Origin of the sequence: Enhydrobacter aerosaccus (genome assembly GCF_900167455.1) — a bacterium.
GTDB classification, from domain to species: domain Bacteria; phylum Pseudomonadota; class Alphaproteobacteria; order Reyranellales; family Reyranellaceae; genus Reyranella; species Reyranella aerosaccus.
In genome coordinates this window covers 221,483-279,153 of the sequence record NZ_FUWJ01000004.1, presented here as the reverse complement: position 1 = coordinate 279,153, position 57,671 = coordinate 221,483, and the positions used below count along the sequence as shown (strand labels likewise).

Annotated in this window: 50 protein-coding genes and 1 tRNA gene (2 of these 51 running past the window's edge); 15 read left to right on the top strand and 36 right to left on the bottom strand. The window is 65.2% G+C overall.

Annotated elements, in window-relative coordinates; translation table 11 throughout:
• The 5 genes from B5D62_RS18565 to B5D62_RS18545 all read right to left on the bottom strand — a co-directional run.
• Positions 1-791, bottom strand: the 5' portion of a protein-coding gene (locus B5D62_RS18565; RefSeq protein ID WP_085935404.1) for a P1 family peptidase. 235 nt of this gene lie to the left of the window's left edge; the window shows 791 of its 1,026 coding nt (coding positions 1-791); it begins with the start codon at positions 789-791; its stop codon lies off the left edge, out of view.
• Positions 788-1,573, bottom strand: coding sequence for an SDR family NAD(P)-dependent oxidoreductase (locus tag B5D62_RS18560; RefSeq protein ID WP_231714857.1), 786 nt, complete (start codon positions 1,571-1,573; stop codon positions 788-790). The genes B5D62_RS18565 and B5D62_RS18560 overlap by 4 nt, the downstream gene beginning before the upstream one ends.
• Positions 1,574-1,683: 110 nt before the next feature.
• Positions 1,684-2,577 carry a YihY/virulence factor BrkB family protein gene (locus B5D62_RS18555; protein WP_085935403.1) on the bottom strand — a complete coding sequence of 298 codons (894 nt, stop codon included), beginning with the start codon at positions 2,575-2,577 and terminating at the stop codon, positions 1,684-1,686.
• On the bottom strand, positions 2,574-2,858 hold the full coding sequence (locus tag B5D62_RS18550; protein WP_139373957.1) for a hypothetical protein: 285 nt from the start codon (positions 2,856-2,858) through the stop codon (positions 2,574-2,576). Before B5D62_RS18550 ends, B5D62_RS18555 begins: the two co-directional genes overlap by 4 nt.
• Before the next feature lie 57 nt (positions 2,859-2,915).
• Entirely contained in the window at positions 2,916-3,347 is a 432-nt protein-coding gene (locus B5D62_RS18545) for a CBS domain-containing protein (protein WP_085935401.1), read from the bottom strand.
• A 79-nt stretch (positions 3,348-3,426) separates the two neighbouring features.
• On the opposite strand from B5D62_RS18545, the gene queC reads away from it, so the two are divergent.
• From queC to B5D62_RS18525, 4 genes are all read left to right on the top strand, one after another.
• Entirely contained in the window at positions 3,427-4,134 is a 708-nt protein-coding gene (gene queC / locus B5D62_RS18540) for a 7-cyano-7-deazaguanine synthase QueC (RefSeq protein WP_085935400.1), read from the top strand.
• Positions 4,135-4,176: 42 nt separating this feature from the next.
• Positions 4,177-5,274 carry a choloylglycine hydrolase family protein gene (locus B5D62_RS18535; RefSeq protein ID WP_085935399.1) on the top strand — a complete coding sequence of 366 codons (1,098 nt, stop codon included), beginning with the start codon at positions 4,177-4,179 and terminating at the stop codon, positions 5,272-5,274.
• Positions 5,275-5,449: 175 nt separating this feature from the next.
• On the top strand, positions 5,450-6,280 hold the full coding sequence (locus tag B5D62_RS18530) for a universal stress protein (protein WP_085935398.1): 831 nt from the start codon (positions 5,450-5,452) through the stop codon (positions 6,278-6,280).
• 138 nt (positions 6,281-6,418) lie between these two features.
• Complete coding sequence (locus B5D62_RS18525; protein WP_085935397.1) at positions 6,419-6,610, top strand: hypothetical protein; 192 nt, start codon at positions 6,419-6,421, stop codon at positions 6,608-6,610.
• A 3-nt stretch (positions 6,611-6,613) separates the two neighbouring features.
• Here B5D62_RS18525 and B5D62_RS33795 read toward each other — a convergent pair whose 3' ends face one another.
• The gene (locus tag B5D62_RS33795) at positions 6,614-8,044 is read right to left on the bottom strand and encodes a hypothetical protein (protein ID WP_085935396.1); all 1,431 of its coding nucleotides are present in this window, start codon (positions 8,042-8,044) and stop codon (positions 6,614-6,616) included.
• A gap of 139 nt (positions 8,045-8,183) precedes the next feature.
• Between B5D62_RS33795 and B5D62_RS18515 the strand changes: the two genes are divergently transcribed.
• Both B5D62_RS18515 and B5D62_RS18510 read left to right on the top strand, forming a co-directional pair.
• Complete coding sequence (locus tag B5D62_RS18515; RefSeq protein WP_170921012.1) at positions 8,184-9,290, top strand: efflux RND transporter periplasmic adaptor subunit; 1,107 nt, start codon at positions 8,184-8,186, stop codon at positions 9,288-9,290.
• A gap of 4 nt (positions 9,291-9,294) precedes the next feature.
• The gene (locus B5D62_RS18510; protein ID WP_085935394.1) at positions 9,295-12,444 is read left to right on the top strand and encodes an efflux RND transporter permease subunit; all 3,150 of its coding nucleotides are present in this window, start codon (positions 9,295-9,297) and stop codon (positions 12,442-12,444) included.
• 207 nt (positions 12,445-12,651) lie between these two features.
• On the opposite strand, the gene B5D62_RS32955 is transcribed toward B5D62_RS18510, so the two are convergent.
• Positions 12,652-13,203, bottom strand: coding sequence for a VOC family protein (locus B5D62_RS32955; RefSeq protein WP_170921011.1), 552 nt, complete (start codon positions 13,201-13,203; stop codon positions 12,652-12,654).
• 75 nt (positions 13,204-13,278) lie between these two features.
• Between B5D62_RS32955 and B5D62_RS18505 the strand changes: the two genes are divergently transcribed.
• Positions 13,279-14,553 carry an amidase gene (locus B5D62_RS18505; protein ID WP_170921010.1) on the top strand — a complete coding sequence of 425 codons (1,275 nt, stop codon included), beginning with the start codon at positions 13,279-13,281 and terminating at the stop codon, positions 14,551-14,553.
• A gap of 463 nt (positions 14,554-15,016) precedes the next feature.
• Here B5D62_RS18505 and B5D62_RS18500 read toward each other — a convergent pair whose 3' ends face one another.
• From B5D62_RS18500 to B5D62_RS18440, 13 genes are all read right to left on the bottom strand, one after another.
• On the bottom strand, positions 15,017-16,294 hold the full coding sequence (locus tag B5D62_RS18500) for an amidohydrolase/deacetylase family metallohydrolase (protein ID WP_085935392.1): 1,278 nt from the start codon (positions 16,292-16,294) through the stop codon (positions 15,017-15,019).
• Between the two features lie 68 nt (positions 16,295-16,362).
• Positions 16,363-16,671, bottom strand: a complete 309-nt coding sequence (locus tag B5D62_RS18495; protein WP_085935391.1) for a Rieske (2Fe-2S) protein — start codon at positions 16,669-16,671, stop codon at positions 16,363-16,365.
• A gap of 38 nt (positions 16,672-16,709) precedes the next feature.
• Positions 16,710-18,773 carry a hydantoinase/oxoprolinase family protein gene (locus B5D62_RS18490; protein ID WP_085935390.1) on the bottom strand — a complete coding sequence of 688 codons (2,064 nt, stop codon included), beginning with the start codon at positions 18,771-18,773 and terminating at the stop codon, positions 16,710-16,712.
• 5 nt (positions 18,774-18,778) lie between these two features.
• Positions 18,779-19,483, bottom strand: coding sequence for an ABC transporter ATP-binding protein (locus tag B5D62_RS18485; RefSeq protein WP_231714866.1), 705 nt, complete (start codon positions 19,481-19,483; stop codon positions 18,779-18,781).
• Positions 19,484-19,562: 79 nt separating this feature from the next.
• A complete protein-coding gene (locus B5D62_RS18480; protein WP_085935388.1) occupies positions 19,563-20,312 on the bottom strand; it encodes an ABC transporter ATP-binding protein in 750 nt (249 codons plus the stop codon).
• A complete protein-coding gene (locus B5D62_RS18475) occupies positions 20,309-22,186 on the bottom strand; it encodes an ABC transporter permease (RefSeq protein WP_085935387.1) in 1,878 nt (625 codons plus the stop codon). The genes B5D62_RS18480 and B5D62_RS18475 overlap by 4 nt, the downstream gene beginning before the upstream one ends.
• 112 nt (positions 22,187-22,298) lie before the next feature.
• Positions 22,299-23,504: an ABC transporter substrate-binding protein gene (locus B5D62_RS18470; RefSeq protein WP_085935386.1), complete on the bottom strand. Its 1,206-nt coding sequence runs from the start codon at positions 23,502-23,504 to the stop codon at positions 22,299-22,301.
• Between the two features lie 106 nt (positions 23,505-23,610).
• Positions 23,611-24,201, bottom strand: coding sequence for an amino acid synthesis family protein (locus tag B5D62_RS18465; RefSeq protein WP_085935385.1), 591 nt, complete (start codon positions 24,199-24,201; stop codon positions 23,611-23,613).
• The gene (locus B5D62_RS18460) at positions 24,198-25,046 is read right to left on the bottom strand and encodes a UPF0280 family protein (protein WP_085935384.1); all 849 of its coding nucleotides are present in this window, start codon (positions 25,044-25,046) and stop codon (positions 24,198-24,200) included. The genes B5D62_RS18465 and B5D62_RS18460 overlap by 4 nt, the downstream gene beginning before the upstream one ends.
• Positions 25,043-26,485: a 6-hydroxynicotinate reductase gene (locus B5D62_RS18455; protein ID WP_085935383.1), complete on the bottom strand. Its 1,443-nt coding sequence runs from the start codon at positions 26,483-26,485 to the stop codon at positions 25,043-25,045. The genes B5D62_RS18460 and B5D62_RS18455 overlap by 4 nt, the downstream gene beginning before the upstream one ends.
• Positions 26,482-29,193: a molybdopterin-dependent oxidoreductase gene (locus B5D62_RS18450; protein ID WP_085935382.1), complete on the bottom strand. Its 2,712-nt coding sequence runs from the start codon at positions 29,191-29,193 to the stop codon at positions 26,482-26,484. Before B5D62_RS18450 ends, B5D62_RS18455 begins: the two co-directional genes overlap by 4 nt.
• Positions 29,190-30,020, bottom strand: coding sequence for an FAD binding domain-containing protein (locus B5D62_RS18445; protein ID WP_085935381.1), 831 nt, complete (start codon positions 30,018-30,020; stop codon positions 29,190-29,192). Before B5D62_RS18445 ends, B5D62_RS18450 begins: the two co-directional genes overlap by 4 nt.
• Before the next feature lie 101 nt (positions 30,021-30,121).
• Positions 30,122-30,589, bottom strand: a complete 468-nt coding sequence (locus B5D62_RS18440; RefSeq protein WP_085935380.1) for a MarR family winged helix-turn-helix transcriptional regulator — start codon at positions 30,587-30,589, stop codon at positions 30,122-30,124.
• A 307-nt stretch (positions 30,590-30,896) separates the two neighbouring features.
• Here B5D62_RS18440 and B5D62_RS18435 point away from each other — a divergent pair, with 307 nt between their 5' ends.
• On the top strand, positions 30,897-32,099 hold the full coding sequence (locus tag B5D62_RS18435; RefSeq protein ID WP_085935379.1) for a CaiB/BaiF CoA transferase family protein: 1,203 nt from the start codon (positions 30,897-30,899) through the stop codon (positions 32,097-32,099).
• On the opposite strand, the gene lhpI is transcribed toward B5D62_RS18435, so the two are convergent.
• From lhpI to aroA, 6 genes are all read right to left on the bottom strand, one after another.
• Complete coding sequence (gene lhpI / locus B5D62_RS18430) at positions 32,100-33,092, bottom strand: bifunctional Delta(1)-pyrroline-2-carboxylate/Delta(1)-piperideine-2-carboxylate reductase (RefSeq protein WP_085935378.1); 993 nt, start codon at positions 33,090-33,092, stop codon at positions 32,100-32,102.
• Positions 33,089-33,496, bottom strand: a complete 408-nt coding sequence (locus B5D62_RS18425) for a LapA family protein (RefSeq protein ID WP_085935377.1) — start codon at positions 33,494-33,496, stop codon at positions 33,089-33,091. Before B5D62_RS18425 ends, lhpI begins: the two co-directional genes overlap by 4 nt.
• Before the next feature lie 44 nt (positions 33,497-33,540).
• On the bottom strand, positions 33,541-33,906 hold the full coding sequence (gene ihfB / locus B5D62_RS18420; RefSeq protein ID WP_085935459.1) for an integration host factor subunit beta: 366 nt from the start codon (positions 33,904-33,906) through the stop codon (positions 33,541-33,543).
• A 142-nt stretch (positions 33,907-34,048) separates the two neighbouring features.
• Entirely contained in the window at positions 34,049-35,782 is a 1,734-nt protein-coding gene (rpsA, locus tag B5D62_RS18415) for a 30S ribosomal protein S1 (RefSeq protein WP_085935376.1), read from the bottom strand.
• A 154-nt stretch (positions 35,783-35,936) separates the two neighbouring features.
• Positions 35,937-36,557: a (d)CMP kinase gene (locus B5D62_RS18410; RefSeq protein WP_085935458.1), complete on the bottom strand. Its 621-nt coding sequence runs from the start codon at positions 36,555-36,557 to the stop codon at positions 35,937-35,939.
• A gap of 8 nt (positions 36,558-36,565) precedes the next feature.
• Complete coding sequence (gene aroA, locus B5D62_RS18405; RefSeq protein ID WP_419188793.1) at positions 36,566-37,909, bottom strand: 3-phosphoshikimate 1-carboxyvinyltransferase; 1,344 nt, start codon at positions 37,907-37,909, stop codon at positions 36,566-36,568.
• Between the two features lie 146 nt (positions 37,910-38,055).
• Here aroA and B5D62_RS18400 point away from each other — a divergent pair, with 146 nt between their 5' ends.
• Positions 38,056-38,418 (top strand): TIGR02300 family protein, encoded by a 363-nt coding sequence (locus tag B5D62_RS18400; RefSeq protein ID WP_170921009.1) that lies wholly within the window; start codon positions 38,056-38,058, stop codon positions 38,416-38,418.
• 63 nt (positions 38,419-38,481) lie between these two features.
• Positions 38,482-38,557 (top strand) — tRNA-Ala (locus B5D62_RS18395).
• 85 nt (positions 38,558-38,642) lie between these two features.
• On the opposite strand, the gene B5D62_RS32950 is transcribed toward B5D62_RS18395, so the two are convergent.
• Positions 38,643-38,942 (bottom strand): hypothetical protein, encoded by a 300-nt coding sequence (locus tag B5D62_RS32950; RefSeq protein ID WP_139373954.1) that lies wholly within the window; start codon positions 38,940-38,942, stop codon positions 38,643-38,645.
• A gap of 316 nt (positions 38,943-39,258) precedes the next feature.
• Between B5D62_RS32950 and B5D62_RS18385 the strand changes: the two genes are divergently transcribed.
• Positions 39,259-40,377 (top strand): alpha/beta fold hydrolase, encoded by a 1,119-nt coding sequence (locus tag B5D62_RS18385; RefSeq protein WP_139373953.1) that lies wholly within the window; start codon positions 39,259-39,261, stop codon positions 40,375-40,377.
• Here the strand turns inward: B5D62_RS18385 and ftsH are convergent.
• The 7 genes from ftsH to B5D62_RS18350 form a co-directional block, all read right to left on the bottom strand.
• Positions 40,374-42,224, bottom strand: a complete 1,851-nt coding sequence (gene ftsH, locus B5D62_RS18380) for an ATP-dependent zinc metalloprotease FtsH (protein ID WP_085935372.1) — start codon at positions 42,222-42,224, stop codon at positions 40,374-40,376. The genes B5D62_RS18385 and ftsH overlap by 4 nt on opposite strands.
• A gap of 31 nt (positions 42,225-42,255) precedes the next feature.
• Complete coding sequence (locus B5D62_RS18375; RefSeq protein ID WP_231714855.1) at positions 42,256-43,956, bottom strand: PHA/PHB synthase family protein; 1,701 nt, start codon at positions 43,954-43,956, stop codon at positions 42,256-42,258.
• Between the two features lie 54 nt (positions 43,957-44,010).
• Complete coding sequence (locus B5D62_RS18370; protein ID WP_085935370.1) at positions 44,011-44,616, bottom strand: hypothetical protein; 606 nt, start codon at positions 44,614-44,616, stop codon at positions 44,011-44,013.
• Position 44,617: 1 nt separating this feature from the next.
• Positions 44,618-45,391, bottom strand: coding sequence for a universal stress protein (locus B5D62_RS18365; protein WP_170921008.1), 774 nt, complete (start codon positions 45,389-45,391; stop codon positions 44,618-44,620).
• Positions 45,392-45,524: 133 nt separating this feature from the next.
• Positions 45,525-46,649, bottom strand: coding sequence for an ABC transporter permease (locus B5D62_RS18360; protein ID WP_085935368.1), 1,125 nt, complete (start codon positions 46,647-46,649; stop codon positions 45,525-45,527).
• A 4-nt stretch (positions 46,650-46,653) separates the two neighbouring features.
• On the bottom strand, positions 46,654-49,395 hold the full coding sequence (rbbA, locus tag B5D62_RS18355) for a ribosome-associated ATPase/putative transporter RbbA (RefSeq protein ID WP_139373961.1): 2,742 nt from the start codon (positions 49,393-49,395) through the stop codon (positions 46,654-46,656).
• A 2-nt stretch (positions 49,396-49,397) separates the two neighbouring features.
• Entirely contained in the window at positions 49,398-50,489 is a 1,092-nt protein-coding gene (locus B5D62_RS18350; RefSeq protein WP_085935367.1) for an HlyD family secretion protein, read from the bottom strand.
• 225 nt (positions 50,490-50,714) lie between these two features.
• Between B5D62_RS18350 and B5D62_RS18345 the strand changes: the two genes are divergently transcribed.
• The 4 genes from B5D62_RS18345 (at position 50,715) to B5D62_RS18330 (ending at position 56,234) form a co-directional block, all read left to right on the top strand.
• Entirely contained in the window at positions 50,715-51,671 is a 957-nt protein-coding gene (locus B5D62_RS18345) for a phosphate acetyltransferase (protein WP_085935455.1), read from the top strand.
• Between the two features lie 3 nt (positions 51,672-51,674).
• Positions 51,675-52,853: an acetate/propionate family kinase gene (locus tag B5D62_RS18340; protein ID WP_085935366.1), complete on the top strand. Its 1,179-nt coding sequence runs from the start codon at positions 51,675-51,677 to the stop codon at positions 52,851-52,853.
• 46 nt (positions 52,854-52,899) lie between these two features.
• Positions 52,900-55,290: a phosphoketolase family protein gene (locus B5D62_RS18335; protein WP_218191143.1), complete on the top strand. Its 2,391-nt coding sequence runs from the start codon at positions 52,900-52,902 to the stop codon at positions 55,288-55,290.
• A 71-nt stretch (positions 55,291-55,361) separates the two neighbouring features.
• Positions 55,362-56,234 carry a universal stress protein gene (locus B5D62_RS18330; RefSeq protein WP_170921007.1) on the top strand — a complete coding sequence of 291 codons (873 nt, stop codon included), beginning with the start codon at positions 55,362-55,364 and terminating at the stop codon, positions 56,232-56,234.
• Positions 56,235-56,243: 9 nt separating this feature from the next.
• On the opposite strand, the gene B5D62_RS18325 is transcribed toward B5D62_RS18330, so the two are convergent.
• The gene (locus B5D62_RS18325; RefSeq protein ID WP_085935364.1) at positions 56,244-57,227 is read right to left on the bottom strand and encodes a zinc-dependent alcohol dehydrogenase family protein; all 984 of its coding nucleotides are present in this window, start codon (positions 57,225-57,227) and stop codon (positions 56,244-56,246) included.
• A 48-nt stretch (positions 57,228-57,275) separates the two neighbouring features.
• On the bottom strand, positions 57,276-57,671 hold the 3' portion of the coding sequence (locus B5D62_RS18320; RefSeq protein WP_085935363.1) for a CBS domain-containing protein. Its footprint extends 300 nt past the window's final position; the window shows 396 of its 696 coding nt (coding positions 301-696); its start codon lies beyond the right edge, outside the window — the gene reads right to left on this strand; it ends in the stop codon at positions 57,276-57,278.

Here is a 57,671-nt window from a genome sequence, read left to right as displayed (position 1 = left end):
GCCAAGCCGTCATTGGCCATGATTGCCAACCGCTTGCATTCGGACTTGGTGAGCTTGGCGTCGGTGGCGACCAGCGCGATGGTCGTTGCGGCAACGGGCGCCGGCTGCCCTTTGAAGCGCAGTTGCAGGGCCTCCGTGGGCACTTGGCTTGGCCAGCCCCGGCCGCCGAACTCGCCGGCCTGCTCATATGCACCGGCCCAGAAGTACGGACTGTCGCCAATCGTTGCCGAGCCGATCGCGTTCACGGCCGCCAACGCGCCGACGACGAAGCCGCGGCCCGTGACCGTACTGGCCGACCCCAGGCCGCCCTTGAGATTGACGGTCGTCGCCCCATACCCGGCACCAACGGTGCCCAAGGCAAAATCCTGCGACGCCGCACGCGCCGCTTCCCGTCCCAGATCCCAATAAGGAGGCCGGATCGTCAGCGGCTCGTTCAACCAGCTCTTCTCACCGCCGTTGATCAGGTCGAACAGGATCGCCTGTACCGCCACCGGCAAGGTGATGCCACCGAAGGTGCCGCCCTTGCCTTGCGCACAAAGTACCGACGTCACGCCGCCGGCGGCGTCGAGCCCATAAAGCGAGCCGCCGGACAGCACCACCGCATCGACGACGCCGCGCGTCATTTCCGGCTCGAGCAAAGTCACCGCCCGCGACCCGGGCGCACCGCCCAGCGTTGCGACGCTGGCCACGACACCCTGCTCGAATACGGCCACGGTGACGCCGGTGGCCGCGCGGACGTCCTGGGCGTTGCCGACCAGCACGCCCGGCACGTCCGTAATCAGGTTCCTCATGTCAGGAACTCGCCGCCGTTCACATGGATGGTCTGGCCGGTGATGAAGGTGCCCTCCGGCCCGACCAGCAGGCGCACCATGGCAGCGATCTCCTCGACCGTGCCGAAGCGCTTGAGCGGGATGGGGCGATTCACGCGATTGGCCGGCACTGGCCCGGACGAGGCGCCGCGCGCCGTATCGATGGCGCCGGGGGCGATGGCATTGCAGGTGATGCGATGCGGTGCCAGTTCCACGGCGAGCGCCCGCATCAGGCCCTCGAGTCCGGCCTTGGAAGCCGAGACATGGCAACGGTTCGGAGTGCCGACATGGGTCGAGATGCCCGACAGCGCGACGAAGGCACCTCCCTGCCCCTTGGCGATCATCTGCGGCACGAAGGCCTTGCCGAGCAGGAACGCACCGTCGAGCGCCACCGCCATGATCTCTCGCCACTCCTCGAACGACATATCGATAAAGGAGGTCTGTCGTCGCAGGCCGGCGTTGCTGATCAGAATGTCGACGCCGCCAAGCTTCTGCGCCTCGGCGGCAAGACGCGGCGCCACGGCCGGATCGGAGACATCTCCCATTGCCGCGGCGGCCTTGCCGCCCGCTGCCGTGATCTCGTCGACCACGGAGTCGACGGCCGCCTTGTCGCTGCGGCCATTGATCAGGACGAAAGCGCCGTCGCGTGCCAATGTGCAGGCAATGGCGCGGCCGATGTTCTTTCCGGCGCCGGTCACCAGCGCCACTTTGCCCTGCAAGGGTCTGGACTGCGCGCGGTCCAGGGTCGGCGAGTCGGTTCCCAAATTGCACTCCCAAAAGGTCGGCCTGATTCACGGCATTCTAGGGACCAAAGGGAAGAAGGGAAATCACATGCAGGCGCTGTTTGCCACCGGCTGCCGTCGATCCACACTCTCTACGCCTCGAGAGCGGCATCCGGCTGACGATGCTTGCCGATGGCGTCGGCGTGACTGCCGTAGCGACGGGCGAAGGCGCGTGTGAATTCCGCACCCAGCAGGAAGATCTGCGCGGAGTAGTAGATCCAGACCAGCAGGACGATCAGGGTACCGGCCGCACCGTAGGACGAGGCGACATTGCTCTGGCCGACATAGAAGGCGATGGCATATTTGCCGCCCTCGAACAGGATCGTCGAAACCGCCGCGCCGATACCGACGTCACGCCAGGCGATGTCGGTGTCGGGCAGGATCTTGAACATGGCGGCGAACAGGCCGGCGATGAGCAGAGCCGACATGACGATGTCGACGATTCGCAGCATCGTGCCGGCCGCCGGGAAGGTCGCCTTCAGATAGGCCGACAGACCGGCCAGCGCCGCACTGGTGGCCAGCGACACCGTCAGCAGGAACCCGGCCGTCACCACGAGGCCCAGACTGGCGAGGCGAGCCCGCACCAGGCGCGACAAGGTCGAGCGACGCGGCGGAGCCGTCTTCCAGACCTGGTTCATGGCGGTCTGCACTTCGCCGAACACGCCTGTCGTCGCAACCAGCAGAATGACGATGCCGATGACCGAGGCCCAGGTCCCCTCGCGCGGCTTGGCGGCACTTTCGATCATCGTCTGCAGGGCTTGCGCCGTATCGTAGCCCATCATGCTGCTGAACTGGGCGACGACGGCGCCTTCGGCGGCCTTGCGGCCGAAAGCAAGACCAGCGATGGCGACGACCACCAGCAATACCGGAGCTATGGAAAAGAGCGTGAAGTAGGCGATCGACGCGCCGCGGCTCAGGGCATCGTCATTGATGAAACCCTCGATCGTTTCCCGGAGCAGCAGCCACAAGGCGCGCCCGTAGCTCACGTCGCGTCCACGCCGCGCAGTTCGACGTCCCGGATTAGCTCGAGCTCGACCTCGTACAGGAGATCGCTCAACAGATCGTCGACATATCCGGCCATGGCTGCGTCGACATCGCGCGACGACGCGCCGTGACGTTCGGCCAGACGCTCGAGCACAGCGCGGATCTCCGCCTTCGCACCATCGACATCGCGAGTCAGTCCCGCCAGTCGATCAAGCGGATCCCCGAGCGTACGGCCGCGCGCCCAACCAGCGGGCAAGGAGAGTTGAATGCCGTCCATGCCCAATACAACTCGCGACGGGCGGCCTCGTTGCTGCCGCCTCGTTGCCGAGGAAGGGCGGTGTCAGCTCGCCACGATATAGGCCCGCAGCGCCTCGGTCTCGACCTGCGCTTCGCTCAGCCGAGCCTTCACCACGTCGCCGATCGAGACCAGACCAAGCAACTCGCCGTGCCGCACGACCGGTACGTGCCTGAACCGTCCGCGCGTCATCGCGGCCATCACCTCGTCGATCGAGTCGTCGGGATCGCAGGTGACGACTTCGGCCGTCATGATCTCGCGGACCTTCATCGCGAGTGCCGCGGCTCCGTGCGCCGACAAGGCTCGCACGAGATCGCGCTCGGACACCACACCGACGACGGAATCGCTATCCTCCAGGACCAGCAATGCACCGACACGTCGAGCGCTCAACTCCTGCACCACCTGGGCGACGGTGGCGTCGGGCGCGACGGTGAAAACAAAATTGCCCTTCTGCACAAGAATGTCAGAGACAAACATCGTTTCCCCCTTTCCGATAGCAACATCGGCAAAACGCGAACGCTATGGCGCCGGGAGAGGTTGCGGGCGATAAAGCCCTATGGATGATTCCCGCTCAGCTCTGGTGCTCTTCTCTGGCGGCCAGGACTCTACCACTTGTCTGGCCTGGGCGCTCAACCGTTTTCAGCGGGTCGAGACTGTCGCTTTCGACTATCGTCAGCGGCACAGGGTCGAACTCGATCAACGGCTTGTGGTGCTCGACCGGATCCGGGCCGGTTTTCCCCAATGGGCGGACCGGCTGGGTGAGGATCATTTCGTCGACATGGCGGTGCTGGGCCAGATCAGCGAGACCTCGCTCACGCGCGACGTCGCCTTTGCGATGCAACAGGACGGATTGCCCAACACCTTCGTGCCGGGACGCAATCTGCTGTTCTTCACCTTCGCCGCGGCGATCGCCTGGCGTCGCAATATCCGGCACCTGATCGGCGGCATGTGCGAGACCGATTACTCCGGCTATCCCGACTGCCGCGACAACACCATCAAGGCATTGCAGGTCGCCCTCAATCTCGGCATGGACCGCAACTTCGCCCTCCACACCCCTCTCATGTGGCGCGACAAGGCGGAGACCTGGGCGCTGGCCCAGGAACTGGGCGGCGAGGCCTTGATCGAGATCATCCGCGAGCACACGCATACCTGCTATCGCAGCGAACGCGACCAGAGGCACGACTGGGGTTATGGCTGCGGCGAGTGCCCCGCCTGTGTCCTGCGCAAGCACGGCTACGAAAGCTGGAACGCAAGAGCCGCGTAGCGGGTACGGCAGCGGCGTCCCGGCGGCAAACAGGGGGATGACATGCTGCGGATTTTGATGGCAACGGTTTCACTGGTGGCGATGACCAACGCGGCGCTCGCCTGCACCGCTGTCGATATCGTCGCCGCGGACAAGACCGTGGTGGCCGGTCGGACCATGGAATGGGCCTACGACATGAAGTGGACCCTGGTGAGCCAACCCAAGGGCACCGAACTCAGCCTGCCGGCCCCGAAGGAGACGGGCCTGCCGACGAACAAGGTGACGACCAAGTTCTCCGTGGTGGGGATCAGCGCCGGAATCATCCCGGGCGGCGCCCTCCTCGAAGGCCAGAACTCGGCCGGCCTGGGCATGAGCGGCAACTTCCTGCCGGGCTTTACCGAGTATCAGAACGTCACGCCGCAAGATAAGAGCTACGTCGAGGTCCTGAAGTTCGGCTCCTGGGCGCTGGGCAATTTCGGCACCGTCGCCGACCTGCGCGAGGCGCTTAAGACCACCAAGGTCTGGTCCGATGCCTCGCTGCCCACCGGCCCGACGCCGGCGTTCATCCACTTTGTCTTCAACGATCGCAGCGGCAACGGAATCGTCGTCGAGTACGTCAAGGGTGAGGTGCGCATCAACGACAACGTCGCGCACGTCCTGACCAACGCGCCGACCTATGACTGGCATCTCGACAACGTCCGGAACTACCTCAACCTCTCGACCGTGGGCTTGACCAGCCGCCAGATCGGGACCGTGAATGTCACGTCCCTGGGGGCGGGCGGCGGACTGATGGGACTGCCCGGCGATTACACGCCGCCCTCGCGCTTCGTGCGCGCCGCCTTCCTGCGCCACGGTGTCAGCGAGCCGAAGACCGCCGACGAGGCCGTGCAGACGATCGGCCATATCCTCAACACGGTCGATATTCCGATCGGCGTCGCGCAGTTCGACGAGGGCAACGGCAAGCTCGGTTCGGACTACACGCAGTGGATCGCGATCAAGGACCTCACCCACAACCGGCTGCTGATCGCCGACTACAATCATCGCCTGAACTATCTCGCCGTCGACCTCGATCCGATCTTTGCGCAGGACAAGCCGAGCTCGAAGCCCGTCGCCGATCTTCCCTATCCGCGTCCGGTGGGAGCGGCCGTCCTGCAGCCATGAACCGGGCGGTCCGATGGCGCTGGCTGGCTGTCGCCTCGAGCAGCACCGCCAGGCGAGACGCACCGGCATAGCGCCAATGTGCTGGCACAGCGCACGAGACGCTTGCACCTTGCACTGAGAGCCATTCTAAATCCCCCCCGTCGCCGGGCAGGCGACGGTCCAAGGGGGAGAACGAATGATCAAGTCCATTCTGGCCGTGTCCGAAGGCGGCCCCGATGCCGCCATGTCCTTCGGCCTGGCGGGTCGTGTCGCCAGCCTGTTCGGCGGCGCGGTCGATGCGCTGCATCTGCCGGCCGGATTGTCCGGCAGCATGGTCACTGGCCTGGCGATGAGCGGCGAAGCGATGCCCATCGTCATGGATATGGACGAGGAACGCCAGGAACAGCGCAAGAAGGAAAGCGAACGCGCCTACAAGGAAGTGCTGGGCGGTGTCCAGGGCGCCACCTTCACGGCAGCCCAGACCGCGACACTCGATTCGCTGGTGGCCATGGGGCGGTGCTCCGACATCCTGGTGATCGGCCGCCCGGGCGCCGATCCGGAGAATGTCGCGCCGGCCACGGTCGAGGCGGCACTCTATGAATGCGCCCGCGCCGTGATGGTCGCGCCGCCCACGGCCGGTAGCGGCCCCTTCTCCTCGGTCGTCGTTGCCTGGAACGGCAGCTTCCAGGCCGCGCGTGCCCTGGAATATGCCCTGCCCTTCCTGATCAAGGCGACCAAGGTGACATTGCTGGTGGTCGGAACGACGCCGGAAGATGTCGGCGCGCCCTATCTCGCCCGCAACTTGGGCCGGCACGGCATCAATGCCGTGATCGACGCCATCGATCCAGGCACCGTCTCCGGCCGCGGTCGTGGCCGCGCGCTGCTGGGCTACGTGCACGACAAGAACGCCGATCTTCTGGTGATGGGCGCCTACGGTCGCGGCCAGGTTCTGACCTTCCTCGGCCTAGGCGGTGCCACCGGCAAGGTGATCTCGTCCTGCCGTGTGCCGCTTCTGATGGCCCACTGAGGCCAGGGGCCGCCGCGACGGCAATCGCGGCGGCCATGCCCTGCATCGGGCGAGGATGAGGTAGGCGCTCCCTGGGCAGGCAGGCGCTGTTGGACCTCTTGACGGCCCTCGCGCCGTTCCTATCTCCGGGAAAAATCCATGTTGCTCGAGGAGGACGTGGTCATGAACCAAGAGGAGATCAGGGTTCCGCCCCGGCCCGTGCGCGAGGCGTCCCCGGAGCTGCCGCGCCGCGATGACGACCAGCAGCAGGCGGCGGACGAGACACCCGCTTTTTCCTATGCGCCGACGCCGCCGCCGATGCCTTGGCCGCGGGTGTTCCCCAGCCTGTGATCCTCACGGGCAGGCGCCGGCCGCCTGGCTCACCACCTCGCTGTCGGCGCAGGCGCTGCAGGCGTTGCCGTAGGTCTTGCGACTGCCGTCGCGCTGCAGGCCGCAGGCCGGACGATATTCCCGCGTGCACATCTGCGGACGGGGGTCGGCACAGGCCCCGCCCGCGACCGGCATCGATTCCTCCGCCAGTTCGGCCTTGGTCAGGAAGAAGCGGAACGGCATCGGCTTGTAGTCGCTGAGCGTGCCGATGATGAAGATGGTCGTGCCTGGCGCCGGCAGCGGCCGCAGGGGATAGGCCATCTGGATCTCGAGATCGACGACGTCGCGCGATTGATTGCCTTCCGCCAGGGCCACCTCGAGTCGCTCCGAGCTTGCCTTGATCACCTTGACCGGCAGCTTGAGCCGCGCGCCGTCATGCTGCTTCTCGACGATCGCCTTCCACATCTTCTCGGCCGCCGCCCGGTTGTCGGCGGAGTCGTCGCGATGCGACAGGATCAGCTCCCAATCGCTGAAGGACAACGTGTTCAAGTCGGAAGCCGCCGCCATCTGCACCGCCGTCTCCGACGGCGACATGGCGCGTGTGATCGTGGCACCGAAATTGTCCGGCGGACGCTTCTCACCGGCCGCGAGGCGGGCCACCAGCTTGTCCCATCCTTCGTCGCTGCCGTGATAATGGCGATAGCGGCCGGCGGCATACTTCTCGATCTCCGCTGCCGCGGCGTCGTTCTTGGCCGCGCGGGCGATGGCGATGGCGCGCGCGCCATACCAGAACCCCAGCGGATCGATGGGCTTGCCTTCCAGCAGCGCGACCGACAGCTGATAGGCATCGGGCAGGCTGTCCGGCTCGACACTGACCGCCTCGAGGAAGTGGTTGCGCGCCTTGGCGTAGTCCTTCGACTGCAGCGCCGCGAAACCCAAAGTGCCGTCGAACACCGCCAGGATCTGCATCTTCAGCCGGGTGAAGTCCGGATCGCTCATATTGCCCGGCTTCTGCCACTTGGGCAGCGCTCCGATACCGCGCTGGGCCGCGTCGACGGCCGGCGACAGAGCGTTGGCGTCACCGGCCATCGCCTGGGTGCGGCCTGAATAGGCCCGATTGGCGAGCGCCTGCACATTGTTCGGATCGACCTGCAGCAGGCGCACGGCGACCGCGTCAGCCTTGACCGGATTGTTGGCGGCCTGCCAGGCGGCCATGGCCTGCTCGAACGCCTGCAAGCGTAGAGCGCTGCCGGGGTACCAGGCGAGGAAGACCTCGAGCGCCTGCGCCCGCTTGGTCGCATCCTGCGTGTTGATGGCCGAGACATAGGATTTGTATTCGGCGGGGTTGGTCACGCCCGGCGGCAAAGACGTCGACTGCGACTGTTGTGCGTGCGCACCCTCGCCGACCACCACCAGCACAAGGCACAGCACGAGCGACAGAAAACGAAGCGTCATCTGTGAACTCCCGCTCGTCGAGAAACGAAGCCTACTCACGATCTTGCGTGCACCCGGAAATACCGTGACCGTTTTCGCAAAATAAGGCAGTGTTCGCCCTGCTCCAAAGCAAGAGCGGGGGACGATGAGATATGCATCAATGGCGACGATCATCGTCGCCATCTTGGGTCTGCAGGTTGTTGCCATACCTCAAGCTGGGCATGCGCAGCAAGGAGCAGCGCCGCCCGCCGTCCTCGTCCAGTCCGCGGAACTGAAGCCGCTTTCGGAACAGACCGAGTTCATCGGCCGCGCTGTCGCCGTCGACAAGGTCAATCTCGTCGCCCGGGTCAAGGGCGTGCTCGGCCCGCGCCTGTTCAAGGATGGCGACGACGTCAAGGAAGGCCAGCTTCTGTTCACCATCGAGCGCGATCCCTATCAGGCCGCCGTCGACCAGAAGATCGCGCAGCGTGATTCAGCCAAGGCGACGCTGGTCAATGCCGAGCTGCAGCTCAAGCGCGCCGAGGAACTGCTGCGCACCAAGACCGGCACGCAGGCCACCTATGATCAGAGGCTCAGCGAGCAGCTCCAGGCCAAGGCCGCGGTCGAGAACGCCGAGGCCCAGCTCCGGGACGCCGAGATCCAGCTCTCCTACACCGAGATCAAGTCGCCGATCACGGGACGAGTCGGTCGCGCCGCCTTCTCTCCCGGCAACATCGTCGGCCCCGACTCCGGCATCCTGGCGACGGTCGTCAGCGAGCATCCGATGCGCGTGCTGTTCCCGGTGACGCAGCGCGAGCTCCTGGAAGCGCGGCGCGGCGGCGGCACCTCGAGCGATCCCAAGATCGTGGTGCAGCTGCGCCTCGCCGATGGCAGCCTCTACAAGGAGAAGGGCAAGCTCGACTTCCTCGACGTCACGGCCGATCCCAAGACCGATACGCAGATCGTTCGCGCCGTGTTCGACAACACGGACAACAGCCTGACCGATGGCCAGACGGTGCGCGTCATCCTCGAAGGCGAGCAGGTGCCGTCGGTCATCGTCATCCCGCAGGCGGCGATCGCGGTCGACCAGGCCGGTCCCTACGTCTACGTCATCAACGACAAGAACGTGGCCGAGCTGCGCCGGATCAAGACCGGCTTCTCGCGCGAGGGCCTCGTATCCGTCACTGACGGCCTGAACGCGGGCGAGAAGGTGATCGTGCAGGGTCAGCAAAGGGTGCGTCCGGGCATGACGGTCAAACCCGCGCTCGCCACCGCCGGACAGAAGTAGCGCCATGACCATTTCGTCGGTGTTCATCCGCCGGCCGCGGCTGGCCTTCGTCATCTCGACCGTGATCACGATTGCCGGGCTGATCGCCATGAAGGCCCTGCCGGTGGCGCAGTTCCCCGACATCGTGCCGCCCCAGGTGCGTGTCACCACCTTCTATCCCGGCGCCTCCGCGCAGGCGGTCGAGGAGAGCGTGGCCCAGGTCATCGAGGCCCAGGTCAACGGCGTCGAGAACATGATCTACATGAAGTCGACCTCGGGCGGCGACGGCAGTTATGCCCTGACGGTCAGCTTCAAGGTCGGCTCCGATCCCGACCTCAACACCGTGAACGTGACCAACCGCGTCAACCAGGTGCTGTCGATGCTGCCGCCCGAGGTGCAGCGCAACGGTGTCACCACCAAGAAGCAATCCTCGTCGCTGCTGCAGGTCATCGCGGTCCATTCGCCCAAGGGCACGCGCGACGCGCTGTTCCTGTCGAACTTCGCCACCATCACCTTGCTCGACGTGCTGCGGCGCGTGCCGGGCGTGGGCGAAGCGGCGCTGTTCGGCGCCCTCGACTATTCCATGCGCGTGTGGCTGAACCTCGACCGCATGTCGAGCCTCGACATCACCGCCAACGACGTCGTCAAGGCGGTGCAGGCGCAGAACGTGCAGGCGGCCGTCGGCCTGATCGGCGCCGCGCCGCTGGCAGGCCCGATCGATTTCCAGATCAACATCACCACCCAGGGCCGGCTCACCACGGTCGAGGAGTTCGGCAACATCGTCGTGCGCGCCCAGCCGGATGGCTCGCTGGTGCGCATCAAGGACATCGCCCGCGTCGAACTGGGCTCCAAGACCAGCGATGCGATGGGCCGCTACAACGGCAAGCCGGCGGCCGGCATCCAGATCTACCAGCTCCCCGGCGCCAACGCGCTCGCCACCGCCAAGGCGGTGCGCGCAGCGATGAAGGACCTCGAGCCCCGCCTGCCCGACGATGTCGCCTACGATGTGATGTACGACACCACGGTCTTCGTGGAGTCGACCATCGAGAGCGTGATCCACACGCTGTTCGAAGCCTTCGCCCTGGTGGCGGTGGTGGTGTTCGTCTTCCTCGGAAACTTCCGTGCCACCATCATTCCCATCATCGCCGTGCCGGTGGCTCTGATCGGCACCTTTGCCGTGATGCTGGCGCTGGGTTTCTCGGCCAATACCGTCTCGCTGCTGGCCCTGGTGCTGGCGATCGGCATTGTCGTCGACGACGCCATCGTCGTGGTCGAGGCGGTCGAGCACATCCTGGAACACGAGCCCGACCTGACGCCGGCGGAGGCGACCGAGAAGGCGATGGGCCAGGTCTCGGCCCCCATCATCGCCATCACGCTGGTCCTGCTGTCGGTGTTCGTGCCGACCGCCTTCATTCCCGGTATCGCCGGCCAGCTCTACAAGCAGTTCGCCGTCGCCGTCTCCGTGTCGATGGTCATCTCCGCCATCAACGCGTTGTCGCTGTCGCCCGCGCTCTGCTCGCTCATCCTGCGCCATCGCAAGAAGCCGCGCGGCATCATCGCCTGGATGCAGAACGGCATCGACAAGACCCGCGACGGCTACACCCGGGTCGTCACCCCGCTGGCGCGGCGCGGTATCATCTCGCTGCTCCTGGTCGCCGGCGTCATCGTCGCCACCGGCGGCATCGGCAGCCTGGTTCCCTCCGGCTTCCTGCCGGACGAGGACCAGGGCGCCTTCATGGCCGAGGTGCAGCTCCCCGACGCCGCCTCGACCAACCGCACCCTGGCGGCAGTCGAGCAGGTCGAGGGCACGGTGATGGGCGAGCCTTGGCTGCAGAGCGTGTTCACCGTCAGCGGCTACAGCATGCTCGACGGACTCAACCTGCCCAACCGCGCGCTGGTGGTGCTGGCACTCAAGCCGTTCGGCGAGCGCAAGGATCCCAAGCTGTCGGTCTTCAATGCGCTGGAGACGGTGAATGCCGCCTTCTCGCAGATCACGGCAGCCAACGTCTTCGCCTTCAACCTGCCGCCGATCATGGGGCTCGGCACTTCTTCCGGATTCGAGTTCCAGCTCGAGAGCCTGTCCGGCGCATCGCCGGTGGACCTTGCGGCGGTGGCCCGCGGGCTGATGGTCTCCGCCCAGCAGGTGCCGGAGCTGTCGCGCGTTTTCACGACCTACGGCGCCTCCACGCCGCAGATCAACCTCAAGCTCGACCGCGAGCGCGCCCAGGCACTGGGCGTCAACATCTCCGACATCTTCTCGGCGCTGCAGACCTCCATGGGCGGCACCTATACGAACGACTTCAACCTGTTCGGTCGGACCTGGCAGGTGAAGGTGCAGGCCGAGGCCGCCGATCGCGCCAAGGTCAGCGACATCAACCGCGTGCGCATCCGCTCGAGCAATGGCGAACTGGTGCCGCTGCAGGCGGTCGCCAGCGTCGAGCTCACCACCGCGCCGGCCATGATCATCCGCTACAACAACCTGCGCTCCGTGACATTGAACGGCGCGCCGGCCGAGGGCTACTCCTCTGGCCAGGCGCTGGCGGCGATGGAAAAGCTCGCCAAGGATACCCTGCCGCCCGGCTATGCCTACGAGTGGACAGGCACGGCCTTCCAGGAGAAGGCGGCCTCGGGCCAGACCGGCTTCATCCTCGGCCTCGCCATCCTGTTCGCCTATCTGTTCCTGGTCGGCCTCTATGAGAGCACGGCGATCCCCATCGCCGCCCTGCTGTCGGTCTCGGTCGGCCTGCTGGGCGCGGTGACGGCGCTGCTGCTGAGCGGCCTCGACAACAACCTCTATGCCCAGATCGGCATCGTCGTGCTGATCGCGCTGGCGGCCAAGAACGCGATCCTGATCATCGAGTTCGCGATGGAGGAGCGCGCTCATGGCCGCGACGTCGTCACCGCCGCCACGACGGCCGCCGGGCTGCGCTTCCGGGCCGTGATGATGACCTCGTTCGCCTTCATCTGCGGCCTCGTCCCGCTGGTGATCGCGACCGGCGCCGGCGCAGCGACGCAGCGCGCCGTCGGCACCGCCGTGTTCGGCGGCATGCTCGCCGCCTCGTTCCTCGGCATCTTCGTGATCCCCGGCCTCTACGTCGCCTTCCAGCGCTTCCGCGAAACGGTCAAGGGCTGGACCGGAAGCAAGCCGAAGAAGACCGCTGGCCATCCGACCTGAAGCAGGACAGGCGCCAACCTCACCCTGGCGCCCAGTCTAAGACCGGGCGCCCCCATCACCGATTCCGGTCCTTACCGCCGTCGGCATGAGCGCAACTGGAGTTGCGCGCTCCGCTGATCATGGGAGCGCGCCACTCCAGTGGCGCTCTTGGGCCTCTCCCACCGATCCCGCTCCTTGCCGCCGCGGCGCTCATGCGTCGGCCACCGGTCAGGGCCGATCCGTCCCGGCCTCGACCCGCGCACGCAGGGCGGCGTCGTGCACCGTCGTGTCCTGTCCCGGCGGCGCATGGCGCACGGCTTCCTCCAGCGTACCGGTCTGGCGCCACTCGGACGATGGGCGCGAGCGATCGTCGGAGCCGATCTGATCGAGGCCCCAATAGAGTTCGAGATGATGGCCATCGGGATCGAGGAACTCGACCGCGATCTGGCAGCCGGCGCGGCGCCGGCCCTCGTAGACGATGCGGGCGCCCGCCGCCTTGAGATGATCGCGGGCCCGGAACACCTCGTCGAGCGTGGCCAGTTCGAAGGCGATGTGATGCAGGCTCTTGTCGGGGGCGCCACTGCCGCCACCCACCAGCGCCAGGCAATGATGGTCGCCGTTGCAGCGCAGGAACACCATTCCACCCGGCATCATGGCGTCGGGATAGGCATCCGACACTTTGAAGCCCAGCACCTCGGTATAGAAGCAGCGCGATCGGTCGAGGTCGCTCACGAAAACCACGGTATGGCCGATCCGGCGAACGGCGAATGGCACGGTCATGGCTGCTCTTCCTCGCTGTTCTTCTTTGTCTTGCTCGGCCATCATGCCGCCGTTCGAGCGGAAGGGGAAAGATCCATGGCGACAGCGCCCAACAAACTCACAGCCAGTGCCGCGGTGCAGCGCATGGCGCAGAAGCGGCTCAAGGCCCGCGATCTCGTCGAGGCCTGTCTCGACCGTATCGAGGCGCGCGAAGGCCAGGTCCATGCCTGGGAGGCGCTCGATCCCGACGGCGCCCGCAGGCGCGCGGACCAGCTCGACAAGCGCGCCCGTCCCGTCGGCCCGCTGCATGGCATTCCGCTCGCGGTCAAGGACATCATCGCCACCCGGACACTGCCCACCACCTGCGGCTCGCCCATCTATCGCGACCATGTCGTCGGCAAGGATGCAGCCTGCGTCACGCAGCTCGTGCAGGCCGGCGCGATCGTGCTCGGCAAGTCGGTGACCACCGAATTCGCCGGCGCCCATGCCGGCAAGACGCACAATCCGCACAACCTGCGCCACACGCCCGCCGGCTCCTCCTCCGGCTCGGCGGCCGCGGTCGCGGACTTCATGGCACCGGTCGGCTACGGCACGCAGACGGCAGGCTCGGTGATCCGGCCCGGCGCCTTCAACGGCGTCGTCGCCTACAAGGGCACCTATGGCTGGGCCGACATGGCCGGTGTGAAGCCTTACGCGAAGAGCCTCGACACGCTGGGCTTCTTCGTGCGCGAGGCCAACGACCTCGCCCTGATCCGCGCCGCCTACGGCCATGCGCCGGCCGATCCGCCGACACGCGCGCCGCGCATCGGCCTCTGCCGCACGCTGTGGTGGGACCAGGCCGATGCCTCCAACCGCAAGAACATCGAGGCTGCCGCGCGGGCCCTGCGCGCCGCCGGCGCCAAGGTCCGCACCTGGAACATGCCGGAGAACTGGGACGGTCTGCTGACCGCGCAGAACCGCCTGATGAGCAAGGAGGCGACGCAATCCTACGCCGCCGAGCGCAAGCGCTTTCCTCACTTGCTGTCCGCCAGCCTGCTGGGCGTGCTCGAAACCGGCGATTCCGTGAGTCGCGCGCAGCTCGCCGACGTCAAGAAGCGCAAGCAACGGGCGCATGCCGATCTCGCCCAGGCATGGGAAGATTTCGACTTCCTCCTGGCGCCGGCGGCCAAGGGCGAAGCGCCGGCCGGTCTCGGCAATACCGGCGACCCGCTGTTCAATCGCTTCTGGACGCTGCTGGGCACGCCCTGCATTGCGTTGCCCTTCAACACCGGCCCGTTCGGCCTGCCGCTGTCGCTGCAGCTCGTCGGCCCGCTCCGCGATGACGACCAGCTTGTTGCCTGGGCACGCTGGGTCGAGCAGCATCTGTCGTGACGGTAGGCGCGGCGGAGAGGCCGCCCTGCCGTTAAACAAACGGAAAAATAACCATTACCTGAAGTAACCAACACGCCGAGACGGAACGCGCCGCACCGGCGCGGAAAATCGCTTTTCGGGAAACGGACGACAGGACGCCGCAAGACCTTGATGTCCTTCGGCTTTTGCCGTCTGACGCCGATGCTTTCCCGAATCTTCGGGAATTCCCGAATCGGCACCGCAGGGGTTGGGCCAGGCATTTCTGGCGCGGCCGCTGCAGAACGAGCGAACGGGAGGGAAGCGGGTCATGCGGGCACTATAAGCCCGCGTCAGACCGACCACTGATTCCGGTCGTCAACGCCGTCACGGCGCCGTCGGCACATGAGTGATAGGGTGCGTCCCCTGGGTCTGCATCAACGCTGGATCCTGCCCAGGCTCATCGACAGGGCGACGCAGCAGGAGATGATGCAGAAATCGCCAGGCGCTACTCGGCCGCCAGCGGCGGCAGTTCCTGCAGCGCCGGCACAAGCGGACTGGTCGCGTCGAAGCGGCGACCCGCGCGCAAAGCGAAGGCCGGCATGATCGACTGGGTCGCGGCCATACGGTCGCCGCTGTTGTCGGTGATCTCGAACCGGCCCGGCACGATCTCCAGCACCGAGATATCGGCCTCGCGACCGACCTGCAGCGAGCCGATCGTATCGGCCATGCCCAGCATCTTCGCCGGATTGGCGGTGACGGTCGCCACCACCTCGGTCAGCGACAGGCCCAACGCCACAAGCTTGGTCATGGCATTGGTCAGATTGAAGGGCGCGACCCCGAAGAACGGATTGGCCTGGCGGTCGGCGGCATCGTCGCCGCTGAGATCGGGCAGGCGCACATTGTAGCCGTGCATGTCGGCGCCGAGTGTATAGGGCCGGATGCCGGCCTCGATCGTCCGCCGCGCCATGTCGACCGAGAAGTGCGAGCCATGCCCCACATCGACCGTGACGCCGCGATCGAGCGCCGCCCAGATCAGCGGATGGACCTTACCCGTCTCGGCCGACACGAAGCCGCCCGGATGCCGCGTGAAGGGATGGGCGAGGATATCGCCCTCGCCCAGCAGCGGCAGCAGCTCGCGCACCACCTCGTCGGCATCGATGGTGACGCTCTCCGCCACCGGCCAGAGCTGGCCGAGATGGATGTAGAGCGGCAGGCCCGAGTCGCGGGCGATCTGCTTGGCGAGCTTGATCACCTCGAGCCCCCATCGCGACGCGCCGCCGATCTCGGCATGGGCCTTGATGCCCTTGACCAGGTCGGCATTGTCGCGAGCGGCCTGAACCGTATGCGCGACGTTGACCTGGCCCGGGCCATAGAGCTCCGGATAGAGATGCCCTTCCAGGCCGCCGACGAGATAGGTCGAGATGAAGCACACGACCCGGCTGGCCGATGGTTCGACGACGAACTTGCGGAAGCCGGGAATGGTCATGCAGCTCGGCCCGCCCTGGTCGACCAGAGTCGTCACGCCCGACTGCACGCCGACCATATCGGCATTGAGGCCGAACTTGCCGGTGACGTACTGATAGACATGGGCATGGGTGTCGATCATGCCTGGGATCACCACGCGGCCGGCGACATCCACCGTCTCGGCGGCGCTGTCGGCCGGCAGGCCGGGCGCGATCGCCACGATGCGGCCGCCCGCGACGGCGACATCGGCGATCCGGTCGGTGCCGGTCGCGGGATCGATGACCCGCCCGCCCCGCAGCAGAAGATCGACTGGTTCCATGACAGCCTCCGCGACTCCGGCGCCGGCATCCCCGGCCCGCCGTCAAGTCAGCAAGGATCGTACCGGCTTCAGGGCAGCTCGATCCAGATTCGTCCGCCTTCCTCGCGGACCGGGTAGGTCCGGAGGTCCGGGCAGGCCGGACCGCGCAACTGCCGCCCGGTCGGAATATGGAACTGGCCCATGTGGCGCGGGCAATTGACGATCTCGCCCTCGACGCTGCCCTGGGACAGCCACGCGGCGTGATGGGGACAGATCGCCGACGTGGCGTAGAGCGCGCCCTCGAGGTCGTACAGCAGCAGGGCGATCCCAGCCGCTTCGACCTCCCGGCGCCCCGATCGCGCCAGCGCCGCGCGGTCCGCGACATCGATCCAAGCCATCGCTCCGTCTCCCGCTCCGCCGCCGCGAGCGCGGTGGTCTACCGCACGGCGATCAACAGGTTGCCGAGCTTGTCCTGGCGGACCTTGTCGCCGGGTTCGACGACGGTGGTGCAGTCGAGCTGTTCCAGGATCGCCGGGCCCTCGAAGGCTGCATCGAGCGGCAGGCGGTCGCGGGCATAGATCGGCGTCTGGCGCCAGCCGTCCGCGAACCACACGCGGCGCTCGCCGACCCGCGCCGCCTCCAGCGTCGGAGCGCGTTCGGAAGCCGCCAGAACGCCGAGATCGATATGCGGGCGCACGCCGATCACCGCCGTGTGCAGGTTCACCAGCACCGGAGGGATCTCGGGCAGCTCGATACCGAAGCGGCGGAAGTAGGCTGCGGCGAAGGCCTTGCGCAGCCCCTCGACGCCGATATCCGGACTCTCCACCGCCACCGAGAGGATATGGCTCTGTCCCTGGAACTGCATGTCGGCGCTGTGCAGCGCCCGCAATTCCTGCACGGGCACGCCCTCACGCTCGATCGTCGTCTCGCCTTCCTTCTTCTGGTCGGCGTAGATGCCTGAGATCAGGGCATCGTCGATCGCCGACAGCGGCTTGTTCACGGTGCGCACGAAGTCATGGCGCAGGTCGGCCACGACGCAGCCCAGCGCATTGGTGATGCCCGGCCGCACCGGCACCAGCACGGTCGGGATCGCGAGCTCGCGGGCCAGCGCACTGGCATGCAGCGGTCCGGCGCCGCCGAAGGCAAACAGCGCGAAATCTCGCGGATCGTGGCCGCGCGACAGCGACACCAGGCGGATGGCGCCGGCCATGCGATCGTTGGCGATGCGCAGGATGGCCGCCGCGGCCGCCTCCGCGTCGAGACCGAGTCGACGGCCGACCTTCTCCTCGATCAGGCCGCGCACCTGCTCCAGCGTCACCGGATGATCGACGCCCAGCAGGCGATCGGGATTGAGACGGCCCAGCACCAGATTGGCATCGGTGATGGTGGGCTCTGTGCCGCCGCGGCCGTAGCAGATTGGGCCCGGTCGCGCGCCCGCGCTCTCCGGGCCGACGCGCAGCATGCCGGAAGCATCGACCGAGGCGATCGAGCCGCCGCCAGCGCCGATCGTATGCACATCGACCATCGGCACATGGATCGGCATTGCATATTCAAGCTCGAGCTCGCCCGAGACCTGCGGCACGGCATCCTCGATCAGGCCGACATCGGTCGAGGTGCCGCCCATGTCGTAGGTGATGAGGTTGGGCTGGCCGGAGACGCGGCCGGTATAGGCTGCCGCCATCACCCCCGAGGCGGGGCCGGACATGACCGTGTTCACGGCCGCCTCGGCGATCAGCTGCGAGGAGATGGTGCCGCCATTGCCCTGCATCACCAGCAGGTCGCGGTCGAAGCCCTTGGCCGCCAGTTCGGTGCGCAGGCGGGACAGATAGCGATCGAGCACCGGCTGCACCGACGCATTGACCGCCGCCGTCACGCCGCGTTCGAACTCGCGATACTCCGACAGGATCGCGTGACCCGCGGTGACATAGGCGTTGGGCCACAGCCCGCGCACGATCTCGGCCGCCCGCCTTTCATGCGCCGAGTTGATATAGCTATGCAGGAAATGGATCACCACGGCCTCGCAGCCGGCAGCCAGCAGCTTCTTTGCCGCCTCGGCAACCGCCGCCTCGTCTAGCGGCACCAGCACCTTGCCGTCGGCATCCATGCGCTCCGGCACTTCGAGCCGCACCTCGCGCTCGATCACCGGCGCGAACGTGCCACGCAGGCCATAGGGCTGTGGCCGGGTGCGGCGACCCAGTTCGAGCACGTCGCGAAAGCCCTTGGTGGTGATGAGACCGACCTTGGCGATCTTGCGTTCGAGCACGGCGTTGGTGGTGGTGGTGGTGCCGTGCACGATCGCCTGCAATGCCGCCGGCTCTAGGCCGGCAGACTGCAGCGCCGCCATGAAGCCGATCGCCTGGTTGTCGACCGTGGTCGGCACCTTGGCGAGTTTCACCGCGCCGGAGTCGGTATCGATGGCCAGAAGGTCGGTGAAGGTGCCGCCGACATCGATGCCGACGGTGAAGGCGCTTTTGTGCGAGGACTTTGTTTGCGAGGACATTGGGATCAAACCGAAAGATATTGTTCGCGAAGCGAGGCATTGGCCGCCAGCTCGGCCATCGAGCCGCCGAAACGGATCTCGCCCTTCTCGATGATGTAGGCGCGGTCGGCCACGGACTGACAGAAGTGCAGGTTCTGTTCCGACAGGATCACCGACAGGCCCTCACGCTTCAGCGCCAGGATGGAATGCGCCATCTGTTCGATGATGATGGGCGCCAGGCCTTCTGACGGCTCGTCCAGCATGACGCAGCTTGGATTGCCCATCAGCGTGCGGGCGATGGTCAGCATCTGCTGCTCGCCGCCCGACATGCGACCACCCGGTCGCTCGCGCATGCGGCCGAGGTTGGGGAACAGCGCGAAGAGCTTCTCCTCGGTCCAGGTCGGTACGCCGGTGCGCGCCTGCTGACGGCCAACCTCGAGGTTCTCCATCACCGTCAGCTCGGTGAAGATGCGACGTTCCTCCGGCACATAGCCGAGGCCGAGACGGGCGATGCGATAGGGCGGCAGGCGCTCGATGCGGGTGCCGGCGAAGCTCACCGTCCCCTCGGCGGGCGGCACCAACCCCATGATCGCCTTCATGGTGGTCGACTTGCCGGCGCCGTTGCGGCCCAGCAGCGCCACCACCTCGCCCGCCTTCGCCTCCAGCGACACGCCGTGCAGGATATGCGCGCGCCCATAATAGGCGTGGAGGCCCGTTACGGAGAGCATCAGAGCCTCCCCATCGGAGCGCGCCGTTCGAGTGGCGCCCGGACCATGAGCGCCACTGGAGTGGCGCGCTCCCATGATGGCATCAATGCGTGCCTCCCAGGTAGACGGCGCGCACCTCGGCATTGTTGCGGACCTCCTGCGGCAGGCCGGCAGCGATCAGGCGGCCACGATCGAGCACGATGATGCGGTCGGCCTGGCCGAACACGACATCCATGTCGTGCTCGGTGAACAGCACGGCGATCTTCTGGGCGCGCGCCAGCTTGGCCGTGAGTTCCATCAGCGCGACCCGCTCCTTTGGCGCCATGCCAGCGGTGGGCTCGTCCATCAGCAGGAGGCGCGGTGCGTTGGCGAGCGCCATGGCGAGTTCGACCCGCTTGAGATCGCCATAGGCCAGCACACCGCACGGTCGCTCGGCCTGGTCGAGCATGCCGATTTGCTCCAGGAGCGCATCCGCCTCGTCGCGAAGGGCGGTGCCGAAGCGCGCCAGCAGCGAGCGCAGACGGCCGGCATGCGAATAGAGCGCCATCTGCACGTTCTCGCGCACGCTGAGCGAGGCGAAGGTGGCGGTGATCTGGAAAGTCCGGCCGACGCCGAGGCGCCAGATCTGGCGCGGCGTCAGCCCGACGATGTCGCGGCCTTCCAGGCGCACGATGCCGTTGTCGGGCTTGAGCTGCCCGTTCAGCATGTTGAAGCACGTACTCTTGCCGGCACCGTTGGGACCGATCAGCGCCAACAACTCGCCGGCCGATAGCGCGAAGGAAACGTCCTCGACCGCCTGCACGCCGCCAAACGACTTGTGCAGCCCTTCGACCAGCAGGACCGGCGCACTCATGCCCGCCGCTCCTGCACGCGCGTCACCAGCATCCTGAGGCCGCCGACCAGCCCTTGCGGGAACAGCACGACGATCAGCAGGATCACGAGGCCCAGCACCGCCCGCCAATAATCGGTTTCGCGCGCCAGCGTATCGCGCAGCCAGGTGAACAGGCCGGCCCCCACAACCGGACCGGTCAGGGTTTCGACGCCGCCCAGCAGCACCATCACCAGTCCGTCGGTGGATTGCGAGATCGAGGCCGCCGAGGGTGAGATACTGCCCTTGGAGAAGGCGAACACGGCGCCGGCCAGGCCGGCCATGGTTCCGGCCAGCACGAACGCCGCCCACTGGAAGCCGCGCACGCTGATGCCGATCGCCTCGGCCCGCAGCGGCGAATCGCGGCCGGCGCGCAGCACATAGCCGAACGGCGAGAACAGCACGCGCCAGAGGAGCGCAACACCGAGCCCGCAGAAGAGCATGGCGAAATAGTAGTAGCGCGTCTTGTCGGCCAGCCAGGCGGCCGGCCAGATGCCGATCATGCCGTTGCTGCCCGAGGTCAGCGCATCCCACTGGAAGATGATCGACCAAGTGATCTGCGCGAAGGCCAGCGTCAGCATGGCGAGATAGACGCCGGAGAGGCGCACGCAGAACCAGCCATAGGCGAGTGCGAACAGGCCAGCGCAGAGCGGCGCCAGCAGGAAGGCCGCCTCCATCGGTAGCCCGGCGCGCTTCAGCAGGATCGCTCCGGCATAGGCGCCGAGACCGAAATAAGCGGCGTGACCGAACGATATCATGCCCGCCGGCCCCATGATGAAATGCAGGCTGACGGCGAACAGGCCGAAGCAGGCGATGTCGATCAGCAGCGCGGCGACATAGTCGTCGCCGACCAGCGGCACGGCCAGCAGCAGGACGATCCAGACCAGCGCCGTGGTCCAGCGCGGGGCGCCGAGCGGCGGCGGCGCGGCCACTGTCGTGCGTTGTGCAGCGGGCGGCTTGCCGAGCAGTCCGTAGGGTCGCAGCACCAGCACCACGCCCATGATCACGAACTCGACCACCAGCACGAGCTTGGAGAAGACGATCTCGAAGCCGAGGACGTGAACCGTGCCGAGGCCGATGCAGAGCGCCTTGGCGACGCCGATCAGCACGGCGGCCAGCAGGGCGCCGGGCAGACTGCCCAGCCCACCGACGACGGTGACGACGAAGGCGTCGGCGATGACCGAAAGGTCGAGGTCGAGGTTGGCCGGCTCACGCGGGATCTGCAGCGCCCCCCCAAGACCCGCGAGCGCCGCGCCGACGAAGAACACCGACGTGAAGAGCTTGGCCTGGTCGACGCCCAGCGCTCCCACCATCTCGCGATCCTGCGTCGCCGCGCGCACCAGCGCGCCCCAGCGTGTGCGTGCCAGCAGCAGCCACATCGCGCCCAGCACCACCGGCCCGATGGCGATCAGCACGAGATCGTAGATCGGGATGCGCTTGCCCAGGATCTCCACCGCCATGGTCAGGCCGGGCGCACGCGGACCGACCAGATCCTCCGAGCCCCAGACGTAGAGGGCGATGTCCTTGATCACCAGCACGACCGCGAAGGTCGCCAGCAGCTGGAACAGCTCGGGCGCGCGATAGATGCGGCGCAGCACGACGATCTCGATCAGTGCGCCCGCGACGCCGACGGCCAATGCGGCCACGACCACGGCTCCCCAGAAGCCGAGCGGTGTCCTGCCGAAGAACTCGATGAGGCTATAGGCGCCATAGAGGCCCAGCATGAACAGCGAGCCGTGCGCGAAGTTCACGATCCGGGTGACGCCGAAGATCAGCGACAGGCCAGCGGAGACCATGAACAGCGAGGAAGCGTCGGCCAGCCCGTTCAGGAGCTGGATCAGGAGCGAGGGAAAGGTCACAGAGAACTCGCGACAACAACTGTGTCATCCCGAGCGCGGCAAGGGATCCTTCGTCCGTCGAAAGATCCCTCACTTCGTTCGGGATGACATTGTTCGCCGATTGACCGGCCCACTAATTCGCCGGCCGCATCTTCTTGACGTCGTCGTCGCTCGGCAGCGCATCCTTGCCGTCGACGAAGCGCCAGGTCTTCATGTAGCCCTTGCCGTCCTTGACGCCGAGCTGGCCAACGAAGGTGCCCATCGTCGACTGATGATCGATCGGGCGATAGGTGATGGGGCCGAACGGGGTATCGACGGCGAGGCCAGCCATGGCGGCCACCAGCTTCTCCTGATCGAGGCTGCCGGCCTTCTTGATCGCCGCGACCGCCGACATCACGGTCGAATAGCCGACGACCGAGCCCAGCCGCGGATAGTCCTTGAACTTGGCCTGATAGGCGTCGAGGAATTTCTTGTGCTCGGGCGTCTTGATGTCGTTCCACGGATAGCCCGTCACGTACCAGCCGTCCGGCGCCTCGTCCTTGAGCGGATCGAGATATTCGGGTTCGCCACCCAGCAGGTCGAACACCTCGACGCCCTTGAACAGGCCGCGCTCGCTGCCCGCGCGCACGAACTTGGCAAGGTCGGGACCGAACAGCGAGGAGAAGATCGCGTCGGGCTTGGCATCGGCCAGCGCCTGCACCACCGCACCGGCGTCGATCTTGCCGAGCGGCGTTGCCTGCTCGGCGACGAACTCGACGTCCGGCTGCTTCTCCTTCAGGAGCTTCTTGAACGCCGCCGTCGCCGACTGCCCGTACTCGTAGTTCGGATAGACGATCGCCCAGCGCTTCTTGTGCAGCTTCACCGCGTCAGGGATCAACATCGCCGTCTGCATGTAGGTCGAGGTGCGCAGGCGGAAGGTGTAGGGGTTGGCCTGGTCCCACACGATCTTGTCGGTCAGCGGCTCCGCAGCGATGAACAGCGTCTTCTTCTGCTTGGCGAAGTCGGCCACGGCGAGGCCGACGTTCGAGGGGAAGGTGCCGATCAGGAAGGCGACCTTCTCACGGCTCAGCAGTTCCTCGGCGGCACGGACCGCGTCGGCCGGATTGCCGTTGTCGTCGCGGCTCACCACCTCGATCTTACGGCCCAGCACGCCGCCCGCGGCGTTGACCTGGTCGACCGCCAGCTCCATGCCCTTCTTGTAGGGATCGAGGAAGGCAGCGAAGACCTTGTAGCTGTTGATCTCGCCGATCTTGATCGGCTCCTGCGCGAAGGCAGGCGCCACGAGCGACAAGGCCGCCAGCGCCGAAGCCCCGGCCAGCAGAGATTTGCGGGTCAGCATGAGTTCCCCCTGTTCAACGAAATGGTCGACTTCCCGGACGCGACCCTAGCGAGCCGCATGGGCCCAGGACAAGCGCTGAGCACGCAAAAGGACGGCGCGCCCGTGATCATCGCTGGCCGTCACCGACCTTGATTTCGGCCGGTGTCAGCCCGCCGACGCGCGCATGCGGTCGGCCGCCGATGGAGGCCGCGACGATGAAGACGATCTCGTCGGGCTTGGGGCCATCCGGCACGCAGAATTCGACGGCATCGAAATGACTGCGCACATAGGACGCCGTGACGTGATGCAGCGGAATGTCGATGCGCGTTCCGGCCGAGGCGACCTTCACCGTCGACGGCACGATCGACTTGGCGCCGCCCATGGCGTGGCGGATGCCGAAGCCCGAAGGCTGGTGCCACAGCGCGGCATGTTCGAGCTCGCCGGCGATGCCGACGATGGCCCCCTTGCCGTAGGCCTCGAGTTCCGATCCCTTGGCGTCGAGGAGCTTCATCACCCGTTCGGTGAGATCGACCGCGAGCGGTTCGAGGGCCTTCATCATCGGCTGGATATCGGCGACGTAGCGGCCGGCATAGGGATTGGCGATCACGCCGCCCACCGCAGCCTTCATCACCGGCCAGTCCAGGACCGGACCGCCATCGTGATGCGTCTCCTCGATGACGGAGACGTACTTGCGCAATTTCACCAGATCGCTGCTCATCCTGACCTCGCCACAGCAAGCGCCGTGCCGCCCGCTTCGATTCGCCATTGCCCTTGCAGCGACACGGCCGCGCTGTCGATCAAGCCGCGCAGCCGCAGACGGCGCGCCTGCTCGATACCACGATCGAGCGCCTGCGCCACGCATGCCGGCGGCAATTCCCCAACCGCGACCGTGACCGGCAAAGCCCCGAGATCGCTATCGGGATCGAGATCGCTGGCCGGCCGGCGCTCGATCGCTTCGTGATCAGCATTCACCGCATTGGCCACCACGGTCGCTGCCGCGTCGGCAGCCGCGGCGTTGCATGCCAGCACCGTGGCGCTATCGGCAATGCCGAGCGAGAACGATCGGCCGCCCCTTCCCGACGTCGCAATGCCCCGCACCGGTTGGTCATGCGTAAGCACAACGGCGCCATCGAGCGCGCGGCCGAAGATGCCGGCCCGGAGAGCCTGGCCGGGCGCGAGGTGGAAGGCGATATCGCCGCCGTTGTTGACATAGGCGCGCTCGAGATCCCGCCCGGCCACCATGGCCTGCAGCATCTCGTCGGCCACCGCTCCGGCAACCGCCGCCATAGGGGTGATGAACACGGAACGATGCGGCCAGACAGCCTCCGCCATTCGACGGGCGACCGGTCCTCGCAATAGCGGATAGGCGTCCCCGACCGGCTGGCGCAACAGCGGCAGTTCGCTCACCAGAGTGGGCAGGATGTCGCCGAAGCGATCCATGGCCTGACGATAGGCGCGATCCACTTCATCTCGCGCGCCGAACGCCTCGATGATCAGATCGATGGGCCCGTGCTGCAGATGCAGCCGGCCGTCGGGCAGGAGGGCGGCGAGCGCGCCGCTCAATCCTTGTCTCCCTCGACGCGCACGCGGTGGCCGCGCAGCACGTCCTCGAGCGAGACCGCCCGCGACATGTAACCGCCCAGCGCCGCGTAATCGTCGGCCCGCAGCGTGAACTCGATCGGCGCCACCAGCGCCGGCGTCGGCACATAGCCGAAGGAGTTGCGCGGCATCTCGGCGACATCGACCATCAGCGTGATGCCGCCCCCCGGCCAGATGTAGGCCGGCGCGCCGCCCAGCGTCACCTTGGTCAAGGTCTGGCGCACCGAGCGCGTGAGACGCACCGGATTCTCCGTGACTCCAGCCCGCAAGGAACCGCCGGCACCGGCCATGAACAGCACGGTGCAGAGCGCGGGTTCACAATTCTCGGCGATGCGTTCCACCACCTTGCGCACCGGTACAGGCATCGGCGCCGGCTGCGGCTTGAGGTCCTTGTCGAGTTCGAACCAGCCGGAATGCTCGCCCGTCGTCGACACCATCAGAAGGCGCAGGCCGGGCCAGGCCTGCTGCGGATCGATCTTTTCGATGATCTCCAGCGGGTCGCTGACATTGGTGCCGCCCCAGCCCAGCCCCGGCTCGGCGACCTGGAAGTATCGACCAGGGGTCGAGCGTCGGCCGCGTACGCGAATGCCGGCCGGCTTCATGTCGAGGAAGCGACCGCCTTGGTGCTCGGTGAGCACGCCGGTGATGTGATCGTCGACCACGATCACCTCATCGACGTGATCCTTCCACTGGGGCGCGAACATGCCGATAGCGGCCGATCCGCACCCGACCCGCATGCGCTCCTCGCGCTGGCCATTGACGATGGGAGGCTGCTCCGATTGCACGACCACGGTGGAGCCGCCGTCGATCGACAGTTCCACCGCCTCGCCGTTGCAAAGCGCCAGCAGCGCGTCGCAGGTGACGACGCCTTCCTTCTTGCTGCCCCCCGTCAAATGATGCACGCCACCCAGCGACAGCATCTGCGACCCGTACTCGGCCGTCGTGACGTGACCAACCGCCTCGCCCTTCACCCGCACCGCGGCCTGCTCGGGACCAAGATAACGATCGGTGTCGATCTTCACCTTGACGCCGCAGTAGCTGAAGATGCCCTCGGTCACGACCGTGACCATGTCGACGCCGTCATGCTTCGAGGAGACGATGAAGGGCGCGGGCTTGTAGTCGGGATAGGTCGTGGTGGCGCCGATGCCGGTGACGAAGGCCCCTTCGCCCTTTCCGAGTTCGCCGTTCCAGTTGGTCTGTCCTTCGACGAAGGCGACGCGCGCCAGGTCGGGCTTGGCCAGCAGCACCAGCGGATCGACACGCACCAGCTTGCCGTTCTCGTTGGCATAGCGATCGCAGGCGCCGGCGCGACCGGGCCGGATGCGACACAGCACGGGACAGGCATCGCAACGGACGATCCCCGCGCTCTGCTCCGCTTCCGTGAGCGCGAGATCGTCGCTCATCGACTCGTTCCCTTCTCGAGTTTGGCCAGTGCCTCGCGCAAGCGATGCGGCAGCAGCGGGACGCGGTGGGCCCGCACCCCCGTGGCATGATGCACGGCACCGAGGATGGCTGGTGCCGTTGGCACCAGGCCGGGTTCACCCACGCCCTTGGCGCCGGACGGGCCGAGCGGCTCGCGATCCTCGATCAGCAGGCACTCGATCTCCGGCACGTCGCCGATTGTCGGAATCAGATAGTCGTGCAGGTTCTCGGTACGGCCGGGCAAATACTCTTCCATCAGGGCAAGGCCCAGGCCCTGGGCGATGCCGCCCTCGATCTGGCCTTCGACCAGCGTCGGATTGATCGCCTTGCCGACATCGTGCGCGGCGACGATGCGCAGCACCTTGACCGTGCCCAGCTCGATATCGACCTCGACCGTCGCCATCTGCGCGGCGAAGGCATAGGTCGCATAGGGAATGCCCTGCCCGTCTGCATCGAGTAGCGTCGTCGGCGGGTCGAAGGTCCCTTCGCCAAACAGCGGTCCGACCTTGGCGAGATCGAGCGTCCGGACCTCGGCCCCATCGCGCACTGTCAGTACGCTGCCGGCCAGAGAGAGCCGCGCATCGTCACCGGCATTGGCCAACCGCAGGATCTGCTGGCGCAGATCGCGGCCCGCTGCCTCGGCGGCACGACCAGAGACAAAGGTCTGACGCGATGCCGAGGTCTTGCCGGCATCGAGCGTAAGATCGGTGTCGCCGGTCACGAGCGTGAACTGCGCCACCGGCAGGCCCAGCGCATCGGCAGCGATCTGGGTCATGATGGTGTTGCTGCCCTGCCCGATATCGAGTGCGCCATTGTAGAGCGTCAGCGTGCCATCGACGGCAAGGCCGACGCGCATGCGCGACGGATTCGACATCGAGGTGTTGCCGATGCCGTACCACATGCAGCCGACACCGATGCCGCGTCGTTTCGGACCTGGCCTGGCATTGAAGGCCGCGACCTCTTCCTGTGCCTTGCGCCAGTGCGGGCGCAAGGCATCGAGGCATTGTGCAAGTCCGGCCGAGTGCTCGAGCGTCTGGCCCGTCGCGGTCGTGTCGCCGGCCCTAAGCGCATTGCGGTGACGAAACTCCAGGCGGTCGATGCCGAGCTTGTCCGCCAGTTCGTCCATCATCGCCTCGTGGGCGATGGCGGCCTGCGGCACACCGAAGCCACGGAAAGCGCCGGCGGGCGGCGCATTGGTGAAGAAGGCCTCGCCCCAGGTGCGCACGTTCGGCACGGCATAGGGCCCGGTCGCATGAACCGGCACGCGATTGGCGACCGTCGGTCCCCAGGAGGCATAAGCGCCGGTATCGAAGGTCGCCGTGACATCGCAGGCGACCAGCTTGCCGTCGGCATCACAGCCGAATTTCGCCGTCACTCGGGCGGGATGGCGCTTGGTCGAAGCGGCCATGCTCTCCGGCCGCGTATAGACCAGCGCCACCGGCCGGCCGAGCTTCCAGGCGGCGACAGCGATCAGCGGCTGCACCGAGAGATCGAGCTTGCCGCCAAAACCGCCGCCACAGGCAGTCGGAACGATGCGCACCGCCTCGGGCTTGAGCCGCATGACGCTCGCGATCTCGTCGCGGTCCATGTAGGGCGTCTGCGTCGTCGCATGGATCTCGATACGGTCGCCGACGCGTTGCGCCCATCCCGCTTCCGGCTCGATATAGGCGTGCTCGACGAAGGCCGTCTCGAACGTGCCCTCGGCCACAGCGGCACAGGCGGTAAAAGCCGCCCCGGCATCGCCGCGCTTCACCCCGCCATCGAGCAGGAGATTGCGCGGCTTGTCGGCCTGCACGAGCGGGGCATCGTCCGCACTGGCGGCATCGATGCCGACAACCGGTTCCTCGGGAACCCAGGCGATTGGCACCTCCTCGTCGCGAATAGACAGGACCGTCGTCCGATCTCCGACCAAGGCAACGACCGCCTCGCCCTTGTAGCGGACCAGCCCGTCGGCCAGGACCGGCTGATCCTTGGTATCCGGATAGATGCCGTAGCCATTGAAGGGAATGTCGGCGGCGGTCAGCACCGCAGCGAGCCGCGCCCTGAGCGGCCCCAGATCCCCCAAGGTAAAGCGGGCCCGCGCATGCGGTGAGCGGACCACGCGAATCCACAAGGCGTCGGCGGGCACGACGTCGGCGCCGAACAGATCGGCACCGGTGATCTTGCGCACGCCATCGAGGCGCGCCAGACGGGCGCCGACGGCCTCGCCAGTTCTGGCGACGATCTCGGCCGACGGCATCGCCGCGGCCATCACGGCATCGATGATCTTGGCGTAGCCAGTGCAGCGGCACAGCACGCCGCCGAGCGCGTCCTCGACCTGGGCGCGATCGGGGCTCGGCGTCCGCACCAGCAGATCGTGCGCGGCCATGAGCATGCCGGGCGTGCAGATGCCGCATTGGGCGGCACCATGGACAAGGAAGGACTTCTGCAGCGCTGCCAGTGTGCCGTCCTGCCCGGCAAGCCCTTCGACGGTCTCGACGGCCCGCCCCTCCATCTGGCCCATTGGAACCAGGCACGAGCAAACCTGTCGACCGTCAAGCCTGACCGTGCAGGCCCCGCAATCGCCGGCATCGCATCCGACCTTCGTCCCCGTCAGCCCCAGCCCGTCGCGCAGCGCCGCAGCGAGACGCGTGACCGGAGCGCCAGACCATTCGACGCGGGAACCATTCAGACTGAAACCGATCTTCAAGCGGCGACCTCGGCAAGCAGACGACGGAGTACGGCAAAGGCGGCTTCGCGCCGATAATCGGCGCTGGCGCGCACATCGTCGATCGGCGCAAGCGGCGCGAGATGGGCAGGATCGAGCCGATCCGTGAGCCCCGAATCGAGAGGGGTGCCGACAAGCGCTGCCTCGAGCAAGGGCAAACGCCGTGCCGCGGTCGAGCACGCGCCAACGGCAATGCGTGCCGTGCCGACGCACCCATCGACAACCTCGACCGTGGCCGCGGCCATGACGATAGAGATCACGAGATAGCGGCGCGCGCCGAGCTTCAGGAAGCGGCTGCGCGCTTCTTGCCGCATCTCCGGAACGTGGATTGCGACCAGGAGTTCGTCCGGCCTGCGCTCGGTCCGACGATTCCCCTGGATGAACTGTGAAAGGGCCAGCCGGCGCGTCCCCTGTCGGCTCGCCAGTTCGACCTCGGCATCGAGCGCGAGCAGAGGCGGAACGCCATCCGCAGCCGGCGAGGCGTTGCACAGATTCCCGGCAAGGGTGCCCGCATTCTGGATCTGGCGACCGCCGACTTCGCGCGCCGCCTGCTTCACGCCATCGAACAGCGGCGGCAATTCGGCCGCCAGCAAGTCGCTCCAGGTCGTGGTCGCGCCCAGGCGCCACCCGGCACCGCTGCGGGAAATGCCGCGCAAGGCGCCAATATTGCTGATGTCGAGAATGTCTTCGTCGATCGCGCGACCGACGCGCGAAGGGTAGAAGTCCGTTCCTCCGGCCAGCACCGTAAACGGCCGTGCCAGGGCCTCCAGTGCCTCATCCAGGCGAGCAGGTCGAAGGTAATCGCCCATATCGTTCGTGTACGTACGATGACGGCGGGATTGTGACGAGTCAACGACGACTGTTATCTACAGCGCGATGACGCGCCTCGGGCTCACGCCGGCAGCGCGCTTCAGATGATCCGGGACAGGAGTTCGAGCAGCTGCCGCTGTTCAGCGCCATTCAACGGCTTCAGCGTCTCGCGGGTGACCGCCGGGCCATTGACCAGCAGCTTGTTGACGATGCGCTGCCCCTCGGTCGTCAGGCTGAGCAAGGTACGTCGCGCATCGCCGGGATCAGGACGCGAGTCGACCAGGCCGCGCTCCTTCAATCGACGCACCACGCCCTGCATCGTGGCCTTGTCCATGCCGACAAGACGGCCGAGCAAATTCTGTGACAACTCCCGGTACTCGTTGAGCTTCACCATGCTCGAATACTGCGTCGGGGTGATGTTGGGATCACCGATGCTGATCTGGAAGATCGCACTCGCGCGCTGATGGGCGCGACGCAACAGATAGCCGATTTGCTCTTCGATGCGGTATGGCCGCGACGGACCTGCCGCCGCCTTTGGTTCTTGCTGCTTCTTTGCGACGTTGCGCATCGCCCCCGCCTCTCCGCCCCTTTCTTCGCTACACCGACTGCGCGCCGCGCACAACGGTCACATTGCCCGCTGACATCGACAACATGTGACATCGACGATGAATCCGCCAATCAGCCGTGCGCGAGATGCGTGCCAAGTCGCAACCGATGCAGTGCGGGTCTGCCAACGCGACGCGCTCCCGCGGAAAAGCCTGTCATGGATATGCGTCGGCTCGACCAGCGAATGTCATCAGTCAGAACCAATGACGCCTGCCGTACGCAGTGGCAGTGTTGCCGCCGTTTTGGACAGTCACGAGGAAGACAGCATCATGGCCGGTGCCCTGAGTGGTATTCGCATCGTCGATCTCACCAACATCATCCTCGGCCCTTATGGCACCATGCTGCTGGCGGACCAGGGCGCCGATGTCATCAAGGTCGAGGCACCGGAAGGCGATGCCGTGCGGCACATCGGCAAGCCGGCCCGGACAGCCGGCATGGGGCCGACCTATCTGTACGTGAACCGCAACAAGCGATCGCTTTGCCTGGATCTCAAGAATCCTCGGGCACGAAAGGCTTTGCTGGAAGTCGTTAAGACGGCCGATGCATTTGTGCATGCGCTCAGGCCACAGGCGATCGAGGGTTTGGGACTGGGCTACGACGACATCCGCAAGATCAAGCCGGACATCGTCTATGTCGGAGCGTATGGCTATTCAGCCGACGGTCCCTATGGAAAGCTTCCAGCCTACGATGACGCCATCCAGGCCCGCTTCGGCATCGCCGATCTGATGGGGCGTGCGGCGGGCGACGACGTTCCGCGCTATCCGCCGACCATCCTCGCCGACAAGACGGTAGGGCTGACTTTCGCCTTCTCCACCCTTTCAGCCCTGATGCACAAGCAGCGCACTGGCGAGGGCCAGTTCGTCGAGGTGCCCATGTTCGAGACCATGGCCGCCTGGCTGATGGTCGAGCATCTATGGGACCGGACCGTCAGCGACGAAGGCGATGTCGGTTACACGCGCCTGCTGGCCCGCACCCGGAAACCCTACCGCACGCTGGACGGCTGGATGGCGATCCTGCCCTACAATGACAAGCATTGGCGCAATTTCTTCGAGTTGGTCGGACGCCCCGAGGTCTTGAAGGACCCGAGGTATTCCACACTCAACGCGCGCTCCATGCATATCAACGAGATGTATGCCATGGTCGACGCCCTTGCCCCGACCAGGACCACGGCCGAATGGGTAAGCCTGCTCGACAAGGCTCAAATACCCAACGCGCCGGTGTCGAAACCCGCAGACCTGTTCGAGGACCCGCACCTCGTCTGGCGCCAGCTCTTCAGGAAATACCCCCACCCGAGCGAGGGCGAGATCATGATGGTCGAGCCGCCGATGCGCATGAGCCGGACGCCTCCCACCATCCGAACCATGGCGCCATTGATGGGTGCCGATTCGCGCAGCGTGCTCGCCGAGGCTGGCGTCGACGCTACCGAGATCGACGCTTTGAAAGCGGCCGGCGCGCTGATCGAGCCGGACTGACTAGGCGGTGCCGAAGGCCAGTTCGGCCGCCGCCAGATCCTCGAGCGCGGCGCCGACCGACTTGAAGAGGGTGATGCTGGTCCTGTCGCCCGGCAGTCGGCCGGTCTGTTCGCCGCGCACGAGCTGGAACAGATCGGCCTGCACCGCATCCGGGCGGATCACCCCGGATGCAATCGGCATGACGAGATCGCCGGCCTCCTTGAGAGCGCCGGTGCGCGTATCGACATAGATACGCGCACGTTGCACGGCCCTGTCGTCACTCTCACGGCTATCCGGCGTGAAGGCGCCCACCAGATCGACATGTTGCCCTTCACGTAGCCATTCACCCTCGACCAAAGGGGTTTTCGACAGGGTGGCACAGGAAACGATGTCGGCACGGGCCACGGCAGCGCGCCGGTCGCCCACTTCCGCGCGGATGTCGATCGGTCGGCCCAGGTCCCGCGGCAGCGACACCGCGAGTTCGGCAGCGAGGCTTTCCGCCTTGGCGCGATCACGCCCCCAAATGGCCACCTCGGCAATCGGCCGGATCTTGGCATGCACGCGAATGAGATGGGGCGCGAGCGCGCCGGTGCCGATCATCAGAAGCGACGAGGCATCGGGGCGAGACAGGTAGCGCGAGGCGAGCCCCGAGGCGCAGGCCGTGCGCCGCTTGGTCAGCACGGTACCGTCCAACATGGCCAGCGGAGCGCCGGTGGCGCCATCGAGCAACAGATACTCGCCGTAAATGGACGGCAGCGACCGTTTGCCGTTATCGGGAAAGACCGTCACCAGCTTCATGCCAATGCGGCCCGACGCGCCATCCGCGCGTGAACGTGTCCAAGCCGGCATCAGCAGCAGGGTCGCGTCGGCCGAGCCCGGACCATTCGGACCGACAATCGTGTGATGATGCCGGGTCGGCATCTCGCAGCCGGTCCGGAAAAGCGTCTCCAGGCGGTCGACGAGCGCGAGATCGTCGAGGGCCTGGTCGACCTCCGGACCCGACAGGACCTTCATGAGGGTGACGGCCCGCGCCGCGACGGCATCAGGTCCGGGGCCACGAGTGCGCTTTGCCGATCGATTGCCTTCTGCCCCGGCGTGCGGACCTCATGGCTCGCCGATGCATGCGGACGCAGCCCCGCAAGCTGCTCACGCAGATGCGCAACTTCCCGCTCCAGCCGCGCCACGCCCTTGCCGTGTTCGCGCGCCCGCCGGCGGTGGTGCCGACCGGCCCACCAACCAAAGGCCAGGCCCGCAAGCACGCCCACGAGCAACACCGAGATGATCAGCAAGTAGAGCGGTGCTGCGACTGTGAACGGGAGTGGCCACAAAGTCAGGGCCACGACTCCGGCATTGCTGACGGCCATCAGCACTGCCAGCAGCAGGAACAGCAGGATCAGCGCGCGATACAGGATCTTCATGCGGCGCCACAATGGCACAGCCCATCGCACCTAAGCGAGGGGCGCTACTTTTTGTCCTCTGCGACGGGCTCGGCGCCGGGCGATGCCGCGGACGGCTCCTCGACGGGTGCGAGTCCGGCAGCGCGGACCGCCTCCTTGTTCAGGCGGTCCCGCAAATCCTTGCCGGTCTTGAAGTAGGGAACGCGCTTGGAGGCAACTGCGACCTGCTCGCCCGTCCGCGGATTGCGCCCGGTCCGGGGATCGCGCTTCTTGACCGAAAAGGCCCCAAAGCCGCGCAACTCGACCCGATCTCCATGGGCCAATGCCTTGGAGATCTCATCGAAGACTGTAGCCACAATCCTTTCGACATCCCTTTGATAGAGATGGGGATTCCGGGCCGCCAGGCGGGCGATCAGCTCCGACTTGGTCATCGGCGTCATAATAGCGCAAAACGCCGCAGGGTCAAGGTAAGTCCTTGAATCAAAAAGGAAAGCGGCTGGCACCCTTATCCGCCATGAAAAAAGGCCGGTCCCTGCGGGACCGGCCTTCGATTTCAGGCTCTCAGCCGAGGACTTACTTGCCCTCGGTATCTTCCTTTTTCTGGGCGCGGCTGAGCGCGGCACCCAGGATATCGCCAAGGCTGGCACCCGAGTCGGACGAGCCGAAATCGGCCATCGCCTTCTTCTCCTCGTCCAGCTCACGCGCCTTGACCGACAGCACGACACGCCGCGAGGCCTTGTCGATGTTGGTGATCTTGGCGTCGAGCTTGTCGCCGATGGCATACCGGTCCGGGCGCTGCTCGGAGCGGTCGCGGCTGAGCTCGGACTTGCGGATGAAGCCCGGGATGCCGTCCTGGATCGTGACGTCGATGCCGTTGTCCTGGATGCCGGCCACGATGACGGTGACCACGTCGCCCTTCTTGGCGACGTCGCCGACCTTCTCGAACGGATCGTTCGCCAGCTGCTTGATGCCGAGCGAGATGCGCTCCTTGTCGATGTCGACGTCGAGGACCTTGACCTTGACGTTGTCACCCTTCTTGTAGTCGCGGATGGCTTCGTCGCCCGGCTTGTCCCAGGACAAGTCGCTGAGATGCACCATGCCGTCGATATCGCCCGGCAGGCCCACGAACAGGCCGAACTCGGTGATGTTGCGAACCTCGCCCTCGAGCTCGGTGCCGGCCGGATACTTGTCGGCGAAGCTCTCCCACGGGTTGGCCATGCACTGCTTGAGGCCGAGCGAGATCCGGCGCTTGGACATGTCGACGTCCAGCACCATCACTTCGACCTCCTGCGAGGTCGACACGATCTTGCCCGGGTGCACGTTCTTCTTGGTCCAGCTCATCTCGGAGACATGGACCAGACCTTCGACGCCCGGCTCCAGCTCCACGAAGGCGCCGTAGTCGGTGATGTTGGTAACGCGGCCCTTGAGCTTGAGACCGACCGGATACTTGGCACCGGCGCCGTCCCACGGATCGCTCATGAGCTGCTTCATGCCGAGCGAGATACGCTGCGTCTCGGGATTGAAGCGGATCACCTGCACCTTGACCGGCTGGCCGATGGTGAGGGCTTCCGACGGATGGTTGATGCGCTTCCAGGCGATGTCGGTGACGTGCAGCAGGCCGTCGACGCCGCCCAGATCCACGAAGGCGCCGTAGTCGGTGATGTTCTTCACCACGCCGTCCAGGACCTGGCCCTCCGAGAGAGCACCCATCAGGCGGGTACGGTCCTCGGCGCGGGTCTCCTCCATGACGGCACGACGCGACACGACGATGTTGCCGCGCCGGCGGTCCATCTTGAGGATGGCGAACTGCTGGGCCTGGCCCATCAGCGGACCGACGTCGCGGACGGGGCGAACGTCGACCTGGCTGCCCGGCAGGAAGGCCACGGCGCCCGACAGGTCGACCGTGAAACCGCCCTTCACGCGGCCGAAGATCGTTCCCATGACCCGCTCCTGGTCATTGAACGCCTTCTCCAGCAGGGTCCAGGCTTCCTCACGCCGCGCCTTGTCACGCGACAGAACGGCCTCGCCGTCCTTGTTTTCCATGCGGTCGACGAAGATGTCGACAACGTCGCCTTCCTTCACTTCCGCGGCGCCGCCAGCGGCGAACTCGCGCAGGGGAACGCGGCCTTCGGACTTCAGGCCGACATCGACGACAACGAAATCGTTTGCAATGCGCACGACGGTCCCTTTGACCACCGTGCCTTCGAAGCTTGCCGAACCGCCGAGCGATTCGTCGAGAAGTGCTGCGAACTCCGCACTCGCGGCGTCGTTCGCGGGTTGCTTACGCAGGGCGCTGCCCTTAGCCATTCAATACCTCTTCCTTCTTCGATCCCGGGCGAAACGCTGCCGCCCGTCGGCCAACCGGTTGAGCCGGCGGATCCACTGCCTTTGAAACTCCGACGGCCGGATGAGGCTCCGTCCGCCAATCGCCGCTCCTAGTCTTCGATCTGCCGGCGGCGATTTATGGCCCGGAAGATCGAAAGCCCTTGCGCTCGATGAAAGCCAAAGCGGCGGCAAAGGCCGCATCGGCATCCATTTCGCTGGTATCGAGAAGCCAGGCATCGGGTGCGGCCCTCAAAGGGGCAGCTGCCCGTTCGCTATCGCGACGGTCCCGCTCCGCCATCTCGGCAAGAACGCGCGGTTTTATAGTGTCCACCCCTCGCCCGCGCAACTCCTGGTACCGGCGCACGGCGCGTGCTTCGGGACTCGCCGTCACGAACAGCTTCACCGGCGCATCGGGACAGATCACGGTGCCGATATCGCGTCCATCGAGCACCGCGCCAGAGCCCTGAGATGAGAATTCCTTCTGGAATTTCAAGAGGTTGGCTCGTACCTCGGGCATTACGGCCACTTTCGATCCTTCCTGCCCGGCTTCGTCGCTGCGCAGATGCGGATCGGCGAGATCGGCCAGCGTCAGCCGGGCCGCGACCTTCGCCGGCGGCTCGCCGGTCTGGGCGGCAATCCAGCCGACGGCGCGATAGAGCATTCCCGTATCGAGATGGGGCAGGCCGAAATGGGCCGCCAGCCGCTTGGCAAGCGTCCCCTTTCCCGACGCGGAAGGCCCGTCGATGGCGATGACCAGACGTTGAGTCACGCCGCCTCGATCTTGGCGCCCAGCCCGTTCATCTGCGTCATGAAGCCGGGGAACGATGTATCGATAGGCGAGCCGTCGTCGACCGCCACGGGCTCGCGCGTGCCCAGCCCCAGGACCAGAAAGGACATGGCGATGCGATGGTCCAGATGCGTCTTCACCAGGCCGCCCCCCGCCGGCGACGCGCCGGTGCCATGGACGGTCAGGGATTCCGCCCCGACCTCGTGCTGCACGCCATTGGCGGCAAGACCTGCGGCGACGCTCGACAGGCGATCACTTTCCTTGGCCCGCAGTTCGGCCAGGCCCAGCATCCGCGTCGTTCCCTCGGCGAAGGCGGCCGCCACGGCCAGGATCGGATATTCGTCGATCATGGTGGGAGCCCGGTCGGCCGGTACCTCGACTCCCGTCAAGCCGCCGCCTCTCACATGCAGGTCCGCCACCGGCTCGCCACCGACCTCGCGCCGGTTCTCGAATGTGATATCGGCACCCATTTCGACCAGGGTGGTGTAGAGGCCGGCGCGCAAGGGATTGATACCGACATTCTCGATCAGGACGTCGCTGTCGGGCCGGATGCAGGCCGCCACCACGGCGAAGGCGGCAGAAGACGGATCGCCCGGCACCGCGATCTTGCGCGCCTTGAGTTCCGGCCATCCCACCACCGTGATGCGCTTGCCGTGGCCGCCCTCGACCGGTGCCTCGCGCACCTCGGCGCCGAAATGGCGCAGCATGCGCTCGGTATGGTCGCGCGTGGCCTGGGGCTCGATCACGGTGGTTTCGCCGGCCGTGTTGAGGCCGGCCAGGAGGATGCAGCTCTTCACCTGTGCCGAGGCGACCGGCAGCCGGTATTCGATCGGCACCATTTCGTCCGTACCGACGATGGCCAGCGGCATCCGCCCGCCCTCTCGCGATTGGAAGCGCGCGCCCATGCGGGACAGAGGCTCGATCACCCGCTGCATCGGGCGGCGGCGCAGGGAGGCATCGCCGGTCATGAAGCTGGTGAAGGGGTGGCTGGCCAGAATTCCCGATAGCAGCCGTGCCGAGGTTCCGGAATTGCCGAGATCGAGGACGTCATCGGGTTCACGGCCGCCGCCGACGCCAAAGCCACGGACACGCCAGACATCCTGCTCGCGGCTGATGTCGGCGCCCAGCGCCCGCAGCGCTGCAGCAGTGCACAGCACATCCTCGCCTTGCAGCAGGCCTGTGATGACGGTTTCCCCCATGGCCAGTGCGCCGAACATCAGGGCCCGGTGGGAGACGGATTTGTCGCCGGGCGCGCGGACCTTACCCGTCAGACGGGCGACGGGATGGGCGATCAGTTTGAGCGGAGCGGTGGATGCGGACAGGACTGGCTCCCGGGAGAAAGGCAAGAATACGGCGCGGCGCCCTCCTACCATGCCCGAATTTGGTTTTGACAGGGTGAAAGACGCGTGACATACGCCCTCCCTCGCGGTCGAAAGGCCTTCGCAGCGGAATTTCCGGGAGATCCAGAGTGGTCAAGGCGTCCTGGGGTATCAAGCGCACCTGCCAGAATTGTGCAGCGCGCTTCTATGACCTCAACAAGAGCCCGATCAAGTGCCCGAAGTGCGGTCGGGAGCATGATCGTGAGGACTTCGTGAAAGTCCGGCGCGGCCGGGCCGCTGCGGCTGCAACGACGGCCGCCGCCGCCGCGGCTGCCGCTGCCGCGAAGGCCGCCGCAGCCAAGAACAAGAAGATCGAGGATGTCGCGCTCGGCGACGACGATGCGGCGTTGGAGGCGGATGACGAGGCGTTGGAGGATACCGACGATCTCGCCGACGAGGCCGACGACATCGAGGTCGACGTCGAGGACGACAAGGGAGAAGGCGACCGCTGACGGTTACGCGGTTGCAAGCAAGCCGGTCGCGAATTATACCTCGCGGCCGCCAGCACGAATTTCGGGGCCATAGCTCAGCTGGGAGAGCGCTACAATGGCATTGTAGAGGTCGACGGTTCGATCCCGTCTGGCTCCACCAAATCAAGGGCTTAGCCGGAAACGGCTAGGCCCTTTGATTTTGCGGGAACACGATCCGGTTGCATCGACGCTGACTGTCCCGCTCGTCAGACCGCATCGTTCGACGACCACGTGGTTACGGTCCACAGGGTCACGGCTGCCGCCTCGAAGACCAGGGGAAGCCCCATCACGATGGCCGGCCATCCCGTCAGGCCATAAGCCGAATCGAACCAGATCCAGTAAAGGATCACGCCCGTGGCACAGACCAGCGCCGGCAGGGCAAGGCGCAATGTCCATCGCCATATCCGGTGGGTACTTCTAAGCGGCAACGAATAGGCGCTCGAGCATTCCAGTACAGTGCTGGCCGTTTGCCCCGAAGCCTTATCGAGGTACAGACCGTCCGGCATCGGCTCCTCCACTCGCCAAGGTGAGGGTGAGCAAATTCCACTCGGTGTGAAAGCGGAAAGCGTGACGGTCTCGAATCGGTCACAATCGGTGTGCAACCGCGATGCGTTGCAGTGGCCCCAAATAAAACGCGCCGGCGACCTTGGGGAAAGGGGCATCGCCGGCGCTGCACTGCGAGCTGGAGAACGGGAGCCGATCGCAGTAGCTGGGCGGAGCATCCGGTCTGGGCTCCCGTCCGACCAGTGACCATTTTGGGACTAGGTTCACCAATTGATCTGCATCAAGCGTGGTGTCGCCGCGGTCCCGTAGCATTCGTTCATGGCCACGCTCTCATCCGGCCCTTCGGGCGCCGTGCCTTCTGCCGGTCTTTCGCCGCAGATGTTCTTCTGGCCTCTGATCGCGGCAAGCGAGTTGGTCGCGGCACAGGCGAGCGGCTTCGCGCGGATCATGACTGCAGCCGCCTACCCCTCGTCGGTACCGTCGGACGAGGCGCCTTGGAGCACGACGAATCACGTGCGCCTGGATTTGCCGACCATGCGACTGCGCGACTTCTCGAGTGGCGGCGACGGCACGGCCACGCTGGTGTGCGCCCCCTTTGCACTGCATGAAGCGAACGTCGCTGATTTTGCACCCGGCCACAGCCTTGTGGAGACATTGCTTCATGGGGGATGCCACCACCTCTTGGTGACCGACTGGCGCTCGGCCACCAAGGATATGCGGCTGCTGTCACTCGACAATTATCTGGCCGATCTCAACGTCGCCATCGACGAGATCGGTGCTCCAGTCGATCTTGTCGGCCTCTGCCAGGGTGGCGTGATGGCCCTGATCTATGCGGCGCGCTTTCCCAACAAGGTGCGAAAGCTTGTGCTCGCCGGCGCCCCTATCGATACCGACGCCGGCTCCTCCCTCTTCTCGGCGACCGCGCGCGCCTTGCCGCTCAGCGCCTTGGATGAGGTCGCCAATTTGGGCGACGGCCGCATGCTGGGGCGGCGCGTGCTGGATGTGCTGCGCCCAACCCTGATCGGAACCGAGGGTCTGCAGGCCCTTCAGCTCCAGGGAGACGAGGCCGAAGCGGAATCCCTGATGGAGAGATTCTCGGCCTGGTACGACCGCACGGTAAATCTTCCCGGCGTCTACTATCACCAGCTCCTGCTCTGGCTGTTCAAGGAGAACCGGCTGGTCGAAGGGAATTTCCCGGCGCTCGGCCGCGAGATTGATCTCGCCGACGTGCGGCATCCGCTGTTCCTGCTGGCCGCGCGAGACGACGAGTTCGTCGCACCGCAGCAGCTCCTCAATGCAGCCCGCCTCGTCTCTTCCGAGGTCGTGGAAGAGATGACCGAGCCTTGCAGTCATCTCGCCCTTTTTATGGGCCACGCCGTGCTGAACGATGCCTGGCGACGGATCGCCCGCTGGCTGCGCCAGGACGGCGCAGCTTAGCCGGGTCTCGCGCCCGGATCCGAAGCCCGCTCCACCTTGACGCGAGCGGCCAGGGCCTCGAGATCGGGACCGGCCAATGTCTCCTGGGCAAGAAGGGCATGCGCCATCTCGTCGAGCAGGGCACGATTGGCGACGAGAATGGCGCGCGCCTGAGCGAACGCCGCCTCGACGATCTCCTTGATGGCAGCGTCGATCTTGGCGGCAGTTACTTCACTGTACCAGCGTGGCGGCGGCATCATACCGGGCACGGGCGTCAGGAAGTGCGACGACTCACCCTCGTACGAAACCTGCCCCAGCTCGGCCACCATTCCGAAGCGCGCCACCATGCTGCGGGCGATATCGGTTGCCTTCTGCAGGTCGTCCGCGGCACCGGTCGAGACGGCGGCAAAGGTCAGCGTCTCTGCCGCCCGCCCGCCGAGAAGGACGGCGAGCTTCCGCTCGAGCTCTATGCGATCCATCAGGAAGCGGTCCTCGATCGGCCGCTGCATGGTGTAGCCGAGGGCTGCCACGCCACGGGGAATGATCGATACCTTCTGCACCGGGTCCATGCCCGGTAGCGCCATGGCCACGAGGGCATGGCCCGTCTCGTGAAAGGCGATGACTTCGCGCTCGTGCGGGATCAGCACGCGATTGCGCTTCTCGAGACCGGCAATCACCCGCTCGATCGCCTGAGTGAAGTCGTCCAACGCCACCGACTTGGCGCCGCGCCTGGTGGCGAGCAGCGCCGCTTCATTGACCAGATTCGCGAGGTCCGCGCCGGTGAATCCAGGCGTGAGCGCCGCCACCCGCTCGACGTCGATATCGCGGGCGAGCTTCACCTTGCGCAGATAGATCGCGAGGATATCGCTTCGGCCCTTCTTGTCGGGCCGATCCACCAGCACCTGGCGATCGAAGCGACCGGCCCGCAACAAAGCCGGGTCGAGCGTCTCGGGCCGGTTGGTCGCCGCCAGAAGAACGATGCCAACCCGTGGATCGAAGCCGTCCAGCTCGGCCAGGAGCTGGTTCAGCGTCTGCTCCTTCTCGTCGTGCCCGCCGAGCGCAAAGGTGCCACGCGCGCGGCCAAGAGCGTCGAGTTCGTCGATGAAGATGATGCAAGGCGCATGCTGGCGGGCCTGCTCGAACAGATCGCGCACGCGGGCCGCCCCGACGCCCACGAACATCTCGACGAATTCAGAGCCGCCGATCGTGAAGAACGGCACTCCGGCCTCGCCGGCGACGGCACGTGCCAGCAATGTCTTGCCGGTCCCCGGAGGGCCGACCAGCAGGATGCCCTTCGGCATGCGGGCGCCGAGGCGGCTGTGTTCGGCCGGGTTCTTCAGGAAATCGACGATCTCCTGCAGCTCTTCCTTGGCCTCGTCGACGCCCGCGACGTCAGCGAACGTCACGCCCGTCTGCTTCTCGAGATAGACACGCGCCTTGCTCTTGCCGATCGCCAGCAAGCCGCCTCCCATCCCGTCCGCGCCGCCCGCCATCCGCCGGATCGCGAACATCCAGATCCCGACGAACAACAAGGTCGGCACGACCCATGAGAGCAGCGTGGTGAGCCAGGTCGCGTCGGGCTCGGCGCTGTACTTGATGTTGTACTTGGCGAGATAGTCAGCCAGTTCGGGCGACATCTTGTTGGTGACGAACTCGCTGCGCTGGTCCTTGGGGGTCGTGAGCTTGCCGCGGATGGTCGTGTCGCCGACCACGACCTCGGAAATCTTGCCGCTCTCCAGCAGCGAGCGGAACTCGCTGTAGGGAATATGTTCCACCTTCTGGAGCTGTACCAGGTAGGCCTGCACGATCAGGATGCCGAGCAGGGCCACCACCACGTACCAGAAATTGATCTGGTGCTCTTTCTTCATGAAGAGCCTCCTCCATGCCAGGCGGCCGCTTTCAAGTCTCGAGAACGTACGTACCAGGCGCGTCGCCGATTGGCGGGTAGCCCGCCTCCGCGGCCCCGAGGGCCGGCGGCGCGACAGGCTCGCCGGAATGGGCGCCGAGCCACGCCGTCAGAGCGGGCCACCACGATCCCTCATGTCGTGTCGCCTCGTCCAGCCAGCGATCCGGGTCGAGATAGGCGCCGCCGGCGTCGCGAGTGGCGATCCGATAGGATCGGTTGGGCCGGTCGATCGCTGACACGATGCCGGCGTTATGTCCGCCGACGGTCAACACGTAGGTGATCGCGCAGTCGGCAAGCAGATGGATCTTGTAGGTCGAACGCCAGGGCGCGACGTGATCCCATTCGGTGCCGACAGCGAAGATCGGCACCCGGATATCGCTGATGGCCACGGGCTTGCCGCCGGTCAGATAGCGTCCTTCGGCGAGATCGTTGTCGAGGAACAGATGCCGCAGGTACTCCGAATGCATGCGGTAGGGCATGCGCGTCGCGTCGGCGTTCCAGGCCATCAGGTCATTGAGGGGCGGACGCTCGGCGAGAAGGTAGTTGCGCTGGATATAGGACCACAGGAGGTCGTTGGATCGCAGCAAGCGGAAGGTACCGGCCATCTGCGAAGCATCGAGGCCGCCCTGTTCCCACATCATGTCCTCGAGGAACGCGACCTGGCTTTCGTCGATGAACAGGGTTAGCTCGCCTGCTTCGGAAAAGTCGACCTGAGCCGCAAGCAAGGTGACGGACTTGAGGCGCTGGTCGCCCTCGCGGGCCATCGTGGCGGCAGCGATGGTCAGCAGCGTGCCCCCCAGGCAATAGCCCAGGGCATGAACCTTCACCGACGGCACAATGGCGCTGATCGCGTCGAGCGCCGCCATTACCCCGAGCGTTCGATAATCTTCCATGCCGAGGTCACGCTCGGCCGGCCCCGGATTCTTCCAGGAGATCATGAACACCGTGAAACCCTGCTCGGTGAGATATCGCACCAGCGAATCGGTCTCCGACAGGTCCAGGATGTAATACTTCATGATCCAGGCGGGCACGATCAGGATCGGCTCCGGCCGCACCTTTTCCGTCCTGGGCGCATACTGGATCAGTTCGATCAGGCGATTGCGCAGAACGACCTTGCCGGGGCTTGTCGCCAGGTTGACGCCGACCTTGAATTCATCGGCACCGACGGGCGGCTGATGCGTGACTTGTCGTTGCCAATCCTCCGCCATGTGCTGAAGGCCATGGAGAAGATTCGTACCGCCTTCGGAAGCTGTTCGCGCCAGGAGCTCGGGATTGGTCGGCAGGAAGTTCGATGGAGAAAGAGTATCGAGGATCTGGCGCGCACCGAACTGCACCATCGCCTCATGGTGCCGCGAGACTCCGCGCACATTGCTGGTCGCGGCCTGCCACCATTGTTCCTGAAGCAGGAAGCCCTGGCTGAGGATATTGAACGGCCAGTGCTGCCATCCGGCGCCGGCAAAACGACGGTCCTGCGGCAGAGGCTCGACGATGGTTGGCGGCGGGGATTGCAGGCTGGCGGCCCAACTGTAGTTGGCGAATCGCGCCATCTGCTTGGCTGCCTCGCCGAGCAGATCGAACCTCTTCCCCGGACAGGCCGCAAGATGGACGGCCCAGTCGAGATAGGCGGCGCCGACTGCCGCAGGCGACAAGCCGAGCGTCCATCGGGCGAGCGCGGCATGGAGCGATCGATCCATGTATTCCCCCGGCGTGGCGCCGGAGGAACGGGCGGGCCGAGACATCGTCCGAGCCTACGGCGATACGATGTTGCAGGACACGGAATCGACGAAGACTTCGCTTCCCGGTCCCGATACGACGATGCCAACGCGCGTGCCAGCCGCCACGATGGGCAGGCTGATGCGCGTGTTCTGCACGAGATTGCCGCCATTGGTGAAACCGCAGCCGATCACGGGTGAAAGGCCATTGGCGGAGTTATTCTGCAGATAAAGAACCGCCTGCCACCGTCCCCCCGGCTGAACGTTCAAAGAAACATTGTCCAGCGTCACCAGTGGCACAGTCGCCCCGGCCGTGACGGGAACCGTGCCGACCTGTCGGATCTGGGGCAGTTCATCGACGGTCTGGCCGGGATTGACAGTCTGGCCCGAGGGATTGAAGGCGCGATCTTGTGGCGAGAGGGGTTTGTCATCCTTGCCGACATTCTCCGGCGTCCAGACCTGACCAGTCTTGGGATCCCGAAACTCCGGACCGGTAACTGTGGCGGAGGGAATGGCCGTTACCGGGGCGCTCCCTGTTTGCGCGACAGCATCCGCTGTGATTGCAACGGCGAATAACACCGATACGGCGCACGCCGCCGAGGTGATGTGTCTGGACATGATCTCCTGCCAATCGTTCGACAACTCAGTGCGCCATGAGCACGGGCACCGTCATGCTTCGTAGCAAGGTGCGGCTCACGCCGCCCAGCACCATTTCGCGCACACGAGTGTGGCCGTACACGCCCATGACGATCAGGTCGGCATCGAGATCGGCCGCGCGCGACAGCACCAGATCGCCGATATCGACGTCACCAGCGGCCTCGTCGGATGGCGCGGCCTTGACGCCGTGACGGCCCAGCCATTCACATGCCGCCTTCACATCCGTTTCGTCATCCTCTTCCTGGCCGGATCGAAAGGCGAGCACGGTCACCTTCTTCGCCGTCTTGAGGACAGGAAGCGCATCGGAAGCAGCGCGGGCGGATTCGCGACTGCTGTTCCAGCACAGCAGGACGTTCTCGCCAATCGGTTGGCGGATCTCCACATAGGGCACAACCAGGGTGGGCCGCCCGGAAGAAAGAGCGACGACTTCCGGCAGATCGGGCGGCGTCGAGCCAGGCATCTCGGGACTGGCCTGGCCGAGCACGGTAAGATCGGCGCAACGGGCACGTCTGGCCACAACCCTGTCCACGGCTCCATCGAGAGTCTGACTTTCAACAACGATGCCCCGGCCTTGAGTCGCCGCCGTGAATGCTTCCAGGGCTGCCTTCTGGTCGGAAGCCGTGGTGTCTTCATAGATCTTGAAAAGCTCGTCCATCACGAAGCTGCCATCGAAATAGGCCGGGGGCTGGAAAGGCGCCCGGACATGCAAGCCGACCAAGTGACTGCCAAATCTGACAGCCAGGTTGGTGGCGACAGCCACGCGCTGCGCGATCGATTTGTCGGCGTCGCAATGGACCACGATGGTCTTGAATGTCATCCGGTTCTCCTTCGCCCACGGTGTTCAAATACCGCTCGGGGGTCCCGGCGGCGTTGAGGCAAATCAAGCGGCTTCGTCAGCTTCCCTGTGTTGCAACACTGCGGTAACGCAGCAATCCCAGCGCCAGAAAGAGTGCGCCCATCAGCCCAACCTCCAGAAAGTTGGTCCAGACCACGTCGAAGCCCGCGCCACGATAGAGGATCGCCTGGGCGAACGACACGAAATAGGTGGTCGGCGACACCTGCACGATCGTCCGCAAGAATGCCGGCATGCTTTCCAGCGGCGTGTTACTGCCGGAGAGCATGTTCAATGGGATCGCCACCAGCATGTAAAGGAGCCCGAGCTGCGGCATCGTGCGGGCTATGGTGGCCAGAAACACGCCGACCGAAGTCGCGAAGAAAAGATAGATCACGACGCCGCACATGAAGAGCGGAATAGACCCAGCTATCGGCACCGCCAGCAGGTGCCGCACGACCAGGGTGAGCGAGAGCCCGGCGGCAATCGCGATTACGGCCGCGTTGCCCAGCACCTTCGCCATGGCAATCTCGAACGGACTCACCGGCATTACCAGAAGATGATCCATGGTGCCGTGTTCGCGTTCGCGGACGACCGCCGCCCCGGCCAGAATGATGGCGAGCATCGTCACATTGTTGATGATGCCCATGACACTGACGAACCAGGACGTCGTGACATTGGGATTGAACGCGATGCGCACTGCCAGATTGACGGCGGGCACGGTCGCGAAGCCATGCCGGGACACGAAATCGGCCACTTCGTCGGCAATGATCTCCTGGGCGTATCCCGCCCCGATACCGGCCTGCATCATTGCCGTCGCATCCACCGCCACCTGCAGCGCCGGCCTCCGTCCCGCCAGCACATCGCGCTCGAAATTCGGCGGGATATCGATGACGAAGGTGTAGCGACCGATATTCATCAGATGATCGACATCACGCTCGGCAATCGGCTCTGCCGACTTGAAATAGGGCGGCAGGAAGGCGCGCGTGATGCGCCGCGACAGCTCCGAATGATCTTCGTCCACCACACCAAGCGATGCATTGTGCAGTTCCTGGGCATTGCTCTGCGCCTGGGCAATGATCGCCAGCGAGAAAGAATAGATCACCAGCCCCAGCAGCACCCAGTCGCGAAAGAAGCTGCGCAGCTCCTTGACGGAAAGCCAGAAGATGGTGGAAAGCGATCGCACGGCTCTACTTCTCCTGCGGCCGCAGCAGCACAAGCCCGAGCAGCGTCAGCGCCGGCACGAAGGCAGCGAGCGACAGAAGATGCATCGACAGATCCGCGAACCCCAGTCCCTTGGTGAAGGTGCCGACGCTGATCGGCAGGAAATAGGTCATCGGGAAAAAGCGTCCCATGACGGCCGCCAGTCCGGTGAGGGACGATACCGGCACCATCATGCCCGCGAACATGGTCGCCGGCAGGACGGTCATGATGGTCGTGCCGAACAAGGCGGCAATCTGCGTGCTGGTGAAGGCGGATATGACGCGTCCGTAGGCCGTCGTCGCGATGACGTAGACGAAGGCGCCCAGCAACAGCATGAGAAAGCTGCCTTTCAGGGGAACGTCGAAGACGAACAACGCCATCAGGAACATGATGGCGAAGTTCAACATCGCCAGCGCGACATACGGGATCTGCTTGCCCAGCAGGAATTCGAGACGGGTCACCGGCGTGACATAGAGGTTGATGATCGAGCCGAGTTCCTTCTCGCGCACGATCGCCAGCGCCATGAGAATCGCCGGAATCAGCGCGAGCTGGAGGGCGAGTTGCGACGGCACCATCGCATAGATGCTGTCGAAATTTTGATTGTAGCGGAACCTGACGGCGACATCGGCGGGCAGTGCGGTCGACCCGTCGCCGAGGTGACCGCGAATGGCGAGGTCGTCGAGATACTGCTGGTGCATGCTCACCAGATAGCCGCGGATCGTCTCGGCGCGGAAAGGCATGGACCCGTCGATCCAGGCCGCGATTTCGACAGGCCGCCCTCGTCTCAGGTCGCGTCCAAAGCCGGGCGGAATCTCGATCGTCGCCGTGACTTTCCCGCCGCGGAGCCGCTGTAGTTCATCCCGTTGGTCGCGAAGCGGCGCCTCCTCGGCGAAATAACGAGATCCCCGCAGCTCGCTGAGATAAGCCCGGCTCTCGAAGGTATTGTCGCGATCGAGGAAAGCGATGGTCAGCGAATTCACATCGGTGGTGATGCCAAAGCCGAAAATCAGCATCAGGAAAGCCGTGCCGCCCAGGGCAAAGGCCAGACGGATCGGGTCACGCAGCAGTTCGAGCGTCTCGCGGATGGCGTAGGCCAGCATGCGCCGGGTACTGAAGAGCGAAGAGTTCACGGCTGGCGGAGCCGCTGAGTTGGCCGCATCCAGACCTACCGCCTCATCGACAACCAGCGCCCGCCCATCCGACTCTTCGAGGAAGTCGATGAATGCATCTTCAAGCGTCGCCGTCTTTCTGGCGCGGACAAGGCCATCCGGCGTATCCGTCGCCAGCACGCGCCCCGCATCCATCAACGAGATACGATCGCAACGAGCCGCCTCGTTCATGAAATGCGTGGAGACAAAGATCGTGACGCCCTGGTTGCGCGACAGGTCGATCAGGAGTTCCCAGAACGCATCCCGGGCCATTGGATCGACCCCCGATGTCGGCTCGTCCAGGATCAGCAGATCGGGGCGATGAACGACAGCGACCGCCAATGACAGACGCTGGCGGATGCCCAGCGGCAGATCGGCGGCCAGTTGGTCGACATGCCCCTTCAGGCCGAAACGAGCGATGAGATCAATGATCCGCTGCTTCGCGTCCGCCGCCGGCAAATGGAACAGGCGAGCATGCAGATCGAGGTTCTGCCGTACCGTCAGCTCGGAATAGAGCGAGAAAGACTGAGACATGTAGCCGACGCGCATGCGCGAGCGCATGTCGTTGGCATCGACTGCGCGGCCGAACAGCGTCGCACTGCCTTCGCTGGCCGGCAGCAACCCGGTCAGCATCTTCATCGTGGTCGTCTTGCCGCAGCCATTCGATCCCACAAATCCGAAAATTTCGCCCCGTTGGATATCGAAGCTCACATGATCGACTGCCGTGAAATCACCGAAACGACGGGTGAGGTCGTGCGCCACGATGACAGATTCGTGGTCGTATTTCGTACGCGGCGGGATCTGCAGGGCCTTGTGACCCGACTTCATCTCATCGGGCAGCAACGCGACGAAGGCGGCCTCGATCGTTTCCGTTCCCGCCTTCGACTTCAGAGCCTCGGGCGATCCTGTTGCCAGAATGGCGCCGGCATTCATGGCCACCAGCCAGTCGAACCGCTCCGCCTCCTCCATGTAGGCGGTGGCAACGACAACGCTCATGCCCTTGCGACGGGCGCGCATGCGATCGATCAGTTCCCAGAACTGGCGGCGCGAGAGCGGATCGACGCCGGTGGTCGGCTCGTCGAGGATCAGCAGATCTGGATCGTGGATCAGCGAGCAGCACAGGCTGAGTTTCTGCCGCATGCCGCCCGAGAGCTTCTTTGCCGGACGATCCGCAAAGGCCGCAAGGCCCGTCGCCGCCATCAGTTCGACCGAACGTCGTTGGCGCTCGCGACGGGAATGGCCGAACAGACGGCCAAAGAAGTCGATATTTTCGCGAACGCTGAGATCCGGGTAGAGATTCTTCCCCAAACCCTGAGGCATGAAGGCGATGCGAGGACAGACGGCCTGGCGATGCCGGACGTCGGCCATATCGCCGCCCAGAACCTCGACCGCGCCATCCTGTATCTGCTTCGCGCCGGCCACGAGGCCCAGCAAGGTCGACTTGCCGACGCCGTCCGGTCCGATCAGCCCCACCATCCGACCGGACGGGATCTCCAGGTTGATGCCGGCGAGTGCCACGCCGGCACCGTACCGATGGCGCAAGCCAACCAGACGAGCGACAGGGCCGTCCATGGCATCCATTGTCAGGGTTGGCCCTGCAGGCTCTCTGGCCATTGTGCGTCCGTCCGGAAGCGGACATAGGCCAACCCGGGCAAGCCGCTTCGCACATCCTTGGCATGGGCCTTGAGACGGCCGGGGTCGATGCGCACCCTCACCCTGAACATGAGCTTTTCACGTTCCGTCTGTGTTTCCACCATTTTCGGCGTGAATTGAGCCTGGGGCGAAACGAACGTCACCTTGGCTGGAATTGGATATTCCGGGTAGGCATCCAGCACGATGCGGGCATCGTCGCCCAGCTTCACCCGGCCGGCGGTCAGGGTCGGCAAGTAGATGTCCATGTACACGTAGGACACATCCAGCATCGTGAAGACTTTGCCGCCCGCAGGCAGCACCTCCCCGATATTGGCAACGCGATATTCGATACGGCCATCCTTGGGAGCGACCAGCGTATTGTCGGCGATATTGACCTTGTACAGTCCCACATCGTGCAATCCCGCCTCGAGCGCGTGTTCAGCCTGGTCGACCCTGGCCTGCGCGGCGACCTCGGCCGCGCGCGACGTGTTGAGTTGCTGCACGCGCTGATCGTACAGCTCCTTCGTGGCCCATCCGTTCTTCAGGAGGGCGGCTACCCGCTCCATTTCCTGCGTCGCAAGCACGGTCTGGCTCTGCATTTGCTTCAGGAACGCCTTGGCCTCGTTGACGGCTTTCTCCGCCTGAGACACTTGGGCCTGCGCCTTCTGCAGGGACTGCTGGATGTCACGGGTGTCCATGACGGCAAGCACCTGTCCCGCACTGACCATATCGCCTTCATCGACCCGTAACTCGGCGATACGGCCGGCAAACTTGGTGGCGATATCGATCGGATCGGCCTCTATCCGACCATTTCCGAAGGCGATTCCCTCAGGCAGTGGCGGAGGACGGTGCAACCACCAGTAGGCACCCCCGCCGGCGCCTCCCCCCATCAGCAGCAGGATGACCAGGATGCGTAACCATCTGCGCATCGACCGGTGCGGCGGAGGCTCCGGAACGGGAACAGGCAACTGGGCCGTGCCGTTCGACGCCACGGCCCGGGCCGTTGCGGCCGAGTCCGTTTCGACACGGCTCGTGTCGCTCATCTGCCGCTCCTGTCTCTTTGCTGGGCTGGTGTTTGATCAGCAAAACCTAGCGCCGGCCGCTCCCACCGAGCTTGACGCAGATCAACTGGCATCACGCACCGGTGCCTCGCTCGCATCAAATATACGTCAGCACTCGACGCGGTTGTCATGCAACCGGGCGCTCCTGCAACGAGTTTGACGCAGGTCAAGGGCATAAGCATGTCGCATGCTCAATGTGGCCAGACCATGAGTGAACCACGTCCCCACGAAAAATACGATGCCCTCATCTATGCCTGCCACGCTCTCGCACCCGTGCGCACCGTTGTCGCCCATCCGTGCGACGAGACCTCGCTAAGAGGTGCGGCAGAAGCTGCAGCGGCGAAGATCATCAAGCCGATCCTGGTCGGCCCGGTCGATCGGATCAAAGCGTTGGCCGCTCAATTCGAGATCGACATCGACGGCCTGCAGCTTGTCGCCGCGCCGCATAGCCACGCTTCGGCAAAGACGGCGGTCGAACTGATCTGCGCCGGCGAGGCCGATGCGCTGATGAAAGGCAGCCTTCATACCGACGAACTGATGGCGGCTGTGGTCCGCAGCGATACCGGCATCCGCACCGCTCGGCGTATCAGTCATGTCTTCGTCATGGATGTTCCCACCTATCCGAAGCCGCTGTTCATCACCGACGCTGCCGTGAACATCGCACCGACACTCGAGGACAAGGTCGATATCGTTCAGAATGCCATCGACCTCGCGCTCGCGCTGCGCATCGAGGAGCCGAAGGTGGCGATTCTGTCGGCTGTCGAGACAGTCACATCGAAGATACCATCGACTATTCATGCGGCAGCCCTGTGCAAGATGGCCGAGCGCGGCCAGATCAAAGGCGGAATCCTCGACGGGCCGCTCGCCCTCGACAACGCAATCAGCCGTGAGGCAGCAGCAATGAAGCAGATCAAGTCGCCGGTTGCCGGTGATGCCGATATCCTGCTGGTGCCCGATCTCGAGGCCGGCAATATGCTAGCCAAGGAACTCACGTTCCTTGCCAATGCCGATGCCGCCGGCGTCGTGCTGGGCGCACGGGTGCCCATTATCCTGACAAGCCGGGCGGACAATGTCCGGACGCGAATGGCAAGCTGCGCGGTGGCGGCGCTTTATGCCCACGCGCAACGTCTGGCCGTGGGTGACGTTGGCAAGCTGGCCGGGTGATCCATGCGCAATCCGATCCTGATCCTCAACGCGGGGTCATCGAGTCTCAAGTTCTCGGTGTTCGAGACCGAGGAGGATGGTTCTCTTGGCGCCGGCGTACATGGCCAAGTTGAAGGGATCGGCGTTGCGCCGAAGCTGCATATCCGCGGGCCCAACGGCGAAAGGCTGGTCGACAGCACCGTTTCCGGTCGAGGACATGAAGGGGCCATTGCCGCGATCGGTGAGTGGTTCCGGGCGCATGTCGGACGCGACGCCAGTTTCGACGGCGTCGGTCATCGCGTGGTCCATGGCGGCATGACCTACAGCAAGCCGGTCCTCATTGATGACGCGGTGATCCGCGAGTTGGAGACGTTCATCCCCCTGGCGCCGCTGCATCAGCCGCACAATCTCGCCGCCATACGCGCGGTTCGGGAGAGAGCGCCGACGATCCGGCAGGTGGCCTGCTTCGATACCGCCTTCCATGCCGGCCAGGCCAACGTGGCACGCGACTACGCGCTGCCGCGCAGCCTCACGGAGAAGGGTATTCGCCGCTACGGCTTTCACGGCATCTCCTATGAATACATTCAGTCGGCGGTGGCCGACGTTATCCCCGACTGCGCGAACGGCAAGCTTGTGGTGGCCCATCTGGGGAACGGCGCCAGCATGTGCGCCATCGACAAGGGAATGAGCGTCGCCAGCACCATGGGCTTCACGGCCGTGGATGGCCTGCCGATGGGTACCCGGACGGGTGTCCTCGATCCCGGTGTCGTTCTCTATCTCCTTCAGCACGAAGGCATGGACGCGAAGGCGATCGAGCGCTTGCTGTATCAGCAATCGGGGCTGCTTGGCGTTTCCGGCATTTCCTCCGACATGCGGGCTCTGCTCGCCAGCACGGCCAGCGGTGCCAAGGAAGCCGTCGATCTGTTCGTATATCGCATCGGACGCGAACTGGGCTCGTTGGCAGCGGCGCTGCAAGGACTCGATGCTCTGATCTTCACGGCCGGTATCGGCGAGAATGCCGCGGAGATTCGCGCGCGCGTCTGCAACGATGCACGCTGGCTGGGCATTGAGCTGGACGAGACCGCCAACGCCCGCAACGGTCCGCGGATCTCCAAACCCGGGTCGAAGGTCTCGGCCTGGGTCATTCCAACCGACGAGAACCTCATGATCGCCCGCCACACGCGCCACCTGCTCAACGGATAGGGTGGCGCTTCCGGCACAGAAGGAGATGTCGATGCCGAACGCCACGATGCCGATCGAAACGTCATTGTCATCTCGCGAACTGGAGTTGGTCGATGCGTGGTGGCGGGCTGCGAACTATCTCTCCGTCGGGCAGATCTACCTGCTCGACAATCCGCTCCTGAAGGAACCGCTCGAACTCAAGCACATCAAGCCGCGGCTGCTCGGCCATTGGGGCACCACGCCGGGTCTGAACTTCGTCTACGTCCATCTCAACCGCGCCATAAAGGCGCGCAGCCTCGACATGATCTATATCGCCGGCCCCGGCCACGGCGGCCCTGGTGTCGTCGCCAATGCCTGGCTGGAAGGTACCTACTCCGAAATCTACCCGCATGTGCCGCAGACCGAGGCCGGCATGCAGCGGCTCTTCAAGCAATTCAGTTTCCCCGGTGGAATTCCCAGCCACGCGGCGCCGGAAACGCCGGGGTCGATGCATGAGGGCGGTGAGCTGGGCTACTCCCTGTCCCATGCCTATGGCGCGGTTTTCGACAATCCGAAGCTGATCGCCAGCTGTGTCGTCGGCGACGGTGAAGCAGAAACAGGGCCACTTGCCACCTCATGGCACTCCAACAAGTTCCTCGATCCGGTTACCGATGGCGCCGTCCTGCCGATCCTGCATCTGAACGGATACAAGATCGCCAATCCGACGATCCTGGCCCGCATCGGGTCCGACGAGCTTTGCAGCCTGATCACCGGCTATGGGTATGAGCCTCACATCGTCGAGGGAGACGATCCGAAGATCGTGCATCGCCTCATGGCGTCGACCGTGGATACGGTCCTGGACAAGATCCAGTACATCCAGACCGAGGCCCGGGCCGGACGTATGCAGGGACGGCCGCGCTGGCCGATGATCATCCTCAAGACGCCAAAGGGATGGACAGGGCCGAAGGAGGTCGATGGGCTGCGGACCGAAGGATATTGGCGGTCGCACCAGGTTCCTTTCGCCGAGATGGCGGCCAAGCCGGCGCACGTGAAGCTCCTGGAACACTGGATGAAGAGCTATCGTCCCGAGGAGCTGTTCGACGACCGAGGCGCCTTGAGACCGGAGATCGCTGCCTTGGCACCGTCCGGCGACCTGCGAATGAGCGCCAATCCGCATGCCAACGGTACCCTGCCAATGCGGGAGCTCGATCTACCCGATATCAAGTCGTACGCCATCGAGATCAAGCGGCCTGGAAAGCAGGATGCCGAATCGACGACTGTGTTGGCGGCTTATCTTCGCGACGTGCTCCGCGGCAGCGCGGCCAGCCGCAATTTCCGCCTGTTTGGACCGGACGAAATTGCTTCGAACCGCCTATCTCGCATCTTCGAAGCTACGGACCGCGCCTGGGATGCCGAGCGGCTGTCCTATGACGATCATCTCGCGCCCGAGGGCAGGGCGATGGAAATCCTCTCCGAACATACCTGCCAGGGCTGGCTCGAGGGATACCTTCTGACCGGCCGGCATGGTGTCTTCACCTGCTACGAGGCCTTCATCCACATCGTCGACTCGATGTTCAACCAGCATGCCAAGTGGCTGAAGACGATTCGCGAGATTCCCTGGCGGCGCCCGATACCATCCCTGAACTATCTGCTGACATCACATGTCTGGCGGCAGGACCATAATGGCTTCAGCCATCAGGATCCCGGCTTCATCGACTATGTCTGCAACAAGAAGGCGGAGATCGTCCGGGTCTATCTGCCGCCCGACGCAAATTCCCTCCTCTTCGTGATGGACCACTGCCTGCGCAGCTGGAACCGCGTCAACGTCGTCGTTGCCGGCAAGCAGCCCGCGCCGCAATGGCTGTCGATGGATCAGGCCATCAAGCACTGTTCCAGCGGCATTGGGATCTGGGAATGGGCCAGCAACGATCGAGGCATCGAACCGGACGTCGTCATGGCCTGCGCCGGCGATGTTCCTACCCTTGAGACATTGGCCGCGGTCGACCTTCTGCGTCGGCATCTGCCGGATCTGAAGATCCGCGTCGTGAATGTCGTCGATCTGATGACCTTGCAGCCGCAGACGGATCATCCCCACGGCCTTCCAGACCGGGACTTCGATGCCCTCTTCACGACGAACAAGCCCGTGATCTTCGCGCATCACAGCTATCCGTCGCTGATCCACCGGCTGACCTACCGGCGAACCAACCATGACAACTTCCATGTCCATGGCTATCGCGAGGAAGGCACGACCACGACACCGTTCGACATGGTCGTCCGCAACCGTCTCGACCGCTACCACCTTGCAGCCGACGTCATCGATAGGGTGCCGAAACTCGGCTATGTCGCCGCCTATGCCAAGCAGGCGATTCGCGATCGCCTGACGGAGCACGAAGCCTATATCCGTCAACATGGCGAGGACATGCCCGAGGTCAGGGAGTGGCGCTGGACGCCCGTCGACCCCAATCTCAGCGGCGATTGACGCGAGCTTGACGCACATCAAGGACGCGTGAGCGACGCGGCCCGATGCTGGCGTCGATATCAGGGGCTGCAATGCGTACGATCCTTGTACTGGCAGGCGGACACTCCACCGACAAGCCGGTCTTCGACACCGCCATCGCGGCCGCGAGACCGCTCGCCGCCAATCTCGAGTTCCTGCATGTCAGGATCGGACCGGGCGAAGGCGTCGTCCATATCCCGCACGTCGAGTTCGCCACAGGCGCGGGTCTGCAGACCGTTCTCGACGATCTGGAGAAAAGGAGCATAACGCGTGCCACCGCGGCGCTGCATCATTTCGAGGAGTTGTGCGAGCGCGAGTCCATCGAAATCGCGGTCAGCCCTTCGGACCTCAGACAAGGCACCCTCTCGGCCACCTGGAGTGAAGAGCAGGGAAACGCCACAGCAAAGATCATGCGCTGCGCCCGGCACAACGACCTGATCGTCCTCGGCCGGCATACTCGTAGCAACGGTCTGCCGCCCGATCTGGCGGAGCGCCTGCTTGTCGAAAGCGGCCGACCGCTCCTGATCGTTCCGGCCGAGCGGCGTCGACATCTGCTGGGTACGGTCCTGATCTGCTGGAAGGAAACGGCGACATCGGCCCGAGCCTTGACCGCGGCGCTGCCGCTGCTGGCGGTGAGCAAGCACGTCGTCATCGCCTCCGTGCAGGAAGGATCAGACGGATCCCCGGAGGCTCTCTACCATCTGGCGCAGCGACTCGAATGGGACGGAATTTCCGCCGATGTGAGATGGCTGGCCCAATCCCCTTCGCCAGTTTCCGAAAGGCTCGATATTCTCGCCGACGAGATTGGCGCGGATCTGCTCGTGATGGGCGGCTATGGCCATGGACGGATGCGGGCGATGGTGTTCGGAGGCTGCACGCAGCGCTTTCTGGATCAGTCGAAGCGACCTGTTCTGCTGATGCATTGACAGGGGCACTCAAGGGACCAGGACTGCGGCCCCCTGTAGGCGGCCTGCCTTCAGATCAGCCAAAGCCTCATTGGCGCGCGCCAGCGGATATATGGTCGTGGTCGTGCGTACGCCAGCTTGCGGGGCAAGACGCAGGAATTCGACCGCATCATGCCGGGTAAGATTGGCGACCGACACGAGCTGGCGCTCCTCCCACAACAGCCGATAAGGCATGGGTGGGATATCGCTCATGTGGATGCCACCACAGACGACGCGGCCACCCTTGCGCACGGCCGACAGCGCCGCTGGCACAAGGCTGCCGACGGGAGCGAAGATAATGGCGCAATCGAGCGCAACGGGTGGCAGTTGATCCGATCCGCCGGCCCACACGGCTCCCAGACTGAGCGCAAGATCTTGTGCCGCCCGGTCCCCTGATCTCGTAAAGGCATAGACTTCCCGGCCCTGCCAGCGACAAACCTGCGCGATGATGTGAGCCGCCGCGCCGAAACCATACAGGCCGATCCGCTGCCCCTCGCCGGCGAGACGCAGCGATCGCCAGCCGATCAGGCCCGCGCACATCAGGGGAGCAGTCGCCACCGGGTCCTTGAAGCCATCAAGGGTAAAGGCATAGGCCGCGTCAGCAACGACGTGAGTGGCGAAGCCTCCATCCCGCGTATAGCCGGTGAAGATCGGCCGATCGCAGAGGTTTTCTCGCCCCTCTTCACAATAGGGACAGCATCCGCAGGTGTGGCCAAGCCAGGGAATGCCGACGCGGTCTCCAAGTCTCATAGTCGTGACACCTTCGCCGAGGGCATCGACGCGCCCAACGATCTCGTGGCCAGGCACGATAGGCACTTGGGGATTGGGCAGTTCGCCATCGACGACGTGAAGATCGGTGCGACAGACGGCGCAGGCTTCGACACGGACCCTGATCTCGCCTGCTCCCGGTCGGGGATCAGGCCGCTCTTCCAGCGTCAGGGGCTTGCCGATCTCGTGGAGAACCATTGCCTTCATGCGAGGACTCCGGCATGCCGCCGCCCTCGTTGGGCGTCCGGTCTCTGGTTAGACGCCCATATTCACAGAGGGCGGCACGGTCCGCATGTGATTCTTGACGGACTTCACGCCTGGAACGTTCTCCGCGGCGACACGATAGGCGTTGCGAACTGCGTCACTCTGCACGAAGCCCCATAGATGAACCACGCCGTTGCTGACGACGATATTGGTCGGCCAGGCCGAGGACCATCCGTGCTTGCTCACCGCGTCCGCAACATCGCGCCGAAGCTGCGCATCCGATGGACGTGAACCGCCGCCGTCAGGTTCACGAGACATAAGGGCTTGAAGCAAATTGGCGCGGCTGACGATTCCGACCATCACGCCGTCCTGGACCACCGGCACGCGCTTGATGCCATGCTTGGCCATCAGCTCGGCGATTTCGCCAAGGGTCGCCCCTTCTTCGAC

Coding starts and splice junctions, on each gene's coding strand:
- B5D62_RS18500 (WP_085935392.1), bottom strand. CDS start 16,294: ATGGAACCAGTCGATCTTCTGCTGCGGGGCGGGCGGGTCATCGATCCC.
- B5D62_RS18445 (WP_085935381.1), bottom strand. CDS start 30,020: ATGGGCGATTACCTTCGACCTGCTCGCCTGGATGAGGCACTGGAGGCC.
- ftsH (WP_085935372.1), bottom strand. CDS start 42,224: ATGAAGAAAGAGCACCAGATCAATTTCTGGTACGTGGTGGTGGCCCTG.
- B5D62_RS18480 (WP_085935388.1), bottom strand. CDS start 20,312: ATGAGTGCGCCGGTCCTGCTGGTCGAAGGGCTGCACAAGTCGTTTGGC.
- B5D62_RS18545 (WP_085935401.1), bottom strand. CDS start 3,347: ATGTTTGTCTCTGACATTCTTGTGCAGAAGGGCAATTTTGTTTTCACC.
- rpsA (WP_085935376.1), bottom strand. CDS start 35,782: ATGGCTAAGGGCAGCGCCCTGCGTAAGCAACCCGCGAACGACGCCGCG.
- B5D62_RS18325 (WP_085935364.1), bottom strand. CDS start 57,227: ATGAAGGCAATGGTTCTCCACGAGATCGGCAAGCCCCTGACGCTGGAA.
- B5D62_RS18535 (WP_085935399.1), top strand. CDS start 4,177: ATGCTGCGGATTTTGATGGCAACGGTTTCACTGGTGGCGATGACCAAC.
- B5D62_RS32950 (WP_139373954.1), bottom strand. CDS start 38,942: ATGCCGGACGGTCTGTACCTCGATAAGGCTTCGGGGCAAACGGCCAGC.
- B5D62_RS18530 (WP_085935398.1), top strand. CDS start 5,450: ATGATCAAGTCCATTCTGGCCGTGTCCGAAGGCGGCCCCGATGCCGCC.
- lhpI (WP_085935378.1), bottom strand. CDS start 33,092: ATGAAGGTCCTGTCGGGTCCGGAGGTCGACCAGGCCCTCGACGATCTC.
- B5D62_RS18425 (WP_085935377.1), bottom strand. CDS start 33,496: ATGAAGATCCTGTATCGCGCGCTGATCCTGCTGTTCCTGCTGCTGGCA.
- rbbA (WP_139373961.1), bottom strand. CDS start 49,395: ATGGATGCCATGGACGGCCCTGTCGCTCGTCTGGTTGGCTTGCGCCAT.
- B5D62_RS18435 (WP_085935379.1), top strand. CDS start 30,897: ATGGCCGGTGCCCTGAGTGGTATTCGCATCGTCGATCTCACCAACATC.
- B5D62_RS18510 (WP_085935394.1), top strand. CDS start 9,295: ATGACCATTTCGTCGGTGTTCATCCGCCGGCCGCGGCTGGCCTTCGTC.
- B5D62_RS18505 (WP_170921010.1), top strand. CDS start 13,279: ATGGCGACAGCGCCCAACAAACTCACAGCCAGTGCCGCGGTGCAGCGC.
- B5D62_RS33795 (WP_085935396.1), bottom strand. CDS start 8,044: ATGACGCTTCGTTTTCTGTCGCTCGTGCTGTGCCTTGTGCTGGTGGTG.
- B5D62_RS18465 (WP_085935385.1), bottom strand. CDS start 24,201: ATGAGCAGCGATCTGGTGAAATTGCGCAAGTACGTCTCCGTCATCGAG.
- B5D62_RS18345 (WP_085935455.1), top strand. CDS start 50,715: ATGAGTGAACCACGTCCCCACGAAAAATACGATGCCCTCATCTATGCC.
- B5D62_RS18335 (WP_218191143.1), top strand. CDS start 52,900: ATGCCGATCGAAACGTCATTGTCATCTCGCGAACTGGAGTTGGTCGAT.
- B5D62_RS18440 (WP_085935380.1), bottom strand. CDS start 30,589: ATGCGCAACGTCGCAAAGAAGCAGCAAGAACCAAAGGCGGCGGCAGGT.
- queC (WP_085935400.1), top strand. CDS start 3,427: ATGGATGATTCCCGCTCAGCTCTGGTGCTCTTCTCTGGCGGCCAGGAC.
- B5D62_RS18330 (WP_170921007.1), top strand. CDS start 55,362: ATGCGTACGATCCTTGTACTGGCAGGCGGACACTCCACCGACAAGCCG.
- B5D62_RS18455 (WP_085935383.1), bottom strand. CDS start 26,485: ATGAGCGACGATCTCGCGCTCACGGAAGCGGAGCAGAGCGCGGGGATC.
- B5D62_RS18490 (WP_085935390.1), bottom strand. CDS start 18,773: ATGTCCTCGCAAACAAAGTCCTCGCACAAAAGCGCCTTCACCGTCGGC.
- B5D62_RS18340 (WP_085935366.1), top strand. CDS start 51,675: ATGCGCAATCCGATCCTGATCCTCAACGCGGGGTCATCGAGTCTCAAG.
- B5D62_RS32955 (WP_170921011.1), bottom strand. CDS start 13,203: ATGACCGTGCCATTCGCCGTTCGCCGGATCGGCCATACCGTGGTTTTC.
- ihfB (WP_085935459.1), bottom strand. CDS start 33,906: ATGACCAAGTCGGAGCTGATCGCCCGCCTGGCGGCCCGGAATCCCCAT.
- B5D62_RS18495 (WP_085935391.1), bottom strand. CDS start 16,671: ATGGCTTGGATCGATGTCGCGGACCGCGCGGCGCTGGCGCGATCGGGG.
- B5D62_RS18375 (WP_231714855.1), bottom strand. CDS start 43,956: ATGGATCGATCGCTCCATGCCGCGCTCGCCCGATGGACGCTCGGCTTG.
- B5D62_RS18525 (WP_085935397.1), top strand. CDS start 6,419: ATGTTGCTCGAGGAGGACGTGGTCATGAACCAAGAGGAGATCAGGGTT.
- B5D62_RS18350 (WP_085935367.1), bottom strand. CDS start 50,489: ATGAGCGACACGAGCCGTGTCGAAACGGACTCGGCCGCAACGGCCCGG.
- B5D62_RS18470 (WP_085935386.1), bottom strand. CDS start 23,504: ATGCTGACCCGCAAATCTCTGCTGGCCGGGGCTTCGGCGCTGGCGGCC.
- B5D62_RS18385 (WP_139373953.1), top strand. CDS start 39,259: ATGGCCACGCTCTCATCCGGCCCTTCGGGCGCCGTGCCTTCTGCCGGT.
- B5D62_RS18515 (WP_170921012.1), top strand. CDS start 8,184: ATGGCGACGATCATCGTCGCCATCTTGGGTCTGCAGGTTGTTGCCATA.